Source organism: Caldimonas tepidiphila, from assembly GCF_003569765.1.
Lineage (GTDB): Bacteria > Pseudomonadota > Gammaproteobacteria > Burkholderiales > Burkholderiaceae_C > Caldimonas > Caldimonas tepidiphila.
Map to the genome: position 1 here is coordinate 279,345 of NZ_QXMG01000001.1, position 49,739 is coordinate 329,083.

At 71.5% G+C, this 49,739-nt stretch carries 53 protein-coding genes and 3 tRNA genes; 31 read left to right on the plus strand and 25 right to left on the minus strand.

The genetic code is table 11. The features are described 5' to 3' along the window. Nucleotides 1-53 precede the first annotated feature (53 nt). Nucleotides 54-668 carry a c-type cytochrome gene (locus tag D3A59_RS05450; RefSeq protein WP_119153878.1) on the minus strand — a complete coding sequence of 205 codons (615 nt, stop codon included), beginning with the start codon at nt 666-668 and terminating at the stop codon, nt 54-56. 53 nt (nt 669-721) lie between these two features. On the opposite strand from D3A59_RS05450, the gene yihA reads away from it, so the two are divergent. From yihA to miaB, 4 genes are all read left to right on the plus strand, one after another. Next, nucleotides 722-1,501 carry a ribosome biogenesis GTP-binding protein YihA/YsxC gene (gene yihA / locus D3A59_RS05455; protein WP_119153946.1) on the plus strand — a complete coding sequence of 260 codons (780 nt, stop codon included), beginning with the start codon at nt 722-724 and terminating at the stop codon, nt 1,499-1,501. Nucleotides 1,502-1,571: 70 nt separating this feature from the next. Continuing rightward, nucleotides 1,572-1,648: transfer RNA gene (locus D3A59_RS05460), tRNA-Met, on the plus strand. A 121-nt stretch (nt 1,649-1,769) separates the two neighbouring features. Next, nucleotides 1,770-2,162 (plus strand): hypothetical protein, encoded by a 393-nt coding sequence (locus D3A59_RS05465; protein WP_119153879.1) that lies wholly within the window; start codon nt 1,770-1,772, stop codon nt 2,160-2,162. 11 nt (nt 2,163-2,173) lie between these two features. Next, on the plus strand, nt 2,174-3,520 hold the full coding sequence (gene miaB, locus D3A59_RS05470; protein ID WP_119153880.1) for a tRNA (N6-isopentenyl adenosine(37)-C2)-methylthiotransferase MiaB: 1,347 nt from the start codon (nt 2,174-2,176) through the stop codon (nt 3,518-3,520). Nucleotides 3,521-3,545: 25 nt separating this feature from the next. On the opposite strand, the gene D3A59_RS05475 is transcribed toward miaB, so the two are convergent. Next, entirely contained in the window at nt 3,546-3,818 is a 273-nt protein-coding gene (locus D3A59_RS05475; protein ID WP_170162301.1) for a hypothetical protein, read from the minus strand. Between the two features lie 134 nt (nt 3,819-3,952). Between D3A59_RS05475 and hemA the strand changes: the two genes are divergently transcribed. The 6 genes from hemA to D3A59_RS05505 all read left to right on the plus strand — a co-directional run bounded on the left by hemA (nt 3,953) and on the right by D3A59_RS05505 (nt 9,073). After that, nucleotides 3,953-5,248 (plus strand): glutamyl-tRNA reductase, encoded by a 1,296-nt coding sequence (gene hemA / locus D3A59_RS05480; RefSeq protein ID WP_119153881.1) that lies wholly within the window; start codon nt 3,953-3,955, stop codon nt 5,246-5,248. Nucleotides 5,249-5,348: 100 nt separating this feature from the next. Further along, the gene (prfA, locus tag D3A59_RS05485; RefSeq protein WP_119153882.1) at nt 5,349-6,449 is read left to right on the plus strand and encodes a peptide chain release factor 1; all 1,101 of its coding nucleotides are present in this window, start codon (nt 5,349-5,351) and stop codon (nt 6,447-6,449) included. 4 nt (nt 6,450-6,453) lie between these two features. Continuing rightward, entirely contained in the window at nt 6,454-7,278 is an 825-nt protein-coding gene (gene prmC, locus D3A59_RS05490) for a peptide chain release factor N(5)-glutamine methyltransferase (protein ID WP_119153883.1), read from the plus strand. 171 nt (nt 7,279-7,449) lie between these two features. Then, the gene (locus D3A59_RS05495; RefSeq protein WP_119153884.1) at nt 7,450-8,061 is read left to right on the plus strand and encodes a hypothetical protein; all 612 of its coding nucleotides are present in this window, start codon (nt 7,450-7,452) and stop codon (nt 8,059-8,061) included. A 131-nt stretch (nt 8,062-8,192) separates the two neighbouring features. Next, nucleotides 8,193-8,510 carry a Grx4 family monothiol glutaredoxin gene (gene grxD, locus D3A59_RS05500; protein WP_119153885.1) on the plus strand — a complete coding sequence of 106 codons (318 nt, stop codon included), beginning with the start codon at nt 8,193-8,195 and terminating at the stop codon, nt 8,508-8,510. Then, the gene (locus D3A59_RS05505) at nt 8,507-9,073 is read left to right on the plus strand and encodes a UbiX family flavin prenyltransferase (protein WP_119153886.1); all 567 of its coding nucleotides are present in this window, start codon (nt 8,507-8,509) and stop codon (nt 9,071-9,073) included. Before grxD ends, D3A59_RS05505 begins: the two co-directional genes overlap by 4 nt. A 41-nt stretch (nt 9,074-9,114) precedes the next feature. On the opposite strand, the gene D3A59_RS05510 is transcribed toward D3A59_RS05505, so the two are convergent. Continuing rightward, nucleotides 9,115-9,747, minus strand: coding sequence for a lytic transglycosylase domain-containing protein (locus D3A59_RS05510; RefSeq protein ID WP_119153887.1), 633 nt, complete (start codon nt 9,745-9,747; stop codon nt 9,115-9,117). Nucleotides 9,748-9,801: 54 nt separating this feature from the next. Next, nucleotides 9,802-11,547: a proline--tRNA ligase gene (locus D3A59_RS05515; RefSeq protein ID WP_119153888.1), complete on the minus strand. Its 1,746-nt coding sequence runs from the start codon at nt 11,545-11,547 to the stop codon at nt 9,802-9,804. A 139-nt stretch (nt 11,548-11,686) separates the two neighbouring features. Here D3A59_RS05515 and D3A59_RS05520 point away from each other — a divergent pair, with 139 nt between their 5' ends. Then, nucleotides 11,687-12,262 carry an RNA pyrophosphohydrolase gene (locus tag D3A59_RS05520; RefSeq protein ID WP_170162302.1) on the plus strand — a complete coding sequence of 192 codons (576 nt, stop codon included), beginning with the start codon at nt 11,687-11,689 and terminating at the stop codon, nt 12,260-12,262. Between the two features lie 33 nt (nt 12,263-12,295). Here the strand turns inward: D3A59_RS05520 and proB are convergent, their stop codons facing one another. The 4 genes from proB to rplU form a co-directional block, all read right to left on the minus strand. Then, nucleotides 12,296-13,417, minus strand: a complete 1,122-nt coding sequence (gene proB / locus D3A59_RS05525; protein ID WP_119153889.1) for a glutamate 5-kinase — start codon at nt 13,415-13,417, stop codon at nt 12,296-12,298. Nucleotides 13,418-13,451: 34 nt separating this feature from the next. Next, nucleotides 13,452-14,561 (minus strand): Obg family GTPase CgtA, encoded by a 1,110-nt coding sequence (cgtA, locus tag D3A59_RS05530; RefSeq protein WP_119153890.1) that lies wholly within the window; start codon nt 14,559-14,561, stop codon nt 13,452-13,454. A gap of 172 nt (nt 14,562-14,733) precedes the next feature. Then, the gene (rpmA, locus tag D3A59_RS05535) at nt 14,734-14,991 is read right to left on the minus strand and encodes a 50S ribosomal protein L27 (protein WP_119153891.1); all 258 of its coding nucleotides are present in this window, start codon (nt 14,989-14,991) and stop codon (nt 14,734-14,736) included. Between the two features lie 30 nt (nt 14,992-15,021). After that, nucleotides 15,022-15,333 (minus strand): 50S ribosomal protein L21, encoded by a 312-nt coding sequence (rplU, locus tag D3A59_RS05540; RefSeq protein ID WP_119153892.1) that lies wholly within the window; start codon nt 15,331-15,333, stop codon nt 15,022-15,024. Between the two features lie 379 nt (nt 15,334-15,712). Between rplU and ispB the strand changes: the two genes are divergently transcribed. The 8 genes from ispB (at nt 15,713) to D3A59_RS05580 (ending at nt 22,623) form a co-directional block, all read left to right on the plus strand. Next, nucleotides 15,713-16,654: an octaprenyl diphosphate synthase gene (ispB, locus tag D3A59_RS05545; RefSeq protein ID WP_119153893.1), complete on the plus strand. Its 942-nt coding sequence runs from the start codon at nt 15,713-15,715 to the stop codon at nt 16,652-16,654. Nucleotides 16,655-16,708: 54 nt separating this feature from the next. Beyond that, nucleotides 16,709-16,785: transfer RNA gene (locus D3A59_RS05550), tRNA-Pro, on the plus strand. 170 nt (nt 16,786-16,955) lie between these two features. Then, nucleotides 16,956-18,677, plus strand: coding sequence for a type IV-A pilus assembly ATPase PilB (gene pilB / locus D3A59_RS05555; RefSeq protein ID WP_119153894.1), 1,722 nt, complete (start codon nt 16,956-16,958; stop codon nt 18,675-18,677). Between the two features lie 38 nt (nt 18,678-18,715). Beyond that, on the plus strand, nt 18,716-19,936 hold the full coding sequence (locus tag D3A59_RS05560) for a type II secretion system F family protein (protein WP_119153895.1): 1,221 nt from the start codon (nt 18,716-18,718) through the stop codon (nt 19,934-19,936). Next, nucleotides 19,936-20,799 carry a prepilin peptidase gene (locus D3A59_RS05565; RefSeq protein ID WP_119153896.1) on the plus strand — a complete coding sequence of 288 codons (864 nt, stop codon included), beginning with the start codon at nt 19,936-19,938 and terminating at the stop codon, nt 20,797-20,799. The genes D3A59_RS05560 and D3A59_RS05565 overlap by 1 nt, the downstream gene beginning before the upstream one ends. A gap of 11 nt (nt 20,800-20,810) precedes the next feature. Then, on the plus strand, nt 20,811-21,443 hold the full coding sequence (coaE, locus tag D3A59_RS05570; RefSeq protein ID WP_119153897.1) for a dephospho-CoA kinase: 633 nt from the start codon (nt 20,811-20,813) through the stop codon (nt 21,441-21,443). Between the two features lie 115 nt (nt 21,444-21,558). Beyond that, nucleotides 21,559-22,314, plus strand: a complete 756-nt coding sequence (gene zapD / locus D3A59_RS05575) for a cell division protein ZapD (RefSeq protein ID WP_119153898.1) — start codon at nt 21,559-21,561, stop codon at nt 22,312-22,314. A gap of 63 nt (nt 22,315-22,377) precedes the next feature. Further along, the gene (locus D3A59_RS05580) at nt 22,378-22,623 is read left to right on the plus strand and encodes a DNA gyrase inhibitor YacG (RefSeq protein WP_119153899.1); all 246 of its coding nucleotides are present in this window, start codon (nt 22,378-22,380) and stop codon (nt 22,621-22,623) included. Between the two features lie 25 nt (nt 22,624-22,648). Here the strand turns inward: D3A59_RS05580 and D3A59_RS05585 are convergent, their stop codons facing one another. Genes D3A59_RS05585 through argB form a run of 5 tightly spaced genes read right to left on the minus strand, consistent with a single transcriptional unit; the run spans nt 22,649 to nt 26,417 of the window. Next, entirely contained in the window at nt 22,649-23,110 is a 462-nt protein-coding gene (locus D3A59_RS05585; protein ID WP_119153900.1) for an NUDIX domain-containing protein, read from the minus strand. Beyond that, nucleotides 23,103-24,038 carry an ATP-binding protein gene (locus D3A59_RS05590; protein WP_119153901.1) on the minus strand — a complete coding sequence of 312 codons (936 nt, stop codon included), beginning with the start codon at nt 24,036-24,038 and terminating at the stop codon, nt 23,103-23,105. Before D3A59_RS05590 ends, D3A59_RS05585 begins: the two co-directional genes overlap by 8 nt. A 55-nt stretch (nt 24,039-24,093) precedes the next feature. Next, nucleotides 24,094-24,771, minus strand: coding sequence for a nucleoid occlusion factor SlmA (gene slmA, locus D3A59_RS05595; RefSeq protein ID WP_119153902.1), 678 nt, complete (start codon nt 24,769-24,771; stop codon nt 24,094-24,096). A gap of 9 nt (nt 24,772-24,780) precedes the next feature. Next, nucleotides 24,781-25,467, minus strand: coding sequence for a pyrimidine 5'-nucleotidase (locus D3A59_RS05600; RefSeq protein WP_119153903.1), 687 nt, complete (start codon nt 25,465-25,467; stop codon nt 24,781-24,783). A 35-nt stretch (nt 25,468-25,502) separates the two neighbouring features. Further along, the gene (gene argB / locus D3A59_RS05605; RefSeq protein ID WP_119153904.1) at nt 25,503-26,417 is read right to left on the minus strand and encodes an acetylglutamate kinase; all 915 of its coding nucleotides are present in this window, start codon (nt 26,415-26,417) and stop codon (nt 25,503-25,505) included. A gap of 165 nt (nt 26,418-26,582) precedes the next feature. Between argB and D3A59_RS05610 the strand changes: the two genes are divergently transcribed. The 7 genes from D3A59_RS05610 to D3A59_RS05640 all read left to right on the plus strand — a co-directional run bounded on the left by D3A59_RS05610 (nt 26,583) and on the right by D3A59_RS05640 (nt 31,840). Continuing rightward, on the plus strand, nt 26,583-26,981 hold the full coding sequence (locus D3A59_RS05610; RefSeq protein ID WP_119153905.1) for a hypothetical protein: 399 nt from the start codon (nt 26,583-26,585) through the stop codon (nt 26,979-26,981). Between the two features lie 105 nt (nt 26,982-27,086). Further along, entirely contained in the window at nt 27,087-27,578 is a 492-nt protein-coding gene (locus D3A59_RS05615; protein WP_157991408.1) for a hypothetical protein, read from the plus strand. Beyond that, the gene (locus tag D3A59_RS05620) at nt 27,575-28,981 is read left to right on the plus strand and encodes a TolC family protein (protein WP_119153907.1); all 1,407 of its coding nucleotides are present in this window, start codon (nt 27,575-27,577) and stop codon (nt 28,979-28,981) included. The genes D3A59_RS05615 and D3A59_RS05620 overlap by 4 nt, the downstream gene beginning before the upstream one ends. A 1-nt stretch (nt 28,982) precedes the next feature. Beyond that, a complete protein-coding gene (locus D3A59_RS05625; protein ID WP_119153908.1) occupies nt 28,983-30,368 on the plus strand; it encodes a multicopper oxidase family protein in 1,386 nt (461 codons plus the stop codon). Further along, nucleotides 30,358-30,876 carry a cupredoxin domain-containing protein gene (locus D3A59_RS05630; protein ID WP_119153909.1) on the plus strand — a complete coding sequence of 173 codons (519 nt, stop codon included), beginning with the start codon at nt 30,358-30,360 and terminating at the stop codon, nt 30,874-30,876. The genes D3A59_RS05625 and D3A59_RS05630 overlap by 11 nt, the downstream gene beginning before the upstream one ends. A 135-nt stretch (nt 30,877-31,011) precedes the next feature. Next, entirely contained in the window at nt 31,012-31,482 is a 471-nt protein-coding gene (locus tag D3A59_RS05635; protein WP_119153910.1) for a DUF411 domain-containing protein, read from the plus strand. Between the two features lie 73 nt (nt 31,483-31,555). Beyond that, nucleotides 31,556-31,840: a copper-binding protein gene (locus D3A59_RS05640; RefSeq protein ID WP_119153911.1), complete on the plus strand. Its 285-nt coding sequence runs from the start codon at nt 31,556-31,558 to the stop codon at nt 31,838-31,840. Nucleotides 31,841-31,949: 109 nt separating this feature from the next. Here D3A59_RS05640 and D3A59_RS05645 read toward each other — a convergent pair whose 3' ends face one another. The 3 genes from D3A59_RS05645 to D3A59_RS05655 form a co-directional block, all read right to left on the minus strand. Next, nucleotides 31,950-32,219 (minus strand): HPr family phosphocarrier protein, encoded by a 270-nt coding sequence (locus D3A59_RS05645; protein WP_119153912.1) that lies wholly within the window; start codon nt 32,217-32,219, stop codon nt 31,950-31,952. Beyond that, complete coding sequence (locus D3A59_RS05650; protein WP_119153913.1) at nt 32,188-32,634, minus strand: PTS sugar transporter subunit IIA; 447 nt, start codon at nt 32,632-32,634, stop codon at nt 32,188-32,190. Before D3A59_RS05650 ends, D3A59_RS05645 begins: the two co-directional genes overlap by 32 nt. A gap of 112 nt (nt 32,635-32,746) precedes the next feature. Then, nucleotides 32,747-33,274 (minus strand): hypothetical protein, encoded by a 528-nt coding sequence (locus D3A59_RS05655; protein WP_157991409.1) that lies wholly within the window; start codon nt 33,272-33,274, stop codon nt 32,747-32,749. Nucleotides 33,275-33,309: 35 nt separating this feature from the next. On the opposite strand from D3A59_RS05655, the gene D3A59_RS05660 reads away from it, so the two are divergent. After that, nucleotides 33,310-34,578, plus strand: a complete 1,269-nt coding sequence (locus D3A59_RS05660) for a CaiB/BaiF CoA transferase family protein (protein WP_119153915.1) — start codon at nt 33,310-33,312, stop codon at nt 34,576-34,578. A gap of 1 nt (nt 34,579) precedes the next feature. Next, complete coding sequence (locus D3A59_RS05665) at nt 34,580-35,281, plus strand: alpha/beta fold hydrolase (RefSeq protein ID WP_119153916.1); 702 nt, start codon at nt 34,580-34,582, stop codon at nt 35,279-35,281. Nucleotides 35,282-35,311: 30 nt separating this feature from the next. Here D3A59_RS05665 and D3A59_RS05670 read toward each other — a convergent pair whose 3' ends face one another. From D3A59_RS05670 to D3A59_RS05690, 5 genes are all read right to left on the minus strand, one after another. Next, on the minus strand, nt 35,312-37,213 hold the full coding sequence (locus tag D3A59_RS05670; protein WP_157991410.1) for an SLC13 family permease: 1,902 nt from the start codon (nt 37,211-37,213) through the stop codon (nt 35,312-35,314). A 67-nt stretch (nt 37,214-37,280) separates the two neighbouring features. Next, complete coding sequence (locus tag D3A59_RS05675) at nt 37,281-38,426, minus strand: acyltransferase family protein (protein WP_157991411.1); 1,146 nt, start codon at nt 38,424-38,426, stop codon at nt 37,281-37,283. A gap of 25 nt (nt 38,427-38,451) precedes the next feature. Beyond that, nucleotides 38,452-38,527, minus strand: a tRNA-Gly gene (locus tag D3A59_RS05680). Nucleotides 38,528-38,610: 83 nt separating this feature from the next. Further along, nucleotides 38,611-39,570 (minus strand): YihY/virulence factor BrkB family protein, encoded by a 960-nt coding sequence (locus tag D3A59_RS05685; RefSeq protein ID WP_119153919.1) that lies wholly within the window; start codon nt 39,568-39,570, stop codon nt 38,611-38,613. Between the two features lie 27 nt (nt 39,571-39,597). After that, the gene (locus tag D3A59_RS05690; protein ID WP_119153920.1) at nt 39,598-40,644 is read right to left on the minus strand and encodes an alpha/beta fold hydrolase; all 1,047 of its coding nucleotides are present in this window, start codon (nt 40,642-40,644) and stop codon (nt 39,598-39,600) included. Nucleotides 40,645-40,747: 103 nt separating this feature from the next. Between D3A59_RS05690 and D3A59_RS05695 the strand changes: the two genes are divergently transcribed. Continuing rightward, a complete protein-coding gene (locus tag D3A59_RS05695; protein WP_205665121.1) occupies nt 40,748-41,755 on the plus strand; it encodes a M28 family peptidase in 1,008 nt (335 codons plus the stop codon). 43 nt (nt 41,756-41,798) lie between these two features. Here the strand turns inward: D3A59_RS05695 and D3A59_RS05700 are convergent, their stop codons facing one another. Next, complete coding sequence (locus D3A59_RS05700) at nt 41,799-42,176, minus strand: PH domain-containing protein (protein WP_119153921.1); 378 nt, start codon at nt 42,174-42,176, stop codon at nt 41,799-41,801. A gap of 218 nt (nt 42,177-42,394) precedes the next feature. Here D3A59_RS05700 and D3A59_RS25800 point away from each other — a divergent pair, with 218 nt between their 5' ends. After that, entirely contained in the window at nt 42,395-42,751 is a 357-nt protein-coding gene (locus D3A59_RS25800; protein WP_170162303.1) for a hypothetical protein, read from the plus strand. 241 nt (nt 42,752-42,992) lie between these two features. Further along, complete coding sequence (locus tag D3A59_RS05705; protein WP_170162304.1) at nt 42,993-47,270, plus strand: diguanylate cyclase domain-containing protein; 4,278 nt, start codon at nt 42,993-42,995, stop codon at nt 47,268-47,270. Between the two features lie 211 nt (nt 47,271-47,481). On the opposite strand, the gene D3A59_RS05710 is transcribed toward D3A59_RS05705, so the two are convergent. The 3 genes from D3A59_RS05710 to D3A59_RS05725 form a co-directional block, all read right to left on the minus strand. Continuing rightward, nucleotides 47,482-47,691 (minus strand): hypothetical protein, encoded by a 210-nt coding sequence (locus D3A59_RS05710; RefSeq protein ID WP_119153923.1) that lies wholly within the window; start codon nt 47,689-47,691, stop codon nt 47,482-47,484. Nucleotides 47,692-47,954: 263 nt separating this feature from the next. Beyond that, nucleotides 47,955-48,938, minus strand: coding sequence for a Bug family tripartite tricarboxylate transporter substrate binding protein (locus D3A59_RS05715; protein WP_119153924.1), 984 nt, complete (start codon nt 48,936-48,938; stop codon nt 47,955-47,957). 342 nt (nt 48,939-49,280) lie between these two features. Further along, nucleotides 49,281-49,739 (minus strand): Bug family tripartite tricarboxylate transporter substrate binding protein (locus D3A59_RS05725; RefSeq protein WP_272868049.1); only part of this gene is annotated, 459 nt, incomplete at its 5' end.

A 49,739-nucleotide genomic window follows, 5' to 3' on the forward strand; every position in this document is an offset into this window, starting at 1 on the left:
GGCCCCGCCTTCGAGATCTACAGCGAGAGGACGCGACTGGTCGCGTCTTCGGTTCAGCGCAGTCCGGCCACGTAGTCGGACACCGCCTTGATTTCGCGATCCGACATCTTCGCGGCGATCTGCACCATCTGCGAGCTGTTGGGACGCTTGCCGTCGCGGAAGGCGACCATCTGCGCCTCGACGTAGGGGCCGTGCTGGCTGCCGATGCGCGGGTACTGCGCCGGGATGCCGGCGCCGGTCGGGCTGTGGCAGGCCGCGCAGGCGGGCACCTGCTTCGACGCGATGCCGCCGCGGTAGATGCTCTCGCCCAGGCGCACCAGGTCCTTCTGCGTCGCGGCGCCCTTCTCGGCCTGCTTGGAGGCGTAGAAGGCGGAGACGTTGCGCATGTCGTCCTCGCTCAGCATCGAGGCGAAGCCCTGCATCACGGGGCTCGGGCGCTTGCCGGACTTGAACTCGGCGAGCTGCTTGACCAGGTACTCCGGGTGTTGCCCCTGCAGGATCGGGTTCGCCGGCGCGCCGCGGCTGCCGTCGAAGGTGTGGCAGGCGGCACACACCTGGGTCGCGATGGCCTGACCCTTTTCGAGGTCGGGCTTCGCCGCGGTTTGGGCCATGGCAGCGGGAGCCACCACCATCGCGGCGGCCAGCAGCAGGGAGACGACGGGCTTCATGCTTTGAAAAGGGTTGGGGTACAAAACCTAGGGATTTTACAATGGTCCGCAGCATGACCGACCAAAATACTCCAGGGGCCGCGCGAAGCGAATCCGCGCGCCCCGCCCCGGCCGCCCCGTCCCCCGGCAAGGCCGCCCTCGCGTGGGCCCACACCGCCCGCTTCCTGACCACCGCCAGCGCGCTGCACCAGCTGCCCACCACCGAGCTACCGGAGATCGCCTTCGTCGGCCGCTCCAACGCCGGCAAGTCCACCGCCATCAACACGCTGACGCAGCAGCGCCAGCTCGCCTTCGCGTCGAAGAAGCCCGGCCGCACGCAGCACATCAACCTGTTCGAGCTCGGCCCCAAGAACGCCGCCGACACGCTGCTCGCCGACCTGCCCGGCTACGGCTACGCCGCGGTCGAGCGCGCCGCCAAGCTGCGCTGGCAGCAGGTGATGGCCGACTACCTGGAGATCCGCCGCAACCTCGGCGGCGTGGTGCTGATGGTCGATTCGCGCCACGGCCTGACCGACCTCGACCGGCAACTGCTGCAGTTCGTGTCGCCGCGCGTCGGCACCGGCGAGATGAAGCTGCTGGTGCTGCTGACCAAGGCCGACAAGCTCAACCGCAAGGAGAGCGCCGAGGCGCTGCGCAAGGTGCAGGAGATGCTCGGCGAGATCGCCACCGACGAGGCCGACATCTCGGTGCTGCTGTTCTCCGCGCTCAAGCGCACCGGGCTCGAGGACCTGGCGCTGACGCTGCGCGGCTGGACGCAAGCGCTGCAAGTGCCGCAAGCTGTGCCGCAGGACGCACCGGAAACGCCGGAAACGCCTCCGGCCGGCGAGCCGTGAGAAATTTCAAGAAATTTTCGCAAAAGCTCTTGCCAACCCGGCAGGGTCGGCGCTAGAGTAGCGGTCTGTTGGCGCTTTAGCTCAGCCGGTTAGAGCGACGGAATCATAATCCGCAGGTCCGGGGTTCGAATCCCTGAAGCGCCACCAAAAAATCCAAAAGCCTTGTGAAGCAGTGCCTCACAGGGCTTTTTCGTTTGCGAGAGACTTCCCGGCCTGTCCCGACCCCTGGCCGGCGAGTCGGCCCCTGCACAGCCCCTGGATCCACACCATGACCCGCTGTCCTCCCGCCTGGCCCGCCCTCGCGCTGGCCGCCGCGCTCGCCCTGCCCGCCACCGCGCAGGAACAGGTGCAGCGCAGCTTCCCGCAGAACGCGCTGCGCGGCCAGATCGCCGTCGTGCAGCCGCCCGAGATCACGCTCAACGGCCAGCCGGCGCGCCTCGCGCCCGGCGCGCGCATCCGCGGCCGCGACAACCTGCTGGTGATGTCCGGCGCGATCGTCGGCCAGGCCTTCCCGGCGAACTACACGCTGGACACCTACGGCCTGGTGATGGACGTCTGGCTGCTGCGCCCCGAGGAGGCCGGGCGACCCTGGCCCCGGACCCCGCAGGAAGCCGCCGCCCTGAATTTCGACCCGGTCGCGCAGACCTGGTCCAAGCGCTGAAGGACCCCGACATGAGCGACGCCAAGACCGGCAAGAAGGTCTACATCAAGACCTTCGGCTGCCAGATGAACGAGTACGACTCGGACAAGATGTCCGACGTGCTGGGCGCGGCCCAGGGCTACGAGCCCACCGACGACCCCGAGCAGGCCGACCTGATCCTCTTCAACACCTGCTCGGTACGCGAGAAGGCGCAGGAGAAGGTCTTCTCCGACCTCGGCCGCATCAAGCACCTGAAGGCCAAGGGCGTGAAGATCGGCGTCGGCGGCTGCGTCGCGAGCCAGGAAGGCGCCGCGATCATCGAGCGCGCGCCCTACGTCGACGTGGTCTTCGGCCCGCAGACGCTGCACCGCCTGCCCGAGATGCTGGCGCGCCGCGACGAGACCAAGCGCCCGCAGGTCGACATCAGCTTCCCCGAGATCGAGAAGTTCGACCACCTGCCGCCCGCGCGCGTCGAGGGCTCATCCGCCTTCGTGTCGATCATGGAAGGCTGCTCGAAGTACTGCAGCTACTGCGTCGTGCCCTACACCCGCGGCGAGGAGGTCTCGCGCCCGTTCGAGGACGTGCTGGTGGAGGTCGCGGGCCTCGCCGACCAGGGCGTCAGGGAAGTGACGCTGCTCGGCCAGAACGTCAACGCCTACCGGGGAAAGATGGGCGAGTCGGGCGAGATCGCCGACTTCGCGCTGCTGATCGAGTACGTCGCCGAGATCCCCGGCATCGAGCGCATCCGCTACACGACGAGCCACCCGAACGAGTTCACGCAGCGCCTGATCGACGTGTACGAGAAGGTGCCGCAACTCGTCAGCCATCTGCACCTGCCGGTGCAGCACGGCTCGGACCGCATCCTGATGGCGATGAAGCGCGGTTACACCGCGCTGGAATACAAGAGCACGATCCGCAAGCTGCGCGCGGTGCGCCCCGGGATCAGCCTGTCGAGCGACTTCATCGTCGGCTTCCCTGGCGAGACCGAGGACGACTTCCAGAAGATGATGAAGCTGATCGAGGACGTCGGCTTCGACGCGAGCTTCAGCTTCGTGTTCAGCCCGCGGCCGGGCACGCCCGCGGCGGCGCTGCACGACGACACGCCCAAGGAGGTCAAGCTCGCGCGGCTGCAGACGCTGCAGGCGGCGATCGAGGCCAACGTGCGCCGCATCAGCGACAGCCGCGTGGGCACCGTGCAGCGCATCCTGGTCGAGGGCCCCTCGCGCAAGGACCCGAACGAGCTGATGGGCCGCACCGAGTGCAACCGCATCGTCAACTTCGCGGGCGCCCCGCGCCTCGCGGGCCGGATGATCGACGTGAGGATCACCAGCGCCCTGCCGCACTCGCTGCGCGGCGAGGTGCTCACCCGCGGCGACTGAAGCCGCCTCCCTGCCGCGCCCGGGCTCAGTTCCGGCGCGGCAGCCAGCCCAGCGCCACGGCGATCGCGAGCACCATTGCGCCGTGCGTCAGCATCAGCCCGTCGCGCCCCTCGAGCGCCAGCCCGCCGAGCACCGCCAGCACAGCGGCGGTGGCGCTCCAGGCCAGCATGCGCGTCAGCGGAACAGCCCCGAGCGCCGCGCCGCCGATGAGCTTGGCCAGCAGCGAGGCGATCAGCGCGGTGCCGAGCGGCAGCGCGAAGAGGTTGGCGAGATGCAGCAGCGCGTCGATCGGACTCATGGAAGGCAGGCGGGCAGGGGTGAAGAGCGGGCCGCCTCGCCCACACGGACGGCATGGCTTGACCCATATCAAGACATCAAGGGTCTAAGCTCCGGCCAAGTCCTTGAATAAGCTCGAAATTTTATAATCGGTCCATGAGCGTGTTTGCCCTCGGCCTCAACCACACGACCGCACCCGTCGATCTGCGCGGTCGTTTTGCGCTTGCTCCCGAGCAACTGGGCCCCACGCTGCGCTCGCTGCGCGAGCGGCTGAGCCTCGCGCCGCCCGAGGCCGCGCTCGTCTCCACCTGCAACCGCACCGAGCTGTACTGCGCGGCGCCGCTCGAGGCGGTGCGCCCGGCCATGGACTGGCTCGCGGGCCTCGGCGGCATCGCATCGGCCCGGCTCGCCGACCACACCTACGTGCTCGAGCGGGAGCGCGCCGCGCGCCACGCCTTCCGTGTCGCCAGCGGCCTCGACTCGATGGTGCTCGGCGAGCCGCAGATCCTCGGCCAGATGAAGCAGGCGGTGCGCGAGGCGGATGCCGCCGGCACGCTCGGCACCACGCTGCACCAGCTGTTCCAGCGCTCCTTCGCGGTCGCGAAGGAGGTGCGCACCTCCACCGAGATCGGCTCGCACTCGATCAGCATGGCCGCCGCCGCGGTGCGCCTCGCGGCGCAGCTGTTCGAGGACCTGCGCGAGATCCGGATCCTGTTCGTCGGCGCCGGCGAGATGATCGAGCTCGCCGCGACGCATTTCGCCGCGCGCAACCCGCGCGCGATGGCGGTGGCCAACCGCACGCTCGAGCGCGGCGAGAAGCTCGCGACGCACTTCGGTGCCGAGGCGATGCGCCTCGCGGACGTGCCGCAGCGGCTGCACGAGTTCGACGCGGTGGTGTCCTGCACCGCGAGCACGGTGCCGATCATCGGACTCGGCGCGGTCGAGCGCGCGCTCAAGAGCCGGCGCCATCGCCCGATGTTCATGGTCGACCTCGCGGTGCCGCGCGACATCGAGCCCGAGGTGGCGCAGCTCGACGACATCTACCTCTACACCGTCGACGACCTGTCGGCGGTGGTGCAGACCGCCGGCGAGAAGCGCCAGGCGGCCGTGGCCCAGGCCGAGGCGATCATCGAGACCGGCGTGCAGAGCTTCGTGCACTGGCTCGACCAGCGCGCGACCGTGCCGCTGATCCGCGCGCTCAACACCCAGGCCGACGCCTGGCGCGCCGCCGAGATCGCGCGGGCGCGCAAGCTGCTCGCCAAGGGCGCGGACATCGACTCCGTGCTCGAGGCGCTGTCGCGCGGCCTGACGCAGAAGATGCTGCACGGCACGATGGCCGAGCTCAACAGCGCCGACGCCGAGCAGCGCCAGCAGCTCGCGCAGACCGTCTCGCGCCTGTTCCTGCGCGGCGCGAGCGGCCCGACGACGCTTCCCGCCGACGAAGACCGCTAGCGACGCGGCCTCGCGCGCCCTATGCAGGGGCGCGGCCGGCGGCGCGGCGGCTCCACCGCGCCTGCAAAGTCCCCCGCTTCGTCCGCGAGAACCCCCTCCCATGAAACCCGCCCTGCGCCAGCAACTCGACCGCTACCTCCAGCGCCTGGAGGAGCTCGACCGCGTGCTTGCCGCGCCCGACGTCGTCAGCGACATCACGCGCTTTCGCGGCCTGACGCGCGAGCACGCCGAGGTCGCCGCGGTGGCGCAGCGCTACGCCCGCTTCCTGCAGCGCGAGCGCGACCTCTCCGCGGCGCGCGAGATGCTCGCCGACCCGGAGCTCGCCGAGATGGCGCAGGAGGAGCTCGCGCAGGCCGAGGCGGACCTCGCGCGGCTCGAGCAGGAGCTGCAGCGCGCGCTGCTGCCCAAGGACCCGGACGACGCGCGCAACGTCTTCCTCGAGATCCGCGCCGGCACCGGCGGCGACGAGTCGGCGCTGTTCGCCGGCGATCTGGCGCGCATGTACACCCGCTACGCGGAACAGCAGGGCTGGCGCACGGAAGTGATGTCGGCCAGCGAGTCCGACCTCGGCGGCTACAAGGAAGTGGTGCTGCGCATCGAGGGCGAGGACGTCTACGCGCAGCTGAAGTACGAGTCGGGTGGCCACCGCGTGCAGCGCGTGCCGGCCACCGAGACGCAGGGCCGCATCCACACCAGCGCCTGCACGGTGGCGGTGATGCCCGAGCCGGACGAGGCCGAGGAGGTGCAGATCAACCCGGCCGAACTGCGCATCGACACCTTCCGCGCCAGTGGCGCCGGCGGCCAGCACGTCAACAAGACCGAGAGCGCGATCCGCATCACGCACCTTCCCACCGGCATCGTCGCCGAGTGCCAGGACGACCGCTCGCAGCACCGCAACAAGGCCCGCGCGATGGCGGTGCTCGCGGCGCGCCTGCGCGACAAGGAACGCAGCGAGCGCCAGGCGAAGGAGGCCGCGACGCGCAAGAGCCTCGTCGGCAGCGGCGACCGCAGCGACCGCATCCGCACCTACAACTTCCCGCAGGGCCGGCTCACCGACCACCGCATCAACCTCACGCTCTACAAGCTGCAGGCGGCGATGGACGGCGACCTGTCCGAGGTGCTCGGCGCGCTGCGCGTGGCGCGCGAGGCCGAGCAGCTCGCCGAGCAGCTCGACGAGCTGAGCCTCGGCACGGCGGTCTGAGCGCATGGCGACGCTTCGCGACGCACTGATCGAGGCCCGGAACCTCGGCCTCGAGCGGCTCGATGCGCAGGCGCTGCTCGGCCACGTGCTCGGCCGCCCGCGCAGCTGGCTGCTTGCGCACGACGGCGACGCGCTGCCCGAGGCCGAGCAGCGGCGCTACGAGGCGCTGGTGCGCCGCCGCGCCGCCGGCGAGCCCTTCGCCTACCTGGTCGGCGAGAAGGAGTTCTGGGGCCTGAGCCTGCAGGTCGGTCCCGCGGTGCTCGTGCCGCGGCCGGACACCGAGACGCTGGTCGAATGGGCGCTGGAGTGCCTGCACGGCCTCGCCACGCCGCGCGTCGCCGACCTCGGCACCGGCAGCGGCGCGATCGCGCTGGCGCTCAAGTCGGCCCGGCCCGACGCACGGATCTGCGCCGTCGACCTGAGCCCGGAGGCGCTCGCGATCGCGCGCGGCAATGCCGCGCGGCTCGGGCTCGAGATCGAGTTCCGCGCCGGGCACTGGTGGCAGGCCTTCGGCGGCGAGGCGCAGGCGGGCTTCGAGCTCGTCGTCAGCAACCCGCCCTACATCGCCGAGGGCGACCCGCACCTGCCGGCGCTGCGCCACGAGCCCGGCATGGCGCTGAGCTCGGGCGCCGACGGGCTGGACGCGATCCGAGAGATCGTCGCCGGCGCGCCGGCGCACCTCGCGGCCGGCGGCCGGCTGCTGTTCGAGCACGGCCACGACCAGGGCGCCGCGGTGCGCGCGCTGCTGGAGCACGCCGGATTCGCCCAGGTGCAGACGCGCCGCGACCTCGGCGGCAACGAGCGCTGCACCGGCGGCCGGCTCACCTGATCAGGCCTCGGGGCAGGCGCGGCGGGCATTCCGCACGCTTTCGCCCGCCGGCCGGCCCCCGAATGCGGGGCATGCGGGGGATCCCCGAGCCGGGCGCCCCTGCGCGGCGCTAGCATGGAATCGCACCACGCACGGTCCCATGGGGCGCTTGCCCGGCGAAAGGAGTACGCGATGACGCTGCGTCCGCAAGCCTTGGAACTGCTGGCGGCCGCCGCGCTGGCGGCCGCCCTGCCCCTCGCCCATGCGGCGGAGCGCGGCGAGACCGCCGGGCCCGGCCTCGGCTACGCGCTGCCGCTCGGCGCGCAATGGCAGGCGCGCCTCGGCACCAGCGCCGCGACCCGCCCCCTGCATGCCGAGGCCGAACCCGCCGCACGCAGCCTGTCGCTGCTTGGCGACTACTACATCCCCCAGGCCTTTGGCCTGCGCGCCACCGGTGGCATCGTGCTCGGCAAGGGCGAGGGCCGCGCCGGCCCCACGCTGTGGCCGGCGCTCGGCCAGCGCGCGGGCCTGTCCTACGGCGGTCTGGTCTCCTGGAGCCTCGACGATCGCGCTGCATATGAGGTCGCCCCCTACTTCGGCCTCGGCTACACCGGCCTCGCGGTGCAGGGCAGCCTGGGCTTCTTCGCCGACGTCGGCCTGCGCGGCCTCCAGCCCCGCTCGGGCGTGCGGCTCGGCGGCGCGCCGGCCAGCCTGCACCGCGACGGCGAGCCGGAAATCTGGCGCCCCTGGCGCGAGTGGCGCCTGGAGCCCGTGCTGCAGCTCGGCGTGTCCTACGCGTTCTGAAGGGCGGCGCCGCAGCGGCGAGCGGCCTGCCCGCTCCTCGGCTGGCCGCCGAGCAGTCTCCCCGTAGCAGCGTTGCCGTCGGCATTTGCTCTATAAAGGCGGCTGTTTCACATTTCACAGGCGCAGCGATCATGAGCGACGTTCAGCAACGCATCGACGACATCGTCAAGAACAACCGGGTGGTGCTCTTCATGAAGGGCAGCGCGCAATTCCCGATGTGCGGCTTCTCGGGCCGCGCCGTGCAGATCCTCAAGGCCTGCGGCGTGAACGACCTGAAGACGGTCAACGTGCTCGAGGACGAGGAGATCCGCCAGGGCATCAAGGAATACGCGAACTGGCCGACCATCCCGCAGCTCTACGTCAACGGCGAGTTCGTCGGCGGCTCGGACATCATGATGGAGATGTACCAGGCGGGCGAGCTGCAGCAGGCGCTCGGCGCCCAGGCTTGAGCGCGCCGCAGCGGCTCGTCGTCGGCGTCACCGGCGCCTCCGGCGCGGTGTACGCCGTGCGGCTGCTCGAACGCGCCCGCGCACTGCGGCTCGAGACGCACCTGGTCGCGACACCGGCCGGGCTGCTCAACGCGCACCACGAGCTGGGGCTCGACCGCCGCGCGCTCGAGTCGCTGGCCGACCATGCCTACTCGCCCGGCGAGGTCGGCGCCTGCATCGCCAGCGGCAGCTTCGATGCTGCGGCGATGGTGGTCGCGCCCTGCTCGATGAAGACGCTCGCGGCGATCGCGCACGGCCTGTCGGACAACCTGCTGACGCGCGCGGCCGACGTGACGCTGAAGGAGCGGCGCCGGCTGCTGCTGATGGTGCGCGAGACGCCCCTCAACCTCGCGCACCTGCGCAACATGACGGCGGTCACCGAGATGGGCGGCATCGTCTTCCCGCCGCTGCCGGCCTTCTACCACCGCCCGCAGAGCATCGACGAGCTGGTCGACGACACGGTCGAGCGCGCGCTCGCGCTGCTCGGCGCGCCGGCACAGCCGCGCAACTGGACCGGCCTGTAGCCGGCCTCTTCCCGCCGCCCCTGCGGGGGCGCACCCCTCGCTCAGCCCGCCGGCTCCAACCACAGACGCCGCGACGCGAACACCGCGTTCGGGTATTCGGCACGCCCGCGGCTGCCGTTGTAGCGGCCGAGCGCGAGGAACAGGTCGCCGCGCTCGATGTCGAGGTAGTGGCGCAGGATCACGCAGCCGAAGCGCAGGTTGGTCTGCATGTGGAAGAGCCGCGCCGGGTCGCCGTCGCCGATCAGCCGGCTCCAGAACGGCATCACCTGCATGTAGCCGCGCGCGCCGACCGAGCTGATCGCGTACTTGCGGAAGCCGCTCTCGACCTGGATCAGCCCCAGCACCAGCGCGGTCTCGAGGCCGGCGCGGCGCGACTCGTACCAGACCGTCTCGAGGAACTCGATGCGGGTGTGCTGGTCGGGCTTGCGGCGGCGCAGCCGCTCGCTCATCGTGCCGAGCCAGCGCAGGTAGGCCAGGCGCGGCTCGATGTCGTCGAAGGCCGGCCTGGGCGGCGCGAGGTCGGCCACCGCCGCCGACAGCGCGGTGCGCACCGCGTTGGCGAGCGGCTCCTCGATCTGCCGGCCGGCCCGCGCCGGGCCCGGCAGCAGGCAGGCGCCGAGCGCGGCGCCGAGCAGGCCGCGCCGCGACACGAGGCCGCGGCACGGCGGCGGCATGGGATGGTCCACCCTCGGGCTCCCCGGAACGCTTCAGCGCCCTCTTCCGCCGGCTCAGCGCCCCAGGCGCCCCTTGAGCAGGTCCAGCACCTCGGCGACGGCCACCGGCGTGGCCTGCGCGTCGCGCCGGCCCTGGTACTCGAGCCGCCCCTCCTTCAGGCCGCGGTCCGAGATCACGACGCGGTGCGGCACGCCGACGAGCTCCCAGTCGGCGAACATCGCGCCCGGGCGCTCGCCGCGGTCGTCGAGCATCGCGTCCACGCCGAGCGCGGTGAGCTCGTCGTGCAGCCGGTCGGCCGCCGCCTTCACGTCGGCCGAGCGGTCGTAGCCGATCGGGCAGATCACGACGGTGAAGGGCGCCATCGCGTCCGGCCAGACGATGCCGCGCTCGTCGTGGTTCTGCTCGATCGCGGCGCCGAGCAGGCGCGTGACGCCGATGCCGTAGCAGCCCATCTCCATCAGCTGCGGCTTGCCCTTCTCGTCGAGGTAGGTCGCGTCCATGGCCTTGGAGTACTTGGTCCCCAGGTAGAACACGTGGCCGACCTCGATGCCGCGCTGGATCGCGAGCACGCCCTTGCCGTCCGGGCTCGGGTCGCCCTCGACCACGTTGCGCAGGTCGGCGACGAGGTCGGGCTCGGGCAGGTCGCGGCCCCAGTTGGCGCCGGTGAAGTGGAAGTCCGCCTCGTTGGCGCCGCAGACGAAGTCCGCCATGCGCGCCACCGTGCGGTCGGCCACGACCTTCACCGGCTGCTTCAGGCCGATGGGGCCGAGGTAGCCCGGCTTGCAGCCGAAGTGGGCATCGATCTCGGCCACGGTGGCGAAGCGGAAGCCCGCCTTCAGGCCCTCGATCTTGCCGGCCTTGACCTCGTTGAGGTCGTGGTCGCCGCGCACCATCAGCAGCCAGACCGTGGTCTTGACGACCTCGCCGTCCTCGCCCAGCTCGTCGGTGGCCAGCACCAGCGACTTCACGGTGCGCTCGAGCGGCAGGCCCAGCAGCTCGGCGACGTCGGCGCAGGTGGCCTTGCCCGGCGTGGGCGCCTTGACCAGCGGCTCCTGCGGCGCGGCGCGCTCGGCCAGCAAGGGCAGCGCCTCGGCCAGTTCGATGTTGGCGGCGTAGTCGCTCGTCGGGCAGTAGACGATCGCGTCCTCGCCGGTGTCGGCGATGACCTGGAACTCGTGCGAGCGGTCCCCGCCGATGGCGCCGGTGTCGGCCGCCACGGCGCGGTACTGCAGCCCCATGCGGTCGAAGATCGCGATGTAGGCCTTGAACATCGCGTCGTAGCTGCGGCCGGCGGACTCCACGTCACGGTCGAAGGAGTAGGCGTCCTTCATCGTGAACTCGCGCCCGCGCATGATGCCGAAGCGGGGCCGGCGCTCGTCGCGGAACTTGGTCTGGATGTGGTAGAAGTTCTTGGGCAGCTGCTTGTAGCTGCGCAGCTCCTGGCGCGCGATGTCCGTCACCACCTCCTCGGAGGTGGGCTGGATGATGAAGTCGCGCTCGTGGCGGTCCTTCACGCGCAGCAGCTCCGGCCCCATCTTGTCGAAGCGACCGGTCTCCTGCCAGAGCTCGGCCGGCTGCACCACCGGCATCAGGAGCTCGACGGCGCCGGCGCGGTTCATCTCCTCGCGGATGATGGCCTCGACCTTGCGGATCACCCGCAGGCCCATCGGCATGTAGTTGTAGATCCCGGCGCCCAGGCGCTTGATCATGCCCGCCCGCATCATCAGCTTGTGGCTGACGATCTCGGCGTCGGCGGGGGCTTCCTTCAGGGTGGAGATGAAGAACTGGGAGGCTTTCATGTGGGAAGAGGGAACAGCTGGCTGCCGGCGGTCCGCAGCCCGGGAGCGGGGGCGGCGCAGGAGAGGCGCGCAGGGTTGAGGACTTGAAACCGCACCGGCCGGTGCAATAATGGTTTCAATAGTATTTCGAGGTCCGATTATGCTCGACCGTGAAGGCTTTCGGCCCAACGTCGGCATCATCCTGCTCAACCAGCGAAACCAGGTTTTTTGGGGCAAGCGCATCCGCACGCACTCTTGGCAGTTCCCCCAAGGAGGCATCAAGCACGGAGAGAGCCCCGAGCAGGCGATGTTCCGTGAGTTGCATGAGGAAGTGGGGCTGCGACCCGAACATGTGCGCATCCTGGCACGCACGCGCGACTGGCTGCGCTACGAGGTGCCCGACCACTTCATCCGCCGCGACGCGCGCGGCCACTACCGGGGCCAGAAACAGATCTGGTTCCTGCTGCAGCTGATGGGTCGCGACAGCGACATGAACCTGCGCGCCACCGACCACCCCGAGTTCGACGCGTGGCGCTGGAACGAGTACTGGGTGCCGCTCGACGTGGTGATCGAGTTCAAGCGCGACGTCTACCAGATGGCGCTGACCGAGCTGGCGCGCTTCCTGCCGCGGCACAACCACCACAACCGCTACCTGCGCGGCGGCATGCGCCATGGCCATGCGCCGCAGGCGGTGGTGGAGACGCCGGGTGGCTCCGACGGCGGCCGGCAGGGCTGAGGAAGGCCCCTTCCTGCCGCCGCCCTCGCGTGCTCAGGCGAGCACGACGAGGTTGGTGCGGTGGATCATCTCCGGCTCGGCGGTGTAGCCGAGCAGCCGCTCGATCTCCGTCGAAGGCTTGCGCGCGATCAGGCGCGCCTCGGCACTCGAGTAGTTGGCGAGCCCGCGCGCCACCTCGGCGCCCTGCGCGCTGCGCACCGCGATCACGTCGCCGCGGTGGAACTCGCCGGCGACCTCGACCACGCCGATCGGCAGCAGGCTCTTGCCCCCGTCGCGCAGCTTGGCGACCGCGCCGTCGTCGACGATCACCGCGCCGCGCAGCTGCAGGTGGTCCACCATCCACTGCTTGCGCGCCGCCTGCTTGGCGGTGCCGGCGACCAGCGCGGTGCCGATCGCCTCGCCGGCGGCGAGCCGGATCAGCACGTCGGGCTCGCGCCCCCAGGCGATCACGGTGCTCGCGCCGCTGCCGGCCGCGCGCTTGGCGGCGAGGATCTTCGTGATCATGCCGCCGCGACCGATGCTCGAGCCGGCGCCGCCGGCCATGCGCTCGAGCTCGGGCGTGCCGGCGGCCGCCTCGTGGATGAACACCGCGTCCGGGTCCTTGCGCGGGTCGGCCGAGTACAGGCCCTTCTGATCGGTCAGGATCACGAGCGCGTCGGCCTCGACCAGGTTGGCCACCAGCGCGCCGAGCGTGTCGTTGTCGCCGAACTTGATCTCGTCGGTGACGACGGTGTCGTTCTCGTTGATGACCGGCACGACCCGGTGGCCGAGCAGCGTCAGCAGCGTCGAGCGCGCGTTCAGGTAGCGCTCGCGGTCGGCGAGGTCGGCGTGCGTGAGCAGCACCTGCGCGCTGCCGAGGCCGTACTCGCGCAACTGGGTCTCGTAGATCTGCGCGAGGCCCATCTGGCCGACGGCGGCCGCGGCCTGCAGCTCGTGCACCTCCTTGGGCCGCGTCGACCAGCCCAGGCGCTTCATGCCCTCGGCGATCGCGCCGCTCGAGACCATCACCACCTCGCGGCCGTCGCGCACCAGCGCCGCGAGCTGCCGCGACCAGTTGCCGATCGCCTCGGCGTCGATGCCCCGGCCCTCGTTCGTCACGAGGCTGGAGCCGACCTTGACGACGATGCGCCGCGCGTTTTTCAGAACCTCACTCATGCCGGACTCGAAGAGAGAAAGTGGGAAGAAGCCTTCAGCGGAAGCGCGGATCGTCGGAGACGGGGGCCTGAGGTTCAGGCGCCGGCTCGGGCTGCGGCTCGAAGCGCACGTCGGGGAGCTCGACCGCCGGCGCGCGGTGCGCCGCGACATGCTCGTAGACCGCCTGGATCAGCGGCTCGCAGCCCTCGCGCGTGAGGCCCGAGATGCGGAACACCGGGCCCTTCCAGCGCAGGCGCCGCACGAAGTCCTTCACGCGCGCCTCGCGCTCCTCCTCGGGGATCATGTCGATCTTGTTGAGCACGATCCAGCGCGGCTTGGCGTGCAGCTCCGGGTCGTACTTCTTGAGCTCGGCGACGATCGCGCGCACCTGCTTGACCGGATCCGCACCCTCGTCGAAGGGCGCGATGTCCACGAGGTGCAGCAGCAGCCGGGTGCGCTGCAGGTGGCGCAGGAAGCGGTGGCCGAGCCCCGCGCCCTCGGCCGCGCCCTCGATCAGGCCGGGGACGTCGGCGACGACGAAGCTCTTCTCCGGCGCCACGCGCACGACGCCGAGATTCGGGTGCAGCGTCGTGAAGGGGTAGTCGGCGATCTTCGGCCGGGCGTTGGAGATCGCGGCGATCAGCGTCGACTTGCCGGCGTTGGGCATGCCGAGCAGGCCGACGTCGGCGAGCACGCGCAGCTCGAGCTTGAGCTTGAAGCCCTGGCCCGGCCAGCCCTTGGTGGCCTGGCGCGGCGCGCGGTTGGTGCTGCTCTTGAAGTGCAGGTTGCCGAAGCCGCCGTCGCCGCCCTTGGCGATCAGCACCTTCTCGCCCGGCACCAGCAGCTCGGCCATCACCTCGCCGGTCTCGGCGTCGCTGATGATGGTGCCCACCGGCATGCGCAGCACGATGTCCTCGGCCGCCGCGCCGTACTGGTCGGAGCCGCGGCCGTGCTCGCCGTTGCGCGCCTCGTGGCGGCGCGCGTAGCGGTAGTCGATCAGCGTGTTGAGGTTGACGTCGGCGACCGCGTAGACGGAGCCTCCGCGCCCGCCGTCGCCGCCGTTCGGCCCGCCGAAGGGGATGAACTTCTCGCGCCGGAAGCTCACGCAGCCGTTGCCGCCGTTGCCTGCGGCGACGTCGATGTAGGCTTCGTCTACAAATTTCATGTCCTGGGGTCCTTCAACAACGATGGACGGCGGCGGCGGACACGGGGGGCATGCGCCGCGGCCGCGCCATCGATGGTACTGCGCCACCCGCCGTGCCGGCGGGGTCGCCTCAGAAACAGCAAAGCCCCGGCGAACCGGGGCTTTGCCAGCGACACACGCCGGGTCTGGAGGATCAGACCGGGGTGACGTTGACCGTCTTGCGGTTGGCCGAACCCTTCACGGTGAAGGAGATCTGGCCGTCGACGAGCGCGAACAGCGTGTGGTCGCGACCGCAGCCGACGTTGTTGCCGGCGTGGAAGCGGGTGCCGCGCTGGCGCACGATGATCGAGCCGGCGGAAACGATCTGGCCGCCGAAGGCCTTCACGCCGAGCATCTTCGGCTGGGAATCACGGCCGTTCCGGGTGGAACCGCCGCCTTTTTTCTGTGCCATGGTTTAACTCCTGGAGTCGTGACGGACGGGTCAGACGTTCACCGAGGCAATCTCGAGCTCGGTGTAGGTCTGGCGATGGCCCTGGTGCTTCTGGTAGTGCTTGCGACGGCGCAGCTTGAAGATGCGAACCTTGTCGTGCTTACCCTGTGCCACCACGGTGGCCTTCACGCTTGCGCCAGCAACCAAGGGAGTGCCGACCTGGAGTTCCGCGCCGTTACCCACGGCGAGCACCTGGTCGATCACGATCTCTTGGCCGACGTCCGCAGCAATCTGTTCTACCTTGATCTTTTCGCCGGCTGCAACCTTGTATTGCTTGCCACCGGTTTTTATGACCGCGTACATATCAGCCCCTTACAGTCCTGGAAGGACTTGTGCGAAGGAAGGTGCCGACCGTGCACACAAGGCACATCCGGCGACACCTCCCGGTTACCGTCCGGAAATGGCTTCCGGACCCTCTGCGAGCGGCCCGGGCGGACCGCAAATGAAAACCCCGACCCAATGAGCCGAGCCCGCGAGTGTAGCACATGCGGGCGCGAGACAACAGGACCCCCGCGGCGGCTGCCGACACGGAAGAGCGCGCCTCCCGCGCCATCCGCCGCCGCCCCCCCACGTGAGCGGAAGCGCGGCACCCCTTTCTATAATCCGGACACATTTGCTCCAGGCTGTGCGCGTGCCCCCTGCATCCAACCCCTCCCCCGCCCCCGTCGACCTCGTCAGCCTCATGGCCCCGGACATGGCCGAGGTGGACGCACTGATCCGGCGCCGCCTGTCGTCCGAGGTCGCCCTGATCGACCAGATCTCCCACTACATCATCAACGCCGGCGGCAAGCGCATCCGGCCGATGCTGGTGGTGCTGGTCGCCAACGCGCTCGGTTTCCAGGGGCCGGAGCGGCACGAACTGGCGGCGGTGGTGGAATTCATCCACACCGCCACGCTGCTGCACGACGACGTCGTCGACGAGTCGGCGCTGCGCCGCGGCCGCGACACCGCCAATGCGCTGTTCGGCAACGCCGCGAGCGTGCTGGTCGGCGACTTCCTCTACTCGCGCGCCTTCCAGATGATGGTGTCGGTGGACCGCATGCGCGTGCTCGACGTGCTGGCCGAGGCGACCAACGTGATCGCCGAGGGCGAGGTGCTGCAGCTGATGAACATGCACGACCCGGGCATCTCGGTCGACGACTACCTGAAGGTCATCCGCTACAAGACCGCCAAGCTGTTCGAGGCCAGCGCCCGGCTCGGCGCCGTGCTCGCCGAGGCACCGCCCGAGGTCGAGACCGCCTGCGCCGATTTCGGCCGCGCGCTCGGCACCGCCTTCCAGCTCGTGGACGACCTGCTCGACTACGAGGGCTCGACGCAGCAGCTCGGCAAGAACGTCGGCGACGACCTGCGCGAGGGCAAGCCGACGCTGCCGCTGCTGGTGGCGATGCAGCGCGGCGACGCGGATCAGCGCGCACTGATCCGCACCGCGATCGAGCACGGCGAGGAGGAGCGCCTGCCCGAGATCCTGCAGATCGTGAAGGACACGGGGGGCCTGGACGCCACGCGCGACGCCGCCCGCACCGAGGCGGACCGCGCCCGCGCAGCAATTTCTTCACTACCCCCTTCCATCTGGCGCGAAGCTCTGTTAGAGTTATGTGCTCGGTCGGTGATGCGCTCTTTCTGAGACAGAATCGATCGGGACAGTCGGGTGCCGCAACGGTGCCGCAGTGACTGAAAACGGGGTGTAGCTTAGCCTGGTAGAGCGCTACGTTCGGGACGTAGAGGCCGGAGGTTCGAATCCTCTCACCCCGACCAGATTTCCTTGAGCCGAGAACGTCACCCGCCATTCGGCGGGCTTCTCTCACGGTCCGGCTGCTTCCGCAGGTTTACAGTCATTTACGAATCGGCGATGATTCGCCCTCCCTGCGCTCGCGCGGGGTTTTCCTTTGCTGTCACCTACTTGTGCGGATTTCGCGATACCTGACATGAACGCACCGGCGGAGATTTCGACGCCCACCCTGTCCGGCGTGGCCCGCGTGCTGGTCCATGCAGGTCGACTGGATGCCAAGCGCGCGGAAGCGCTGGCCAAGACCGCGGCGGAGAAGCGCCAGAGCTTCGTCTCTGCCGTGATCGAGGCCAATGCCGTGTCGGCGGGCGACCTGGCCCATACGCTCGCGCGCGCGTTCTCGCTGCCGCTGGTGGACCTGTCCGCGCTGGACGCGCAGCGCCTGCCCACCGGGCTGATCGAGCCCAAGCTCGCCGCCCAGTACCGCGTGCTGGTGCTGGCCAAGCGAGGCAGCCGGGTCTTCGTGGCCGGCGCCGACCCGACCGACCAGGAGGCGCTCGAGCGCATCAAGTTCGCGACGCAGCTGACGCCCGAGTGGATCATCGTCGAGCACGACAAGCTCGCGAAGCTGATCGAGGCGAGCACGGCCACCACGACGCAGTCGCTGGACGCGATCGTCGGCGACGACTTCGAGTTCGACCTCCCCGAGGAGGATGCGGCCGCGGGCAGCGACGCGTCGGAGGTCAGCAACGAGGTCGAGGACGCGCCGGTGGTGCGCTTCCTGCAGAAGATGCTGACCGACGCGATCAACATGGGCGCGTCCGACCTGCACTTCGAGCCCTACGAGTACACCTACCGGGTGCGCTTCCGCATCGACGGCGAGCTGCGCGAGATCACGCAACCGCCGATCGCGATCAAGGACAAGCTGTCCTCGCGCATCAAGGTCATCTCGCGGCTCGACATCTCGGAGAAGCGCGTGCCGCAGGACGGCCGCATGAAGCTCAAGTTCGGCTCCAAGGCGATCGACTTCCGCGTCAGCACGCTGCCCACGCTGTTCGGCGAGAAGATCGTGATCCGTATTCTCGACCCGTCCAGCGCCAAGCTCGGCATCGAGGCGCTCGGCTACGAGAAGCCCGAGAAGGAGCGGCTGCTGCACGCGATCTACCGCCCCTACGGCATGATCCTGGTGACCGGCCCGACCGGCTCGGGCAAGACGGTGTCGCTCTACACCTGCCTGAACCTGATGAACCAGCCGACGGTCAACATCTCGACCGCCGAGGACCCGGCCGAAATCAACCTGCCCGGCGTCAACCAGGTCAACGTCAACGACAAGGCCGGGCTCACGTTCGCGGCGGCGCTGAAGTCCTTCCTGCGCCAGGACCCGGACGTGATCATGGTCGGCGAGATCCGTGATCTCGAGACCGCCGACATCGCGATCAAGGCCGCCCAGACCGGCCACCTGGTGCTGTCGACGCTGCATACCAACGACGCGCCGACGACGCTCACCCGGCTGCGCAACATGGGCGTGGCGCCCTTCAACATCGCCTCCAGCGTGATCCTGATCACGGCACAGCGCCTCGCGCGGCGACTGTGCGAGAAATGCAAGGAGCCGACGACGTATCCTCGCGAGGCGATGCTCAAGGCCGGCTACTCGGACGCCGATCTCGACGACAGCTGGAAGCCGTACCGTGCGGTCGGCTGCCCGAGCTGCAACAACGGCTACAAGGGACGGGTGGGCATCTATCAGGTGATGCCGATCTCCGAGACCATGCAGCGCCTGATCCTGGCCGACGCCTCGTCGATGGACATCGCCGTCCAGGCACGCAGCGAGGACGTGCGGGATCTGCGCCAGTCGGGACTCTACAAGGTGCGCCTGGGCGTCACCACTCTTGAAGAAGTGATCTCGGTCACCAACGAATAGACCGGATCGATTGGGGAGGCGAGTTCCCCGGAGACACCATGGCAACTGCGGCAGTCGCAAAGAAGAACCCGGACCCCGTCTTCGAGTGGGAAGGCAAGGATCGCAACGGCAAGTCGGTGCGCGGCGAGATGCGCGCAGGGGGCGAGGCGGCCGTCACCGCCAGCCTGCGGCGACAGGGCGTGCTGGTCTCCAAGATCAAGAAGCGCCGCATGAAGGGCGGCGGCTCGATCAAGCAGAAGGACATCGCGATCTTCACGCGGCAGCTCGCCACGATGATGCGCGCGGGCGTTCCGATGCTGCAGTCCTTCGAGATCGTCGCGCGCGGCAGCACCAATCCCAAGCTGACCAAGCTGCTGCTCGAGATCAAGACCGACGTCGAGACCGGCACCAACCTGTCGTCCGCCTTCCGCAAGCACCCGCTGCACTTCGACGCCCTGTATTGCAACCTGGTCGAGGCCGGCGAAGCCGGCGGTATCCTGGAGGCGCTGCTCGACCGGCTGGCGGTCTATCAGGAAAAGACCATGGCCCTCAAGGGCAAGATCAAGTCGGCGCTGACCTATCCGATCGCGGTGCTGGTGGTCGCCTTCGGCGTGCTGGCCGTCATCATGATCTTCGTGATCCCGGCCTTCAAGGAAATCTTTTCCTCCTTCGGCGCCGAGCTCCCGGCCCCGACGCTGCTCGTGATGGCGATGTCGGAGTTCTTCGTCGCCTACTGGTGGGCCATCTTCGGTGGACTCGGAGGAGGCGTGTACTTCTTCATGCAGTCCTGGAAACGTTCAGAGAAGATGCAGCGCGTGATGGACCGCCTGCTGCTGAAGGTGCCGATCTTCGGCCCGCTGGTGAACAAGTCCGCGGTCGCCCGCTGGACGCGCACGCTCGCGACCATGTTCGCCGCCGGCGTGCCGCTGGTCGAGTCGCTCGACTCGGTGGGCGGCGCCGCGGGCAACGCGGTGTTCGCCGATGCCACCGAGAAGATCCAGAAGGACGTCTCGACCGGCTCCAGCCTGACCGCCGCGATGCAGACGACCGGGGTGTTCCCGACGATGGTGCTGCAGATGTGCGCGATCGGCGAGGAATCGGGCTCGATCGATCACATGCTCGGGAAGGCCGCCGACTTCTACGAGGAGGAGGTCGACGAGGCCGTCAAGGGCCTCTCCAGCCTGATGGAGCCGATCATCATCGTCGTCCTCGGCGGCCTCATCGGCGGCATCGTCGTCGCGATGTACCTGCCGATCTTCAAGCTCGGGCAGGTCGTCTGATGGAGATCGATCCCCAAATTGAGGCGTGGCTGCTGTCGCCGGCGCTGCTGGCCGTGCTCGGCCTGCTCGTCGGCAGCTTCCTGAATGTCGTGATCCACCGCCTGCCGCAGATGCTCGAGCGGCAATGGCGGCGCGACAGCGCCGAGCTGCTCGGACAGGCACCCGAGGAGCCGCAGGCGCCGCTGAGCCTGGTGGCGCCGCGCTCGCGCTGCCCGCGCTGCGGCCACGAGATCCGCTGGTACGAGAACATCCCGGTGCTGAGCTGGCTCGCGCTGCGCGGCCGCTGCTCGAGCTGCAACAACCCGATCCCGCTGCGCTACCCGCTCGTCGAACTGCTGAGCGCGCTGCTGTTCGCCGGCGTCGGCCTCACGCTCGGCCAGCAGCCCGCGGCGCTGCTGTGGTGCGGCGTGATGGCGGTGCTGCTGGCGCTGAGCTTCATCGACTGGGACACCACGCTGCTGCCCGACGACCTGACGCTGCCGCTGATGTGGGCGGGGCTCGTCGCCGCGGCCCTGGGCTGGAGCGGGCTGACGCTGTCGAGCGCGCTGTGGGGCGCGGTCGCGGGCTACATGACGCTGTGGTCGGTCTACTGGCTCTTCAAGCTCACCACCGGCAAGGAAGGCATGGGCTACGGCGACTTCAAGCTGCTGGCCGCCCTCGGCGCCTGGCTGGGCCCGGCGATGCTGCTGCCGCTGCTGATCGGCGCCTCGCTGCTCGGCGCGGTCGTCGGCCTCGTGATGAAGCTCGGCGGCTCGCTGCGCGAGGGGCGCTACGTGCCCTTCGGCCCCTTCCTCGCCGGCGCCGGCATCGCGCTGTTCTTCATCGGCGAACGCACCGTGCTCGCCTGGCTCGGCTGGCGCTGAGGGACGGCGGCATGGATCTTGCACCGCGGCGCGCCCCCGCGGTCCGCCGCGTCGGCCTGACCGGCGGCATCGGCAGCGGCAAGAGCACGGTCGCCGAACTGCTCGCGCGCCGCGGTGCCTGGATCGTCGACACCGACGCGATCTCGCGCTCGCTCACCGCGCCCGGCGGCGCTGCGATCGAGGCGCTGCGCGAGCGCTTCGGCGGGGAATTCATCGGCGCCGACGGCGCGCTCGACCGTGCGAGGATGCGCGAGCTCGTGTTCCGCGACCCGCAGGCGCGGCAGCGGCTCGAGGCGCTGCTGCATCCCCTGATCCGCCAGGAAACCCAGGCGCAGGCCGCGCGCGCCGCGCCCGGGCAGATCGTCGTCTTCGACGTGCCGCTGCTGGTCGAGTCGGGGCGCTGGCGCGAGCAGGTCGACCTGATCCTGGTGGTCGACTGCAGCGAGGAGACCCAGGTGCGGCGCGTGATGCAGCGCTCGGGACTGTCGCGCGACGCGGTGCAGCGCATCATCGCGCAGCAGGCCGGCCGCGCGCAGCGCCTGGCGGTGGCCGATGCGGTGATCGTCAACGAGGGGCTCGACCTGGAGCAGCTCGAGGCGCGCGTGCAGGCGCTGTGGGAGGACTGGCAGCGCCCGCGTGCCTGAACCGGGCGGGCACGGCGCGCCGGTCTTTTGCCGGATGACGAGGGCTGTGAAACAATCGGGCGCTTTTCCATAGCGGCCCGGCCCAGGCTTGGCGTTGTGCCCCAGGAAGCCCGCATTGATCCGCTACGAGTACCCTTTCAACGAGAGCGTCCGCACCCTGCTGCGGCTCGAACACCTGTTCGACCGCCTCGGCCAGCTGATCGCGCGCGAGCCGCCGGTGGATCACCACTTCGCGCTGCTCACGCTGTTCGAGCTGATGGAGGTCGCGGCCCGCTCGGACCTGAAGCCGGACCTGCTGCGCGAACTGGAGCGGCAGAAGGCCCAGTTCAACGGCTACCGCGGCAACCCGCAGATCTCGGAACACGCCCTCGACGAACTGGTGGCCCGCATCGACGAGGCCATCGAGGGCGTGAACCAGCTGCCCGGCAAGACGGCGCCCGTGCTGGCGGGCCACGAGTGGCTGCTGACGGTGCGCAGCCGCATCGCCGTTCCGGCCGGCACCTGCGCCTTCGACCTGCCGCTCTACCATGCCTGGCAGCACCGCGCGGCCTCCGAGCGGCGTTCCGACCTCGCGGCCTGGAGCGCGCCGCTCGCGCCGCTGGCGCAGGCCCTGCGGCTCATCCTGGGACTGCTGCGCGATTCGGGGGTACCGCATCGCGTCGTCGCCGAGCAGGGCCTGTTCCAGCAGAGCCTGCCGCCGACGCGCAGCTTCCAGCTGCTGCGCATGCGCATCGACCCGACGCTCGGCCTGGTGCCCGAGATCACCGGCCACCGGCTGATGGTGTCGATCCGGCTGATGCAGCAGGAACCGGGCGGCCGACTGCGCCCCGCCACCGACAGCGCCAGCTTCGAGCTGACGCTGTGCGCATGAAAGCTGCTGCTCCCGCTGCACCGACGCCGCCTGCCTGCCGTCCGCCCCGAGCGAGAGACCGCCATGAGTGACACCCCCCTGAAGCCGCGCCTCGTGCGCTGCCCCGCCTGCGGCGGCGACAGCCTCTACGCGACCGAGAACCCGTTCCGCCCGTTCTGCAGCCCGCGCTGCAAGAACATGGACTTCGGCGCCTGGGCGAGCGAGGCCTACCGCGTCGAGTCGCGCCCCGGTCCGGAAGACCTGCCCGAGGACCTGGGACCGGAGCCGGGCGATGCCGGGCGCGCCGCCCGGGGGCCGCGCAGCCACTGAGCCGCGGCGCGGCAGCCGCCGCCCGTCAGCCGGAATGCGTCGCGCCGGTGAAGCCGCGCTCCTCGGCGAACCACTGCAGCACCGGCACCGTGCCGGGCAGCACCGGCTGCACCTGCACCGGCAGCGCCTGCCAGGCCATCTGCTGGCGCTCGCGCATCTCGAACTCGCCCGCCCAGTCGTAGACCTTGCAGAAGTGCAGCCGCACCAGCGCGTGCGGATAGTCCATCATCTCGACCTTCCAGGGATGCGCGGCGCCGATCGTGATGCCGAGCTCCTCGTGCAGCTCGCGCCGCAACGCCTGCTCCACCGACTCGCCGGCCTCGAGCTTGCCACCCGGGAATTCCCAGTGGCCCGCGTAGACCTTGCCCTCGGGACGCGAGGTCAGCAGGAAGCGACCCTCGGCGCCTTGCGCATCGCGCTCGATCAGCACGCCGACGGCGACGTCGACCGGCGTGCGCCCGCCGGCCTGCAGCGTCGGCTCAGACATGGTCCAGCCCCTCCGGCACCTCGGCCGACACCGCCGGTGCCGCGGGCGCAGCTGCGGGCGACACCGCGCGCCCGGCGAAATCCTTCGCGAACTGGTAGGCGACGCGGCCCGAGCGCGAGCCGCGCTCGAGCGCCCACACCAGCGAGGCCTGGCGCGCCGCCGGCAGCGCCTCCTCGGGCACGCCGAGGTTGCGCAGCCACTGCTCGACGATCGCCAGGTACTCCTGCTGGCTGAAGGGATAGAAGCTGATCCACAGCCCGAAGCGCTCGGACAGCGAGATCTTCTCCTCCACCACCTCGCCGGGATGCACCTCGCCGTCCTCGGTGTGCTTGTAGCTGAGGTTGTCCCGCATGTACTCGGGCAGCAGGTGGCGCCGGTTCGAGGTGGCGTAGATCAGCACGTTCGGCGTCGCGGCGGCCACCGAGCCGTCGAGGATGGACTTCAGCGCCTTGTAGCCCGGCTCGCCCTCGTCGAAGCTCAGGTCGTCGCAGTAGACGATGAAGCGCTCGGGCCGCCCGGCCACCAGCTCGACGAGGTCGGGCAGGTCCACCAGGTCCGCCTTGTCGACCTCGATCAGCCGCAGTCCCTGCGGCGCGAACTCGTGCAGGCAGGCGCGGATCAGCGAGCTCTTGCCGGTGCCGCGCGCGCCGGTCAGCAGCACGTTGTTGGCGCTGCGCCCGGCGACGAACTGCTCGGTGTTGCGCAGCAGCCGCTCCTTCTGGCCGTCCACCTCCCGGAGGTCGGCGAGCCGGATCAGGCCGACATGGCGCACCGGCTCGAGCAGGCCGCGCCCGGCGCGCTTGCGGTAGCGGAAGGCCACCGAGGCCTGCCAGTCGGGCGCCGCGAGCGGCTGCGGCAGCACGGCCTCCAGACGCGACAGCAGCCCTTCGGCGCGCAGGAGCAGGGATTCAAGCGATGCGGAACTCATGGGGTCTCCCGGGTGAGCCGCGCAGTGTAGCGACCGGCCGGCGCCCCGTGCGGCCTCAGCGGCTCAGCAGCGCCAGGCCCAGGTCCAGGTGCTCGGTCGGCAGCCGCCTGAAGCCCGAGCGGGCATAGCGTTGCAGCCGCCCGAGCAGCAGGCTCGTGAGCGCCGAGGCGCGTGCCTGTGCCTCCACCGTCGGCGTCTCGGCGCCCGCCGCGTCGAGGGCGGGACGCAGGCTCTGGCGCAACTGCGCCTCGACGCGGTCGAAGAACTGGTTCATGCGCGTCTGCAGCCGCTCGTGCTCGTAGACCAGCGCATCGCCGACCATCACGCGGGCCATGCCCGGGTTCTTCTCGCCGAACTGCAGCACCACCGCCGCGATGCGCTGCGCCTGCACGCGGCCGTCTTCCTCGCGCTCGGTGATCTGGTTGACGAGCGAGAAGACGCTGTGCTCGATGAAGTCGATCAGGCCCTCGAACATCTGGGCCTTGCTCGCGAAGTGGCGGTAGAGCGCCGCCTCGCTCACCTCGAGCCGCGCCGCGAGCGCCGCGGTCGTGATGCGCTCGGCGCCCGGCTGCTCCAGCATCGCGGCGAGCGTCTGCAGGATCTGGATGCGTCGTTCGCCCGGTTTGAGCCGACGGCGCACCGGCACCGGGGCGGCGGTTTCGGTAGAGGGTGCCTCCTCGGCACGCTCGGGGTCGAGTTCGAGAGCTGCCGGCTCCAACACTTGCTCGGACATCGAGAATCCTCAGATTTTTAGTAACTTTTGTAGCGAACGGATTCTCGCACAGACATAGGCCGGTTTTCGGCGCAAGTGAACGCCAACCTCGGGATCCGTGCGACAAGCACGGAGATAGCGTTGCATCCACACGGTGCGCATGCCGACGCGGCGCGCCGCCTTCTGGTGCTCGAGCGTGTCCTCGACCAGCACGCAGCGCGAGGCCGGCACCTTCAGCCGCGCCGCGACGAAGCGCAGCATGCGGGCGTCGGGCTTGGGTCGCCACTGGCCGAACATGCGCATCCTCTCGATGCTGAGGATGCCCTCGAAGTGCTCGGCGAGCCCGAGCGCGGTGAGCACGCGGCGCGCATAGCCCGCCGGCGCGTTGGTCAGCACGAAGCGCCGCCCCGGCAGGCGGGCGAGCACCGCGCGGTCGTGCGCATGGCTGCTCAAACCCGGCTCGATGCCGGGCAGGCGGTGCGTGTCCTCGAGGAAATGCGCGGCGCGGATGCCGTGGTGGCGCGCGAGGCCGAGCAGCGTCGCGCCGTAGCGCTGCCAGTAGTGCTGGCGCAGCCGCTGCGCCTCGGCCTCGTCGACGCTGAGCTCGCGCACGATGAACGCGGTCATCGCCGCGTTGATCGCCGGGAAGCAGGCGCGCGAGGCGTCGTGCAGCGTGTTGTCGAGGTCGAACAGCCACACGGTGCGCGGCTGCGCCATGCGGCCGCGTCCGCCCCCCGCGGTCGGCCTGCCGCTCAATGCGAGCGGATCATCGTGCCGTAGGCCTGCTCGGTCAGGATCTCGAGCAGCATCGCGTGCGGCACGCGGCCGTCGATGATGTGCACCGCGTTGACGCCGCTCCTGGCCGCATCGAGCGCCGAGGCGATCTTGGGCAGCATGCCGCCGGAGATCGTGCCGTCGGCGAACAGCGCGTCGATCTCGCGCGCCGAGAGATCGGTCAGCAACTGGCCGCTCTTGTCGAGCACGCCCGGCGTGTTGGTCAGCAGCATCAGCTTCTCGGCCTTGAGCACCTCGGCGAGCTTGCCGGCGACGACGTCGGCATTGATGTTGTAGCTCTCGTTGCTCTCGCCGAAGCCGATCGGCGAGATCACCGGGATGAACTGGTCATCCTGCAGCGCCTTCACGACGCTCGGGTCGATCGCGACGATCTCGCCGACCTGGCCGACGTCGTGCTCCTTGCTCGGGTCGTCGCGGTCCTTGAGCTTGAGCTTGGTCGCCCGGATCATGCCGCCGTCGCGGCCGGTCAGGCCCACCGCCTTGCCACCCACCGCGTTGATCAGGCCGACGATGTCCTGCTGCACCTCGCCGGCGAGCACCCACTCGACGACTTCCATCGTCTCCTCGTCGGTGACGCGCATGCCCTGCACGAAGGTGCCCTTCTTGCCGACCTTCGCGAGCGCCTCGTCGATCTGCGGGCCGCCGCCATGCACGACGACCGGGTTCATGCCGACGAGCTTGAGCAGCACGATGTCCTCGGCGAAATCCTGCTGCAGCGCCGGGTCGGTCATGGCGTTGCCGCCGTACTTGATCACCATGGTCTTGCCATGGAACTTGCGGATGTAGGGCAGCGCCTGGGCCAGGATCTCGGCCTTGTCGCGCGGGTTGATGTGCGAAATGTCGGCGGGTGCGCCGGTGGCCTGGGCGTTCATGCGCGGCAACTCCGGAAAAACACGGGTGGAAAAGATCGCAGGATTGTAGGTGCCGGCCGCCCCGCCGAGTCGCCCGCGAGGGAACCGGGCGCCCGCAGGACGGTGAAGAATGCCCGCTCACCCGGCGACGGGCCCGCCCTTGCAGGCTTGCCTATACTTGCGCCCATGCCCTGGCGCCTCGTCCTGTTGTGGTTGTGCATCGCCCTGCTGCCCCTGCGCGGCTGGGCGGGCGTCGCCATGCCGGCGCCCGCGGCGGCCGCGCCTGCCGCGGCGGTCCAGGAGGCGGCAGCCCGGCCTTGCCACGGCGCGGCCGCGGTCGAGAACCTGCAGGAAGAATTCCACGAACATCGCCACGGCGCGACGGCGCACGCCGACGCTGCCGCCTCGATGCAGCCGGGCGCGGGCACCTGCGCGCTGTGCGACATCTGCCATGGCGCGGTCGCGCCGCCGGTGCTGGCCTTCGAGGGCTTCGCGCCGATGAATCCGGGCGCGCCACCCGCCTGGGAGCCGCGGTCGCCCGGCCGGCTGGCCACGCACGAGTTGTTCCGACCTCCCCGCGCCTGATCGCCGAGACGCGTCGCGCGCCCCGTGCCGCGACGCCCGACGCCGGCCTGCCGCTTTTTCCGGCCTGGCCGTCCCGTGCCGCCCCGCCTGTCGCCCCGACACGCGGTGCGCACGCTGTCCCGGAGCGATCCGTCGATGAATCCCATTCCTTTGCGGCCGGCCCTCGCGCTGGCATTCGCGGCCCTGGCCCTCGCGCTGCCGGTCCGCGCCGAAATCCCCTACCGCTCGGCCTTCGAGGCGGTGCGTCCCCACACCGATCCGCAGGCCCTCGGCTGGCGCGCCGCCAACGAGCAGGTGGCGGCGCTCGGCGGCCACGCGGGTCACCTGCGGGCCGCGGCCGCACCCGCGGCGCCCGCCACGCAGCCGCAAGACAGCCCTCCGGCCGGCACGCCGGCACCCGCAACGCAGCAGCCGGTACACGGCGCTCACGGCGCCTCGGGCGAGCGCACCGCCGCAGGCGAAGGCGGCATGCCGGCTTGCCCGATGCACGCGCAGATGCCTGCCCAAATTCACGGGCAGATGCACGGACAGATGCACGGCAAGACGCAGGGCATGCGCTGCCATGGCGGCGCGCCGCAAGCCGGAGGCGTGCGATGAGGAGAGGACCCGCCTTCAGGCTCGCCGTGCCGGTGCTGGCCGCGCTGCTGGCCGGCTGCGCCTCGCTCGACCCCGGGCAGGCCACCGGCGAGGCCTCGCGCCGCATCGAGCCGCTCGCCGGCGAGGGCGTGGCCCTGTCGCGCGACGCCGCGGACCGCGCCGCGCGCGAGGCTCGCGTCGCGCAATGGCTGGCCGCGCCGCTCGCCCAGGACGACGCGGTGCGGCTCGCGCTCGTCAACAGCCCGGCGCTGCAGTCGATGCTGGCCGCGAGCTGGGCCGCGCAGGCTGAGGCGCGCCAGGGCGGGCGGCTGCCCAACCCGCGGCTCGCGCTCGAGCGCCTGGTGCAAGGGCACGACGTCGAGATCGGCCGCGCGCTGAGCTTCGGCCTGCTCGACCTGCTGACGCTGCCGCTGCGCCAGCGCGCCGCGACGCAGGCGATCGAGGCCGAGCGCCTGCGCCTGGCGCAGGAGGTGCTCGCGCTCGGCCTGCAGGTGCGCCAGCAGTGGGTGCGCGCGGTCGCGGCGCAGCAGCTGCAGCACTACCACGCCGAGGTGCAGGAGGCGGCCGAGGCCGCCGCCGAGCTCGCGCGCCGCATGCAGGCGGTCGGCAACTGGAGCCGGCTGCAGCGCGCGCGCGAGCAGGCCTTCCACTCCGAGGCCAGCGCGGGTCTGGCGCGCGCGCGCCAGGCCGCGCTCGCCGAGCGCGAGGCGCTGGTGCGCCTGCTCGGGCTCGACGCGGCGCAGGCGCAGTCGCTGCGGCTGCCCGAGCGCCTCGCGGAGCTGCCGAAGCAGCCGATCTCCGCCGAGGCGGTGCTCGCGTCGGCCAAGGAGGACCGGCTCGACCTGCGGCTCGCGCGCCAGCGCCTCGCCGCCGCGCAGCGCGCCGAGGGCAGCACGCGCTGGAGCAGCGTCGGCGACCTGGAGCTCGCCTACATCCGCAACAGCGAGACGCACGAACCGGTGCAGCGCGGCTGGGAGCTCGAGATCGCGCTGCCGCTGTTCGACCTCGGCGACGCGCGCCGCGCCGGCGCGTCCGCGCAGACGCTCGCCGCGCTCGCGCAGCTGCGGCAGGTGCAGCTCGAGACCGCCTCGCAACTGCGCGAGCGCTACCACGCCTGGCGCAGCGCGCACGACATCGCGCGCCACTACCGCGACGAGCTGGTGCCGCTGCGCAAGACCATCGCCGAGGAGATGCTGCTGCGCTACAACGGCATGCTCGTCGGCGTGTTCGAGCTGCTGGCCGACGCACGCGAGCAGCGCGCCAGCGTGATCGCCGCGATCGAGGCGCAGCGCGACTTCTGGCTCGCCGACGCGGCGCTCGAGGCCGCGCGGCTCGGCGCGCCGCTCGCGCCCGCCCCCCTCTCCGCGCCAGGTGCCGCGGCGACCGCCCCCCAAGGACACTGAGATGACGACGAGACGACTCTTCCTCGGCGGCGCGGCGCTCGCCGCCGCCGCCGTCGGCCGCGCGGCGATGGCCGCGCTGCCCGAGCCGGTGCTGCGCACCGACACCGCTTCCGCGCCTCCGCTCGAGCCCTCGGCCGGGCGGCCCTACCGGCCGGTCGTGACGCTCAACGGCTGGAGCCTGCCCTTCCGCATGAACCAGGGCGTGAAGGAGTTCCACCTGGTGGCCGAGCCCGTGATCCGCGAGTTCGCGCCGGGCATGAAGGCGCAGCTGTGGGGCTACAACGGCTCCTCGCCCGGCCCGACCATCGAGGTGGTCGAGGGCGACCGCGTGCGCATCTTCGTCACCAACCGCCTGCCCGAGCACCACGCGGTGCACTGGCACGGCCAGCGCCTGCCCAACGGCATGGACGGCGTCGGCGGCCTCACGCAGCCGCACATCCCGCCCGGCAAGACCTTCGTCTACGAGTTCGAGGCGCGGCGCCCCGGCACCTTCATGTACCACCCGCATGCCGACGAGATGACGCAGATGGCGATGGGCATGATGGGCTTCTGGATCACGCACCCGAAGGACCCGAAGCGCACGCCCGGCTACGCCGACTGCGACCGCGACTTCGTGTTCCTTCTCAACGCCTTCGACATCGAGCCCGGCAGCGCGACGCCGAAGGTCAACACGATGCTCGACTTCAACCTCTGGTGCTTCAACAGCCGCGTCTTCCCGGCCATCGACCCGATGGTGTGCCGGCTCGGCGACCGCGTGCGCATCCGCGTCGGCAACCTGACGATGACCAACCACCCGATGCACCTGCACGGGCACGAGTTCGTCGTCGCCGGCACCGACGGCGGCTGGACGCCGCCCGGGTCGCGCTGGCCCGAGATCACCGCCGACATCGCGGTCGGGCAGATGCGCGCGCTGGAGTTCATCGCCGACGAGCCCGGCGACTGGGCCTTCCACTGCCACAAGAGCCACCACACGATGAACGCGATGGGCCACGACGTGCCGACGATGATCGGCGTCGACCACCGCGAGGTGGTGCAGAAGATCCAGAAGCTGATCCCCGACTACATGGTGATGGGCGAGCGCGGCATGGCCGACATGGGCGAGATGGAGATGCCGCTGCCCGACAACACGCTGCCGATGATGACCGGCACCGGCCCCTTCGGCGCGCTCGAGATGGGCGGCATGTTCACCACCGTCAAGGTGCGCGAGGGCCTCGCGCGCAACGACTGGCGCGACCCCGGCCACTACCGGCACCCGGCCGGCACCGTGGCCTACGAATGGAGCGGCGCCACGCCGGCGCCGGCGCGTGCCGCCGCGCCGGCCTCCGCCTCTGACAACCCGCCGCTGCGCGCACGCAAGCCGCGCGAAGGAGAACCCCATGCGCATTGATCTTTCCCTGCTGCGTCCGGCGCTCGCCGCCGGCCTGTGCACCGCACTGCTCGCGGCGCTGCCCGCCGCCGCGCTCGCGCACGGCGCCGCCGGCCATGCGCCGAAGGCGGCAACGGCTGCTCCGTCGACCGAGTCCTACCCCTGGGGCCGCGAGGGCCGCGCCGCCGACGTGACGCGCACCATCGAGGTCGACATGAAGGACGCGCTGCGCTTCGTGCCGGGCGAGCTGCGCTTCAGGCGCGGCGAGACGGTGCGCCTGGTGGTGCACAACAGCGGTCGGGTGATGCACGAGCTGGTGCTGGGCACCGAGGCCGAGCTCAAGCGCCATGCCGAGCTGATGAAGCAGCACCCCGGCATGGAGCACGACGAGCCCTACATGGCGCACGTCGCGCCGGGCGAGCGCGCCGAGATCGTCTGGACCTTCGACAAGCCCGGCCGCTTCATGTACGGCTGCCTGCTGCCCGGGCACTTCGAGGGCGGCATGGTCGGCCGCATCGTCGTGCGATGAACCTGCCGCCGATGCGCAGGCGCCGCGATCCGTGAGCGTTTGCGCACTGTTTCGTGCACTGATTGAACCCTCGGCACGCGCACCGGCTCCAATGCCGGAGCGGCCCGCGTGCCGACATCCCCCGAGGAGTTCCCGATGAATTCACGCCGCCAGTTCCTTCTCGGCGCCACGGCCGCCGCGACCGCGCTCGCGCTCGGCCCGGCGCTCGCCGCGCCGGCGAAGCCGCAGATCGAGGTCTGGAAGTCGCCCAGCTGCGGCTGCTGCCAAGGCTGGGTCGAGCACCTGGAGAAGAACGGCTTCGAGGTCAAGGTCAACGACGTGCCGGGCCCGGCCGACTATCGCGAGAAGTTCGGCCTCGCCGCGCAGTACGGCTCCTGCCACACCGCCAAGGTCGGCGGCTACGTGCTCGAGGGCCATGTGCCGGCGCGCGAGATCCACCGGCTGCTGAAGGAGAAGCCGCAGGCGCTCGGCCTCGCGGTGCCCGGCATGCCGGTCGGCTCGCCCGGCATGGAGGTCGAGAGCGGCCGCGTCGACGCCTACGAGGTGCTGCTCGTCACGAAGGACAACCGCGCCAGCGTCTACCAGCGCTACGCCGCCAAGGCTTGAGCCGCGGCGAGGCGCCCCCAACTACCGATGAGGCGCGCGGCCGCGCCGCGCCCGAGAACCCTGGAATCCCGAGATGAAGAAGCTGATTTCCCTGATGATCGCCCTGCTCGGCGCCACCGGCGCCTTCGCGCAGTCCCCGCTCTCCGAGGGCGAGGTGCGCAAGATCGACAAGGAGCAGGGCAAGGTCACGATCAAGCACGGCGAGATCAAGAACCTCGACATGCCGCCGATGACGATGGTCTTCCGCGCCCAGCCGCCTGCGCTGGTGGACAAGGTGCAGGTCGGCGACAAGGTGCGCTTCCAGGCCGAGAAGGTCAACGGCACCTACACCGTCACCGCGCTCGAGCGCGCGCAGTAAGAAGCGCGACATCCTCCGGCGGGGCCGCCGCGTCGTCCCGCCCGCCGCGCAGGGGCCCGCAGCTCCTGCCTGTGCGCCGCCGAACCTGCGTGGCGCGCCTCTTCCCCGCCTATTCGCCCTCGCCGAACTTGTCGTCGATCAGCGCGACGAGCGCGTCCATCGCGGGCTGCTCGTCCGGGCCGCTGACCTCGATCTCGACCTCGGTGCCGAGGCCGGCGGCCAGCATCATCACCCCCATGATGCTCTTGGCGTTGACGCGCCGCCCGTTGCGGCTCATGAAGACATCGCTCTTGAAGGAGCCGGCGAGCTTGGTGAGCTTGGCCGAGGCCCGCGCGTGCAGGCCGAGCTTATTGCTGATCTTGATGGTGCGCTGGATCATGTCCCGGTTTCTGGGCTTGGTTCTGGGGCCGGGCCGTCGCGACCTGCATCACGCCCTGCGTGGCACCGGCCAGTGCGCGCGTGAGGACCATGTCCAGCGACTCGTGCTGGTAGCACAGCGTGCGCCAGAGCATCGGCACGTTGACGCCCGAGACCACCTTGACCTGCACGCCGTCGGCGAGCCGCTGCGCGACGTTGCAGGGCGTCGCGCCGAACACGTCGGTGAGGATCAGGGCCTCGGGCTGGAGCACCCGCTCGAGCAGCGCGCGCGCCTGCGTCTCGGTCTCCTCCGGAGACGCGTCGGGCTGCACGTCCAGCGTCTCGAGCGTGGCCGCGCACTCCGGGAAGGTGTGGTGCGCGCAGGCCTTCAGGGCGCTGGCCAGCGGGGCATGGGCGATGATGAGGATGCCGGTCATGGTGGGGTCAAGCTGGGGGATTATGGGCCGATGCGTGCGCCGGGGACGCCTTTGCGCCCCGCGCCGATGCGCAAGGGTCGCGCAAATGCGACAGCCGCGCCGCCGCGCGGGCTCAGGACGACAGCCGCAGTCCGCTGAAGAACGCCTCGACCGCCTCGGCCTGCGGCGCCTCCCCGGCGCTGACGATGCTGGCCTGGTAGACCCGCGTCGCGTGCACGAAGAAGGCCGATTCCTGGCGCACCGCGCGGCCGTCGGGCAGCCTGCCCTCCACGCTCAGCCGCTCGGCCCGGGCGTTCGGCGTCATGCCGGGCACCGCGGCGGGCACGCTGCGCCTCGCCTCGCCGCGCACGTTGGCGAGCGCCGCGCCGCGCAACTCCGCCAGGGCGGAGCCGACGCGCGCCGGCTCCTTCACATCGGCAAACGACACAGCATAGGTGCTGCCGCCGGCCGTGCAGGCGAGCATGGACATTTCCGTCTCGGCGCCGGCGAGCGCCAGCCGGCGGGCGTGGCTCACGGGCTTGCAGGGGAACATCGCCTCGAGCGTCGAGCCCTCGGGCCGCACCTGGCGCCAGTCGAGCGTCGGCGAGCACGCCGCGGTACCGAGCGCGGCGAGCGCCGCCATCCACATCCTTGCCTGCATCGCGCGATTATCCGGCGCGCGCCGACAATCGCGGCATGACCGCCTCCGCTCCCCCCTGCCCCGAGGCCGCGCCGCCGCTCGCCGGCGTGCGCGTGCTCGACCTGTCGCGCGTGCTCGCCGGCCCCTGGTGCACGCAGATCCTCGCCGACCTCGGCGCCGACGTGATCAAGGTCGAGCGTCCGGCCCGCGACGGCGGGCGCGGCGGCGACGACACGCGCGGCTGGGGTCCGCCCTACCTGAAGGACCGCGAGGGCCGCGACACCGGCGAGTCGGCCTACTTCCTGAGCTGCAACCGCAACAAGCGCTCGATCACGGTGGACCTGGCCCACCCCGAGGGCGCCGCGCTGCTGCGCGAGCTCGCCGCGCGCAGCGACGTGCTGGTCGAGAACTTCAAGGTCGGCAACCTCGCGAAGTACGGGCTGGACGCCGCGAGCCTCGCCGAAGTCAACCCCGGCCTCGTCTACTGCTCGATCACCGGCTTCGGCCAGGACGGGCCGATGGCGGAGCTCGCCGGCTACGACCTGATGGTGCAGGGGCTCGGCGGCTTGATGAGCATCACCGGCGAGCCCGACGGCCGGCCCGGCGGCGGACCGCAGAAGGTCGGCGTCGCGGTGGTGGACCTGATGACGGGGCTGTACGCGACGGTCGCGATCCAGGCCGCGCTCGCGGCACGCGCGCGCACCGGGCGCGGCCAGCACGTCGACGCGGCGCTCTTCGACACGCAGCTCGCGATGCTCGCCAACCTCGGCTCGAGCGCGCTGCTGTCGGGCGCCGCGCCGCGGCGCGTCGGCAACGCGCACCCGAGCATCGCGCCCTACCAGAGCTTCTCCACCGCCGACGGCCACATGCTGGTCGCGGTCGGCAACGACGCCCAGTTCGCGCGCTACTGCGCCGCGCTCGGCCACGCGGAGTGGTCGGCGGACGCGCGCTTCGAGACCAACGACGCGCGCGTGCGCCACCGCGACGAGCTCGTCGCGCTGCTCGCGCCGGCGATGCTCGGGCGCACCACCGCCGAATGGATCGCCGCGCTCGACGCGCTGAAGGTGCCGTGCGGGCCGATCAACGACGTCGCGCAGGCGCTCGCGCTGCCGCAGACCGCGGCACGCGGCATGGTGCGCGAGCTGCCGCACCCGTTGTCGGACGCGCTGCGCGTGGTCGGCAGCCCGATCCGGCTGTCGCAAACGCCGGTGCAGTACCGGCGCCCGCCGCCGCTGCTCGGCGAGCACACCGGCGAGGTGCTGCAACAATGGCTGGGCCTGGACGCCGGGCGGCTCGACGAACTCAAGCGCAAGGGAGTGATCTGAGATGGCCGATTTCGTGCTCGTGCATGGCGCCTGGCATGGCGCCTGGTGCTGGAAGCGGGTGCTGCCGGGGCTGTGGGCCGCCGGCCACCGCGCCTGGGCGGTGACGCTCACCGGGGTGGGCGAGCGCGCGCACCTGCTGTCGCCGGCGATCACGCTGGAGACGCACGTGCAGGACGTCGCGGCGGTGATCGAGGCCGAGGAGCTCGAGCGCGTCGTGCTCGTCGGCCACAGCTACGGCGGCATGGTCGTCACCGGCGTCGCCGACCGGCTCGCGCCGCGCATCGCGCACCTGGTCTACCTCGATGCGGTGATCCCCGAGCCGGGGCAGAGCTGGTCGAGCGGCCACACGCCCGAGACGCAGGCCGCGCGGCGCGCGGCGATCGCGGCCACCGGCACGCTGGCGCCGGCGGACCCGGCGCTGTTCGGCCTCGCCGGCGCCGACGCCGACTGGGTGGCGCGCCGCCAGACGCCGCAGCCCGGCGGCGTCTACGACGCGCCGCTGCACTTCGACGCGGCGCGCGTCGCGGCGCTGCCGCGCACCTTCGTCGACTGCACCGCGCCGGCGCTGCCGACCATCCACGCCTCGCGGCGCCGCGTGCGAGCCGAGCCCGGCTGGCGGCTCGTCGAGATCGCCACCGGTCACGACGCGATGATCAGCGCGCCAGAAGAAACGCTGCGCGCGCTGCTCGCGGCAGCGCACTGAGCCGGTTCACGACGGCACGGCGCCGCCGGCTCACAGCCCGTAGCGCCAGCTCAGCAGCGCGGTGAGGATTCCCCACATCAGCAGGAACAGCGGCGTGCCGACGCGCACGAAGTCGCCGAAGCGGTAGCCCGCCGCGTTCATCACCAGCAGGTTGGTCTGGTAGCCCATCGGCGTGAGGTAGCAGAGGTTGCAGCCGAACAGCACCGCGAGCACGTAGGGCTCGGGCGGCACGCCGAGCGCGCGCGCCATCTCGATGCCCAGCGGCGTGCCGATCGCCGCCGCGGCGTTGTTCGACACGAAGTTGGTCAGCAGCCCCATCAGGCCCATCAGCAGCGCCAGCACCCAGTGCGGCGCCAGCCCGCCCGACAGCGCGACGAGCTGCTGGGCGAGGTAGGCGGTGGCCCCGGTCACCGACAGCGCCTGGCCGAGCGCGAGGCTCGAGGCCACCAGCAGGATCACCTTGGCCGACAGCGCCGCGCCGACGTCGCTCCAGGTCAGGCCGCGCGTCATCAGCAGCAGCAACACGCCGGCGAGCGCCGCGACCTCGATCGGCAGCAGCTTGGTGCCGGCGAGCACCACGACGCAGGCCATCGTCAGCAGCGCGAGCCAGGCCTTGTCCTGGCGCGGCAGCACGTAGCGCGCGTCGAGCAGCAGGCCGAGCCCGTCGCGCTGCGCGTCCTGCACCGCGGTGCCGGCGCCCTGCACCAGCAGCACGTCGCCGGGCTCGAGCCGGCGGTCGAACAGGTCCTCGCGCAGCCAGGCCGAGGCGGTGCGCGCGGGCCGCAGGCCGACTGCGGCGAGGTGGTAGTGCTCGACGAGGCGGTGCTGCCGCACGGTGCGGCCGGTAAGGGGCGACTGCGGCGTGACGACGAGCTGCGCGATGACCGCCTTGGCCGCCGGCGTGCCGGCGGACGTCGCCTCGGCGTCCTCCGCCTCGCTCTCGACCACGGCCTTCACGTCCTCCTCCTGCTCGGGGCGCAGCCCGTGCAGTCGCGCCTTCAGCAGCGTCTCGAACTCCTTCAGGTTCTCGATCGTGTCCTGCAGCAGCAGCCGGTCGCCCGCGTGCAGCCGCATCGTCGGTAGGCGCGTGCGGTCGCGCCCCTTCGCATCGCGCACCGCCACGATGCGCATGCGCCCCTCGGTGGCCTCCATCGCCTCGCGCAGCTGCCGCCCCTCGAGCCAGTCCTGCGGCTCGATCTGCAGCTCCGCGTCGAACACGTCCTGCGCATAGTCGTCGTCCCGTGCCGGGACCGAGCGCAGCAGGCGCGGCGCCACCAACCAGAGGTAGAGCAGCGCCGGCACCGCCGCCATCGCCACGATCGGGTAGAAGCTGAAGAGGGTCAGCCTCGGGCCGCCCAGATCCGAGGACATCGTCGCGACGATCAGGTTGGTCGAGGTGCCGATCGTCGTCGCCATGCCGCCGATCAGCACCGCGTAGTTCATCGGCATCAGCGCCATGGCCGGCGGTGCCTTCGCGCGGCGCAGCGCGGCGATCAGCAGCGGGATCAGCAGCACCACCACCGGCGTGTCGTTGATGAAGCCGCTGGTCGCCATCGCCCCTGCCAGCACCAGCAGCAGCGTCATGCCCGGCCGCTGCGTCAGCAGGCCCGACAGGCGCCGCGCCAGCGGCTCGAGCGCGCCGGTGACGACCAGCGCATGGCCGAGCACCATCAGCGAGCAGATCGCCACCAGCGCCGGGTGGCCGAAGCCCTCGAAGAAGGTCGCGGGCTTCAGCGGCCCACGTGGCGTCTGGAGCGGGAAGGCCAGGAACAGCAGCGGCAGCCCGACCAGGATGCCGAGGCAGACCGACGCGATCGGCAGCCGATCCCACACGAAGAGCACGAGCACGACCGCGGTGAAGACCAGCACCAGCACGCCATGCGCGCCGAGCCCGGGAATTGCCAGTGTCGCGAGCCAGGACCCCGCATCCATTTCGTCCCTCCTCCAGGTGTTGCCCGAGGAGAGCAGCCGGCGTGCCGGCTCCGGCCAGGCGGGCCTGCTACGGCAAGGCCTGCCACAGGCCGGCGAGCGCCAGCCCGAGCAGGAGCAGCAGCGACTGCCGCCGGGTGCGCCCCGCGGCCGGGCCGCCGCGCGCGAGCCAGGCGGCGGCCGGCTGCTCGACATGGCGCTGCACCAGCGCGGCCAGCGCGAGGCTCGCGAGCCAGGTCAGCACGAGCGCGGCGGCGTTGAGCGCCGCGTCGTCCGGTGCGACGCGCTGCACGAGCGCCGCCACGAGCAGCATCACCGGGAAATGCACGAGGAAGGTGGCGTAGGAAGTACGCGCCAAAAGGCCGACGAGGCGATCGGCTGCCGCCGGCCAGCGCGGCAGGGGCCGGCGCGTCAGCCCCCACACCAGCAGCGCGGTGCCGAGCGCGAGCGCGAGGCGCACGCGGAAGTCCGCCGCGAGCGCGCCGAGCGCCAGCAGCACGATCGCCACCGCGGCGCCGCGGGCGGCGGCCGGCCCCGCGAGCCAGGCCGCGGCGATGCCGAGCGCGTAGGAGCCGAAGAAGTACGGCCCCCAGGCGTCCCAGCCGGGGTCGCGGTTGAAGTGCCACATCGACGCGCCGGCCAGCAGCACGACCATCATCGGCAGCAAGGTTTGCGCCCTCATGCCGAGCCGGGGGGCGAGCCCGCGCGCCAGCCATGCCAGGCCCGCGAGCAGCGCGAACAGCTGGAGGTCGATCGCGACGTACCAGACGCCGGCCGACAGCGAGTCGATGCCGAGCACGGTGTGCAGCAGCAGCAGGTGGGCGAGCAACTCTCCGCTCGCCGGCGACTGCGGTATCACCTCGTGATCCATCGAGAGCCGCGCGAGCGTGGCGGCGGCCACCGCCAGCGCGAGCGCCACCCAGTAGGCGGGCATCAGCCGGGCGGCACGCCGCCCGAGTTGCCGCAGGGGATGCAGCGGCGCGGGCCGGGCATCGGGGGCGAGCGACTTCGCCGCCAGGAAGCCGGCGAGCACGAGGAACACCTGCACGGCGAGCCGGCCGTGTTGCGCGAGCGCCTCGAACAGCGCCGGGGCGAGCGCCTGCGCCGCACCCGACATCGGGCCGTAGTACGCGAGGTGGTGCCAGACGATCAGCTGCGCCGCGAGCGCGCGCAGCAATTCCAGCTCCGCCAAGCGGCGGCGGTCGGACTCGGACAATTTCAGGAAATGGTGAGAAAAACGATGGAGCGGGAGACGAGTCTCGAACTCGCGACCTCAACCTTGGCAAGGTTGCGCTCTACCAACTGAGCTACTCCCGCATCGTCTTCAGCCTTGCGCTGAAGGAAGAATTGAATTCTATAACGGAAAAAGCGGGCTTGTCACCCCCTCTGGGGAATTTTTTTCAAGGGACCGTGCGACCGCGCCGGGAGGCCGTCGGGCCCGCGGCCGCGGCGGGACCCTCCAGCGGGGCGGTGCGCGTCGGCGTGGGGGTCGCGGGGGCCGGCCGTGGCCGCCCCTTCAGCGAGCCGTGGCGGTGCGCGTAGACCCAGGTGAACTCGGCGCCGAGCAGGAAGATCTGCGCCGAGTAGTAGACCCAGACCAGCACCACGATCAGCGACGCGGCGGCACCGAAGCCCGAGGCGATGCCGCTGTGGCCGATGTACTGGCCGATCAGGAACTTGCCGACCGCGAACAGCAGCGAAGTCACGGCCGCGCCGATCCAGACGTCGTGCCAGGCGATCTTCACCCTCGGCATCATCTTGTAGATCATCGCGAACAGCACGGTGATGAGGCCGTAGCTGACGAGCAGGTTCAGCACGCTCGCAAGCACCTGCCAGCCGCCGAGCCGCTCGCCCCACCAGCGGCCGAGCGCCGCGAGCGCGGCGCTGGCGACCAGCGACACGATCAGCAGGAAGCCGATGCCGAGGATCATGCCGAAGGACAGCAGCCTTGCGCGCACCAGGCCCCAGAGGCCGCCGGTCTTGTCGCGCGCCGGCGCGCGCCAGATCCGGTCGAGCGCGTCCTGCAACTCGGCGAACACCGTGGTGGCGCCCACCAGCAGCACGACGATGCTGACGGCGGTCGCGAGCACGCCGGTGCCGGTGCGGCGAAAGCTTTCCAGCAATCCCTGCAGCGCGATCGCGCCCTCCTTGCCCATCAGGCCGGAGAGCTGCTCGAAGATCTCGCCGCGCGCCGCCTCCTCGCCGAACACCAGCCCGGCCACCGCGATCACGATCAGCAGCAGCGGCGCGATGGAGAACACCGTGTAGTAGGCCAGCGCCGCGCCCATGCTCGGCGCGTAGTCCTCGCTCCATGAGCCGACGGCTTCCTTGGCGAGACTCCAGATCTCGTTGAGCTGCATGCCACGCTCGAGCAAACCGGATGCCGCTCAGGCCAGGGCGGCTCGTGCCGCGCCTGCGCCGCGCGGTGCCGACGCGCGATGCACTGCCGGCACCGAGCTGCCGGCCATCTCCATCGCGGCATCGACCGCCGCGAGCACCGCGGCGGGGGCGACGTGGTGCACCATGTGGCCGGCGCCGTGCACCTGCACCAGGCGGCTGTCGGGCAGGCGCCGGTGCAGCCGCAGCGTCTGCCAGCCCGGGCTGACCTCGCGGTCGCCGTCGCCGCTCAGCAGCACCGCCGGCACCGCGAGACCGCGGTAGCCGCTCGATAGCGCTGCCGCGCCCGCGACCATCAGCGCGCGCTCGGCGGCGGTCGCCTGCAGCTGCGAGGGACGCAGCGCCATCCAGACCGGAAAGCGCCGGCGGAAGGCCTCGGGCACGGGCGACGGCGCGAACAGGTGCCGCACCATCAGCGGCCACATCAGCCGCCCGAGCAGCGGCGAGACCGTGTGGCGCATCAGCGTGCCGAGCAGCGGCAGCGCGGGCGCCGAGAAGAAGGGCAGCTCCAGCCGCGGCGTCGGGAAGTAGTAGCCCGAGGCCAGCACCAGCGCGCGCAACGACTGCGGGTGGCGCAGGCCCATCGCGATCGCCACTTGCGTGCCGGCCGAATGCCCCAGCACCACCGGGTCGAGGATGCCGAGCGCGCCGAGCGCCGCGTGCAGCAGCTCGGCCTGCGCCTGTGCCGTCCAGACCGTCCCGCGCGGTCGCTCGCTGTAGCCGTAGCCCGGGCGGTCGAAGGCGATCACGCGGTAGCGCGGCCGCGCCAGCGCGACGAGACCGCTGATGTCGAACTCCTCGGCGAGCGTGCCGTTGCCGTGCAGCAGCACCAGCGGCGGGCCCTCGCCGCCGAAGTCGCGGTAGTGCAGGCGCACGCCCCGCACCGTGACGAAGCGGCCGAGCGGCGGGAAGTCGCGCTCGGCCTGCCGCGAGCGCCGGTGCACCGCGAGGCCGCACAGCGCGAGCACGGCCGCGGCGGCAAGCAGCATCGAGGGCCGCCGGGAGGGCGGGCGGAAGCGTCGGTCGACGAGGTTCATGCGGGAGCTCCAGGGAGTGGACGGCCCTGCCCACGCAGCAAGCCCGGATCCCGCCGCAACGTCGCCCGGGCCGGCGCGGCATGCCGCTTGCCGCGCCGGCCTCATGAAGACGAAGACGCGCGGCCTGCTGGGACTCGGACTGCTCGGCATGCTGGCCTGTGCGGCGCTCGCCGCCTGCGGGCCGCGCGGCGCCGCGAAGGAGCCCGCGGCTTCGTCCCCGGCCCCCGCGCCGCCCGCCGGGGCGGCGGAGGCTCCCTCGCCCGAGCGGCTGCAGGCGCATGTGCGGGCGCTGAGCGAGCGCTTCGTGCCGCGCGACCACCGACATCCCGAGCAGCTCGACCGCGCCGCCGCCTACATCCGCGCCGAGTTCGAGCGCAGCGGCCTGCGCACCGAGGAGCAGGTCTTCGAAGCGGGCGGGCGCCGCTACCGCAACGTGATCGCGAGCCTCGGCCCCGCGCAGGGCGAGCGCGTGATCGTCGGCGCGCACTACGACGCCGCGGGCGAGTTGCCGGGCGCCGACGACAACGCGAGCGGCGTCGCCGGGCTGCTGGAGCTCGCCGCCCTGCTGCGCGACGCAGCGCCGGCGCGGCGCGTCGAGCTGATCGCCTACTCGCTGGAGGAGGCGCCCTGGTTCGCCACCGACGGCATGGGCAGCGCGGTGCATGCGCAGTCGCTGCGCCGGCAGGGCGTGGCGGTGACGGCGATGCTGTCGCTGGAGATGATCGGCTACTTCAGCGATGCCCCGGGCAGCCAGCAATATCCGCTGCCGCAGATGCACGCGCTCTACCCCCCGCGAGGCGACTTCATCGGCGTCGTCGGCCGCGAGGCGGAAGCGGGGCTGGTGCGGCGCATCGAGGCGGCGATGCGCGCGGCCTCGCCGCTGCCGGTGCACTCGATCGCCGCGCCGGCGGCGGTGCCCGGCATCGGCCTGTCCGACCACTCGAGCTACTGGAGAAGCGGCTACCCGGCGGTGATGGTCACCGACACCGCCTTCTACCGCAACCCGAACTACCACACCGCCGGCGACACCGCCGACACGCTCGACTACCGGCGCATGGCCGAGGTGGTGCGCGGCGTCGGGGCGGCGGTGCGCGAGCTGGCCGCGCGATAGGCCCTGCCGCAGGCGGCAGCGCCACGAGGCCGGCGCACGCGCCTCACTTGCAGACGAACTCGGCCAGCGCGCGCTGGATCGCGAACAGGTTGCGGTCCGAGTTGAACTGGCGCGAGATCGGCTGGGCATGCCCGCTCACCCAGATCTTCACCTCCGCGTCGAGGTCGAAGTGGCCGCGGCTCTCGCAGGAGAAACAGGTGATCGCGCGGTAGGGCACGCTCAGGTACTCCTTCTTCGAGCCGGTGATGCCCTGCTTGTCGATGAAGATCAGGCGCCGGTTGGTGAAGACCACCAGGTCGCGCACCAGCTTGTAGGCCTGCTGGATGGTCTCCTGCGGCGCGAGCATCGCCTCGAGCTGCGCCTCCAGCTGCTCCACGCTGGTCTCGGACGCATGGCCGAGCAGTCCGGACAACAAACCCATGCCCCTCTCCTTGTGCTGTACGGGCCGCCGGCCGCGAAGGCCCGGCCGGCCGGAACCGCGACTGTAGGGCATCACCGGTGCCTCCGGCCGTCGTCGCAAGGCGTGCGGCAGCGCGGCAAGTTTCCCTGCCGGACGGGCCGGACCCCAGGCCGACATCTCAAGTTCCTCCAGCGCGAGCCGATAGCAATGTAAGCCCAAGGTAAGAAAGGAGAGACTTCTTGTCACCCGCCCACTGGAAGACCGGCGCGCTGTGCCGGGCAATGCAGTCGCGTGCGCGAGGAACGACGGAAGCGCTCTCCGCCGACCCTGCCGGCACGCTCGCGCGCCGGCAGGAGCGCCGCAGCGCGCAGGAGACGGCCGACATCGGGCGCGAGGCGACGTGGCGGCACGCGCTCATGCTCGGGCCGGCGCTGCCAAGCGCCGATGCCGTCGCGCCCGGCGAACCACCGCAGACCGACCGCAGCCATGGCGAACTGTCGTGCTGCACTGGGCCGCTGGCGACGGACGGGTTCAGCCCGGCGCCGACGCACGACGCGCCTGCATCAGGGGGCCGCCTCGGCTTGCAGGCGGCATGAAAGGAGGCCATCGCGGACCCGAAGGCGACGGGATGCCGCAGGCAGCAGCGCCTCGCGACCCGGCCGGCATGCCGCCCCGCCCTGCTGCAGCCGATTCCTTGCAACGCAGGCCGCGGCAGGACACGGACCGGTCCTGCCCGCTGAACGACACGGGCTCGGCCCGCCGACGCACATGCGTTCCGCCTCGCCCGGCGACCCTCCCGCACGAGACCCTGCGATGAACACGATTTGCGATTTTTCCGTGCCCCTGCGTCCCGAAGACCCTGCGACCATCCTCGAGCGCGTCACGGACGCGTTCTTCGCCGTCGACGCCGGGTGGCGCTTCACGTACGTCAACGCGCGGGCCGAAGCCTTGCTGCGCCGGCCGGCCTCGGAGCTCCTCGGGCAGGAACTCTGGACCGCGTTCCCGCAGGCGCTCGGCTCGATCTTCGAGCACCGCTACCGGCAGGCCCTGGCCGAACAGCAGACCGTGTGCTTCGAAGCCGGCTTCCCCCCGCTCGACCTCTGGGTCGAGGTCAGGGCCTACCCGGGCCCCGGGGGCCTGTCGGTCTATTTCCGCGACGTCACCGCGCAGCGGCAGGCCGAGGCCGCGCTGCAGGAGCGCGAGGAGCGTCTGCGGCTCTTCATCGAGAACGCCTCGGACTCGCTGCTGCTGCTCGACCGCGAGTCCCGCTTCCTGTTCGTCAGCCCCACGCTGGAGCGCGACCTCGGCCATGCGCCGCAGCGGCTGCTCGGCACCCCGGCCTCCGCGCTCGTGCATCCCGAGGACTGGCCGGCCGCTGCCGTGGCGATCGAGCGGGCGTTCCGCCATCCCGGCACGACGCAGATCACCGAGGTCCGCGTGCGCGACGCGGCCGGCGCCTGGAGGCCCTGCGAGGCGGTGGGCCGCACCGGCCCGCCGGGTACCGCGGTGCAGGGCCTGATCGTCAACCTGCGGGACATGAGCGCATGGCAGGCGGCGGAGGCCGCGCGCCGTGCGGAAGCCGAGCGCTTCCGCGCGCTCAGCGCGTCCTCCCCGGTGGGCATCTTCCAGTCCGACGCCGAGGGCCGCATCACCTACGCGAACCCGCGCCTGCAGTCGATCTGGTGCATGACGGAGGCCGGGATGCTGGGCAGCGGCTGGCAGGCCCGGCTGCACCCGGATGACCTGCCGGCCGTGCTGGCCGCCTGGCGCGCCTCGCTGGAGGAAACGCAGGCTCGCGAGGAAAGCTACCGGCTGCTGCTGCCCGACGGCACGACGCGGCACGTCTGCGGGCAGGCGGCGCCGCTGCGCGACGCCTCGGGCGCGCTGATCGGCTCGGTCGGCACCGTGTGGGACGTCACCGAGCGCCGTCGCATCGAGCGCGCGCTGGCCGAGAGCGAGCGCAGCCTGCGCCTGGCGCTCGGCGCCGGCAGGATGGTGGCCTGGGACCGCGACCTGAAGACCGGCATGCTGCACGAGCGCGGCGGCATGCCGCTGCTGCCTCGTGCTCCTTGCACGGTCGTGCCGCAGGGCAGCGCGGAGGGTGGGCCCCACACCTGCCGGCACGGTCCCTATGTCGACTTCCTGTCCGGTGTGCTGCCCGAGGACCGCGGGCGCCTCGAGGTCGCCTGCACACGCGCGCTCGAGGGCCGCGGCGACTTCGACGAGGAGTTCCGCATCGTGCTGCCGAGCGGCGGGACACGCTGGCTGCACGCGATGGGGCGCGTGGTGCCCGGCGGCGACGGCACCCCGGAGCGCCTCGTCGGCGTGAGCCTGGACATCACCGAGCGCAAGGCGCTGGAGGCCGAGCTCACGCGACGAGCCCACCGCGACACGCTCACCCGGCTCGAGAACCGCGACCGCTTCCGCGAGCGCGTCGAGGACGCCCTCGCCGCCTTCGCGCGCCAGGGCGCCGGCGCGCCGCCGCCGGTCGTGCTCTTCGGCGACCTCGACGACTTCAAGACCGTCAACGACTCGCTCGGGCACGAGGCCGGCGACCGGCTGCTCGTCCTCGTGGCCGAGCGGCTGCAGCAGGCGGCCCGCGGCAGCGACAGCGTCGCCCGCCTCGGCGGCGACGAGTTCGCCGTCCTGCTCGGGCGGGTCCGCGACATCGGCGAGGCGGCCGCGATCGCGGCGCGCATCGTGGACTCGATCAACCAGCCCTTCCTGCTCGACGGGCGCCAGATCCACATCGGCGCAAGCATCGGCATCGCGATGGCACGGCCCGGCGACACGCCGCACGAGCTGCTGCGCAACGCCGATCTGGCGATGTACCGCGCCAAGAACGGCGGCAAGCGGCGGCACGAGACCTTCACGCCCGAGATGCACGCCGCGGCGCTCGACCGGCTCACGCTCGGCGACGACCTGCACCGCGCACTCGACGCCGGGGAGCTGCTGCTGCACTACCAGCCGATCGTCGAGCTGGGCAGCCGCCGCATCACCGGCGCCGAGGCGCTGATGCGCTGGCGCCATCCCGCGCGGGGCCTGGTTCCGCCCGGCACCTTCATACCGATCGCCGAGGAGACCGGCCTGATTCCGGCGCTGGGCCGCTGGGTGCTCGCCGAGGCCTGCGCGAACGCGGCGCGCTGGCCCCGCGCGGCCGATGCCCCCCCGCTCGCGCTCACGGTGAACGTCTCGGCGCGCCAGCTCCAGGAAGCGGGCCTCGTCGGCGACGTGCGCCGCGCGCTGCAGGACTGCGGCCTGCCGCCGTCCGCGCTGGTGCTGGAGATCACCGAGAGCACGCTGATGCAGGACCGCGAGCTGATGCTGCGGCGGCTGCAGGAGCTCAAGGCGCTGGGCGTGAAGATCGCGATCGACGACTTCGGCACCGGCTTCTCCTCGCTCGCCTACCTGCAGCGCTACCCGATCGACGTGCTGAAGATCGACAAGTCCTTCGTCGACCGCGTCGCCGAGGGCGACCGGGACGGCGCGGTGACGCGCACCATCGTCGCGCTGGCCGATGCGCTGGAGCTGCGCAGCGTCGCCGAGGGCGTCGAGCACGCGGAGCAGGAGGCCCGGCTGCTGCAGCTCGGCTGCCGCTTCGGGCAGGGTTACCTGTTCGCGCGCCCGATGCCCGGCGAGGCGCTCGACGCGCTGCTGCGGCAGCCCTTCCCCCTCGCCCCCCCGTCGCCGCCAGTGCGCGAGACCCCCGCCCCCCGCCCTTCCGCAGGCCGCGCGCCCCTGACTGCCGACGAGGACGCCCGGATCGCGCTGCTGAGCGCGATCGGCCTGCTGGACTCCGAGCCCGAAGCCGTCTTCGACCGCGTCACGCGCCTCGCATCGCGGCTGTTCGGCACGCCCATCGCGCTGATATCGCTGATCGACGAGCAGCGCCAGTGGTTCAAGTCGCGGGTCGGGATGGAGCCGAGCGAAACCCCGCGCGAGGGCGCCTTCTGCGCGCACGCGATCCACCAGCAGGAGCCGCTCGTCGTGCCGGACGCCCGGCGCGACGAGCGCTTCGCGGACAGCCCGCTGGTGAGCAGCGCCCCGCACATCCGCTTCTACGCGGGCGCGCCGCTGCGCTCGCTCGACGGCACCGCGCTCGGCACCCTCTGCGTCAAGGACCGCCTGCCCCGCGAGTTCTCGGCGCAGGACGCGGAACTGCTGCGGGACCTGGCGGCGATCGTCAGCCAGGAACTGGTGCACCGGGAGCTGGCACTGCGGGCCCGCTCGGCGCTGATCTTCCACGTCGAGACGGACGCCGAAGGCCGTGGCGCGACCTTCCGGCACGCGAGCGACAAGCTGGCGGAACTGGTCGGCAGCACGCCCGGGGAACTGCGGCAGCACCCGGACCGCTTCTTCTCGGCGCTGCATCCCGACGACCGCCTCAGCCTGCGGGAGCTTGCCGGGCAGCTCGGCAGCGGGGAAACGGGCCGGGTCTGCGAGTTCCGCCTAATGCGGACGCCGGGCGGCCCGACGACATGGTGCGAGGCCCATGTCAGCTCGCGCCGCCTGTCCGGCTCGAAGGTGCTGTGGACCGGGTACCTGGTCGACATCACCGGGCGCAAGGCGCTCGAGCAGCAGCTCACGCGGCTGGCCTACCACGACGCCTTGACGGGCCTCGAGAACCGGATGCGATTCCGCGAGCGCGTGGAGGCAGCGCTGGCCGTGCAGCGCGCCGGCGCAGACGCCGACGGCGTGCCGGCCGTGCTGTTCGCCGACCTCGACGACTTCAAGCCGGTCAACGACGCGCTCGGACACGAGGCCGGCGACCGGCTGCTGGTCCTGGTCGCGCAGCGGCTGCGTCAGGCCACCCGCGGCTCGGACACGGTGGCCCGGCTCGGCGGCGACGAGTTCGCGGTGCTGCTGGATCGGGTGCACAGCCTGGAGGAGGCCTCGCTGATCGCGCAGCGCATCGTCGACTCGGTCGCCGAGCCCTTCGTGCTGGACGGACAGCGCATCCGCATCGGCGCGAGCGTCGGCATCACGCTGGTGCGGCCCGAGGACACGCCGGAGGGCCTGCTGCGCAATGCCGACCTCGCGATGTACCGCGCCAAGCACCGCGGCAAGGGACGCCACGTGGCCGTCGCGCCGGGGAGGCAGACGTCGGCAGCGTGAAGGCCGCAGCGCCCATCGATTCCGCAGCGCCCGGGCCCCCGTTCCCGCAAGCAGCGCGGGCACCTTCGCGATCGGGGCGCGTCAGCGGCTAGGATGGTCTCGCCGCCCTCGCCAGTCTCGGGAGGACGGCACTCTGGCATGCTCCCCCGGACCGCCCACGCGGCCGGGGTTTTTTTTCGCCCTGCGGGACCTGCCCTTTGCAGAGCGGGGCTCAGCAGGCCTCGTCCTGCGCGTCGCCGGCGCGGCGGGTCGTGCCGGATGCCGGGCGGGCTTCCGCGGCGGGAAGCAGCGGCTTGTCGAGCGGGCGGTAGACGCGGCTGTTGAGCGCAGCCAGGCCGTCGGAGCGCTCGACGGCGGACACCACCGCGAGCGGATCGAGCATCAGGAAGAAAGGATTGGCGGCATGAGCTTCGGTGTACATGGGTGCGTGCCTTTCGGGAACGGTCTGTTCGGTCAGGACGCACTTTAGAAAACCGCGGCGCCGCCTTGCAGTGGGCGGCACGACAAACCGCTTGTCAGACGGATTCCTACGGGCCGACGGCCGCCCGGCGACAGGCGCGTGAGGCAGGGCCGAGGCGGCAGCGGCGGCCGCCTCCCGCAAGGAGGCGGCGACGGGAAGACGCCGGCGCGGCACCGGGTCGCCAGCAGCGAGCCGGCACTTCCGGGAGCCGGGCCTGCCGCCCCTCAGTCGGCCTTCACGTTGCCGGCCTTCACCACTTCCGCCCAGCGCGGGATCTCCCTGGCGATCAGGTCGCCGAAGGCCTGGGGCGAGGTCGGCGTCGGGATCGCGCCCTCGGTGGCCAGCTGCTCCGCCACGGCCGGCGTCTGCAGGATCTTGTTGATCTCGGCGTTCAGGCGGGCGACGGCGGCGGCGGGGGTGCCCGCCGGCGCGACGAAGCCGTACCACTGGTCCGCGTCGAAGCCGGGGAAGCCGCTCTCCGCCACGGTCGGCACCTCGGGCAGCGAGGCCAGGCGCTGCGGGCTCGAGACCGCCAGCGCGCGCAGCCGCCCGCTGCGCACGTGCGGCAGCACCACCGGGGCGCCGGTGAAGGTGGCGTCGACCTGCCCACTCAACAGGTCGGTCACGGACGGCGCCGTGCCCCGGTAGGGGATGTGCAGCATGAAGAACTTCGCCCGCAGCTTCAGGTACTCGAAGGTGATGTGCGCGGCGCTGCCGTTGCCCCCGGACGAGTAGGTCAGGCGACCCGGCTGGGCCCGGGCCTTCGCCACCAGGTCGGCCAGCGTCCTGACCGGCGAGTTCGCGTTCACCACCAGGATGTTGGGCACGCGCGCCACGAAGGCCACTGGAACGAAGCTCTTGAGCGGGTCATAAGCCAGCCTCGGATAGATCGAGGGGTTGACCGCCAGCGTGCCGACATGACCCATCAGCAGCGTGTTGCCGTCGGCTTCCGCACGCGCGGCTTCGGCGGCCCCCATCGAGCCGCCGGCCCCGGGCTTGTTTTCGATCACCACCGTCTGCCCCAGCGCAGGCCCCAGCTTGTTGCCAACGGCACGTGCGAGGATGTCGGCGGAGCCGCCCGGCGGGAAGGGCACGACGATGCGCAGCGGCTTGCCCGACTGCGCACGGGCAGCGGGCAAGGCCGCCGCCGCCATTGCCCCCAGCACCATCGCCCGGCGCACCCGCCCATGGTTGTTGTCCTGCGTCATCTTTGTCTCTCGTTTGTATTGGTTGGAAGGATCGAAGGGCCTGCGCCTGCGCAAGGCTCGCCCCGACCTCCGGATCATTGGCTGCGCTCGGCGATGTGCAATACGCGGTAGCCGCAGCGGCGGCAGGTTGGCACAGCGGCCTGCCGCGCCAGGACGCCCCTCAGGCCCGCGTCCTCCAACAGCATGGGAAGCCTGCCGGCAAGCAAGCAGATCACCCTCAGGCCCATGAAGTGGGTCATCCGGAGAGCCACCATCATCCGCCCCAGGCCCGCCGAGAACGGCACACGCGGCCGGGCGGGCGGGCGGTGAAGCCGCTGCTCGGGGCGGAGGGCGTTGAAGGGGTCAGTCGAGCGACACCTTCGCACGCCTGATCACGTCGGCGTACTTGGCCGATTCGGCCGCGACGAAGGCGTTGAAGAGCTGCGGCGTGGTCGGGAAGCTGTCGTAGCCGAAGGCGGCGTAGCGCTCCTTGACGTCGGGCTCGGCCAGCGCCGCCTCCACGTCCTTCTGGATCTTGTCCGCGACCGCCTTGGGCACGCCCTTGGGCGCCGCGAGCGTGGTCCAGCCGGTCAGCTCGTAGCCGGCCGGACCGCCCGACTCGGCCACCGTCGGCACGTCGGGGAAGGCGGGGTGGCGCTTGGGCGCCGTGACGGCGAGGAACTTGATCTTGCCCGCGCGCATCATCGGGCCGGCGGTGGCGAGCGAGCCGAGCGCGAAGTTCAGCTCGCCGTTGGCAACGCCCGTGTAGAGCATCGACGTCTCCTTGTAGATGACGTGCTGCATCTGCGTGCCGGTCATGCT

What these genes read in the sequence shown, in the direction of transcription:
- D3A59_RS05710 (WP_119153923.1), bottom strand. Translation starts at nt 47,691, where the DNA reads ATGTACACCGAAGCTCATGCCGCCAATCCTTTCTTCCTGATGCTCGAT.
- slmA (WP_119153902.1), bottom strand. Translation starts at nt 24,771, where the DNA reads ATGTCCGAGCAAGTGTTGGAGCCGGCAGCTCTCGAACTCGACCCCGAG.
- D3A59_RS05520 (WP_170162302.1), top strand. Translation starts at nt 11,687, where the DNA reads ATGCTCGACCGTGAAGGCTTTCGGCCCAACGTCGGCATCATCCTGCTC.
- pilB (WP_119153894.1), top strand. Translation starts at nt 16,956, where the DNA reads ATGAACGCACCGGCGGAGATTTCGACGCCCACCCTGTCCGGCGTGGCC.
- D3A59_RS05660 (WP_119153915.1), top strand. Translation starts at nt 33,310, where the DNA reads ATGACCGCCTCCGCTCCCCCCTGCCCCGAGGCCGCGCCGCCGCTCGCC.
- ispB (WP_119153893.1), top strand. Translation starts at nt 15,713, where the DNA reads ATGGCCCCGGACATGGCCGAGGTGGACGCACTGATCCGGCGCCGCCTG.
- prfA (WP_119153882.1), top strand. Translation starts at nt 5,349, where the DNA reads ATGAAACCCGCCCTGCGCCAGCAACTCGACCGCTACCTCCAGCGCCTG.
- D3A59_RS05580 (WP_119153899.1), top strand. Translation starts at nt 22,378, where the DNA reads ATGAGTGACACCCCCCTGAAGCCGCGCCTCGTGCGCTGCCCCGCCTGC.
- D3A59_RS05640 (WP_119153911.1), top strand. Translation starts at nt 31,556, where the DNA reads ATGAAGAAGCTGATTTCCCTGATGATCGCCCTGCTCGGCGCCACCGGC.
- D3A59_RS05565 (WP_119153896.1), top strand. Translation starts at nt 19,936, where the DNA reads ATGGAGATCGATCCCCAAATTGAGGCGTGGCTGCTGTCGCCGGCGCTG.
- hemA (WP_119153881.1), top strand. Translation starts at nt 3,953, where the DNA reads ATGAGCGTGTTTGCCCTCGGCCTCAACCACACGACCGCACCCGTCGAT.
- D3A59_RS05585 (WP_119153900.1), bottom strand. Translation starts at nt 23,110, where the DNA reads ATGTCTGAGCCGACGCTGCAGGCCGGCGGGCGCACGCCGGTCGACGTC.
- D3A59_RS05695 (WP_205665121.1), top strand. Translation starts at nt 40,748, where the DNA reads ATGAAGACGAAGACGCGCGGCCTGCTGGGACTCGGACTGCTCGGCATG.
- D3A59_RS05560 (WP_119153895.1), top strand. Translation starts at nt 18,716, where the DNA reads ATGGCAACTGCGGCAGTCGCAAAGAAGAACCCGGACCCCGTCTTCGAG.
- D3A59_RS05450 (WP_119153878.1), bottom strand. Translation starts at nt 668, where the DNA reads ATGAAGCCCGTCGTCTCCCTGCTGCTGGCCGCCGCGATGGTGGTGGCT.
- D3A59_RS05670 (WP_157991410.1), bottom strand. Translation starts at nt 37,213, where the DNA reads ATGGATGCGGGGTCCTGGCTCGCGACACTGGCAATTCCCGGGCTCGGC.
- D3A59_RS05690 (WP_119153920.1), bottom strand. Translation starts at nt 40,644, where the DNA reads ATGAACCTCGTCGACCGACGCTTCCGCCCGCCCTCCCGGCGGCCCTCG.
- D3A59_RS05600 (WP_119153903.1), bottom strand. Translation starts at nt 25,467, where the DNA reads ATGGCGCAGCCGCGCACCGTGTGGCTGTTCGACCTCGACAACACGCTG.
- cgtA (WP_119153890.1), bottom strand. Translation starts at nt 14,561, where the DNA reads ATGAAATTTGTAGACGAAGCCTACATCGACGTCGCCGCAGGCAACGGC.
- D3A59_RS05685 (WP_119153919.1), bottom strand. Translation starts at nt 39,570, where the DNA reads ATGCAGCTCAACGAGATCTGGAGTCTCGCCAAGGAAGCCGTCGGCTCA.
- argB (WP_119153904.1), bottom strand. Translation starts at nt 26,417, where the DNA reads ATGAACGCCCAGGCCACCGGCGCACCCGCCGACATTTCGCACATCAAC.
- D3A59_RS05665 (WP_119153916.1), top strand. Translation starts at nt 34,580, where the DNA reads ATGGCCGATTTCGTGCTCGTGCATGGCGCCTGGCATGGCGCCTGGTGC.
- D3A59_RS05495 (WP_119153884.1), top strand. Translation starts at nt 7,450, where the DNA reads ATGACGCTGCGTCCGCAAGCCTTGGAACTGCTGGCGGCCGCCGCGCTG.
- D3A59_RS05610 (WP_119153905.1), top strand. Translation starts at nt 26,583, where the DNA reads ATGCCCTGGCGCCTCGTCCTGTTGTGGTTGTGCATCGCCCTGCTGCCC.
- D3A59_RS05465 (WP_119153879.1), top strand. Translation starts at nt 1,770, where the DNA reads ATGACCCGCTGTCCTCCCGCCTGGCCCGCCCTCGCGCTGGCCGCCGCG.
- D3A59_RS05655 (WP_157991409.1), bottom strand. Translation starts at nt 33,274, where the DNA reads ATGCAGGCAAGGATGTGGATGGCGGCGCTCGCCGCGCTCGGTACCGCG.
- D3A59_RS05590 (WP_119153901.1), bottom strand. Translation starts at nt 24,038, where the DNA reads ATGAGTTCCGCATCGCTTGAATCCCTGCTCCTGCGCGCCGAAGGGCTG.
- coaE (WP_119153897.1), top strand. Translation starts at nt 20,811, where the DNA reads ATGGATCTTGCACCGCGGCGCGCCCCCGCGGTCCGCCGCGTCGGCCTG.
- D3A59_RS05510 (WP_119153887.1), bottom strand. Translation starts at nt 9,747, where the DNA reads ATGCCGCCGCCGTGCCGCGGCCTCGTGTCGCGGCGCGGCCTGCTCGGC.
- miaB (WP_119153880.1), top strand. Translation starts at nt 2,174, where the DNA reads ATGAGCGACGCCAAGACCGGCAAGAAGGTCTACATCAAGACCTTCGGC.
- D3A59_RS05700 (WP_119153921.1), bottom strand. Translation starts at nt 42,176, where the DNA reads ATGGGTTTGTTGTCCGGACTGCTCGGCCATGCGTCCGAGACCAGCGTG.
- prmC (WP_119153883.1), top strand. Translation starts at nt 6,454, where the DNA reads ATGGCGACGCTTCGCGACGCACTGATCGAGGCCCGGAACCTCGGCCTC.
- D3A59_RS05620 (WP_119153907.1), top strand. Translation starts at nt 27,575, where the DNA reads ATGAGGAGAGGACCCGCCTTCAGGCTCGCCGTGCCGGTGCTGGCCGCG.
- rplU (WP_119153892.1), bottom strand. Translation starts at nt 15,333, where the DNA reads ATGTACGCGGTCATAAAAACCGGTGGCAAGCAATACAAGGTTGCAGCC.
- D3A59_RS05625 (WP_119153908.1), top strand. Translation starts at nt 28,983, where the DNA reads ATGACGACGAGACGACTCTTCCTCGGCGGCGCGGCGCTCGCCGCCGCC.
- D3A59_RS05475 (WP_170162301.1), bottom strand. Translation starts at nt 3,818, where the DNA reads ATGAGTCCGATCGACGCGCTGCTGCATCTCGCCAACCTCTTCGCGCTG.
- rpmA (WP_119153891.1), bottom strand. Translation starts at nt 14,991, where the DNA reads ATGGCACAGAAAAAAGGCGGCGGTTCCACCCGGAACGGCCGTGATTCC.
- yihA (WP_119153946.1), top strand. Translation starts at nt 722, where the DNA reads ATGACCGACCAAAATACTCCAGGGGCCGCGCGAAGCGAATCCGCGCGC.
- D3A59_RS05645 (WP_119153912.1), bottom strand. Translation starts at nt 32,219, where the DNA reads ATGATCCAGCGCACCATCAAGATCAGCAATAAGCTCGGCCTGCACGCG.
- D3A59_RS05635 (WP_119153910.1), top strand. Translation starts at nt 31,012, where the DNA reads ATGAATTCACGCCGCCAGTTCCTTCTCGGCGCCACGGCCGCCGCGACC.
- D3A59_RS05515 (WP_119153888.1), bottom strand. Translation starts at nt 11,547, where the DNA reads ATGAAAGCCTCCCAGTTCTTCATCTCCACCCTGAAGGAAGCCCCCGCC.
- proB (WP_119153889.1), bottom strand. Translation starts at nt 13,417, where the DNA reads ATGAGTGAGGTTCTGAAAAACGCGCGGCGCATCGTCGTCAAGGTCGGC.
- D3A59_RS05715 (WP_119153924.1), bottom strand. Translation starts at nt 48,938, where the DNA reads ATGACGCAGGACAACAACCATGGGCGGGTGCGCCGGGCGATGGTGCTG.
- grxD (WP_119153885.1), top strand. Translation starts at nt 8,193, where the DNA reads ATGAGCGACGTTCAGCAACGCATCGACGACATCGTCAAGAACAACCGG.
- D3A59_RS05650 (WP_119153913.1), bottom strand. Translation starts at nt 32,634, where the DNA reads ATGACCGGCATCCTCATCATCGCCCATGCCCCGCTGGCCAGCGCCCTG.
- D3A59_RS05630 (WP_119153909.1), top strand. Translation starts at nt 30,358, where the DNA reads ATGCGCATTGATCTTTCCCTGCTGCGTCCGGCGCTCGCCGCCGGCCTG.